Genomic DNA, 57,671 nt, shown 5'->3' on the forward strand with positions numbered 1-57,671 from the left:
CCAGATTGATCCGAAGACCGGTGAATACACGCTGACACCGCTGCCGGCGCCTTGCGTCGATACCGGCATGGGTCTGGAGCGCCTGGCTGCGATTCTGCAGCATGTGCACAGCAACTATGAAATCGATCTGTTCCAGAGCCTGATCAAGGCCGCCGCACGCGAGACCAATGTCTCCGATCTGGCAAACAATTCTCTGAAGGTCATCGCCGATCATATTCGTGCGACGTCCTTCCTGATCGTCGACGGCGTGATTCCTGGCAATGAAGGTCGCGGCTACGTGCTGCGCCGTATCATCCGCCGCGCGCTGCGTCACGGTCACAAGCTGGGCCAGACCAAGCCGTTCTTCTACAAGCTGGTCAAGGATCTGGTCGCCGAAATGGGCGCTGCTTATCCGGAACTGCCGGAAGCCGCGTCGCGTGTCGAACAAGTCCTCAAGCAGGAAGAAGAACGTTTCGGCGAGACGCTGGAACACGGCATGAAGATCCTCGAAGCAGCGCTGGCCAAGAACGCCACCAAGCTCGATGGCGAAACCGCTTTCACGCTATACGACACCTTCGGCTTTCCGCTGGATCTGACTGCCGATATTTGCCGCGAACGCAATGTCGAGCTGGACGAAACCGGTTTCGCGACCGCCATGGAACGTCAAAAATCGACTGCCCGCGCTGCCGGTAAATTCAAAATGGCTGCCGGTATCGAATACAGCGGCGACAAGACCAAGTTCGTCGGTTACGACTCACTGGCGCAGCAATCCAAGGTTGTTGCCCTGTACGTTGACGGTAGCGCAGTGACGAAGATCGAAGCCGGTCAAGACGCCATCGTCGTGCTCGATACGACACCGTTTTATGCTGAATCCGGCGGCCAGGCAGGCGATGCCGGTGTGTTGGAATCGTCGGGCGCGCTGTTTGCCGTGGCCGACACGCAAAAGATTCAACCCGAAGTATTCGGTCATCACGGTAGCCTGATCAAGGGTTCGCTGTCGGTGGGTGATTCCGTGGAAGCGAAGGTTGATGCAGAACAGCGCGAACAAACCAAGCGCAATCACTCGGCGACGCACTTGATGCACAAAGCATTGCGCGAAGTGCTGGGCAGCCACGTGGCGCAAAAGGGTTCCCTGGTCGACGCCGACAAGACGCGTTTCGATTTCAGCCACAACGCCCCCGTGAGCGCCGAAGAAATTCGTCGTGTCGAAGAAATCGTCAATCGCGAAATCCTCGCCAATGCTGCTACCGAAGCCAAGCTGATGGGCTTTGACGACGCCGTCGGCGCAGGTGCGATGGCCTTGTTCGGTGAGAAGTACGGCGACGAAGTGCGTGTGCTGTCGATCGGTTCTTCGCGTGAACTGTGCGGTGGTACGCACGTCTCGCGTACCGGCGATATCGGCTTGTTCAAGATTGTGGCCGAAGGCGGCGTGGCGGCCGGTATCCGCCGTGTTGAAGCCGTTACCGGTGAAAACGCACTGGCGTTGGTGCAATCGCTCAGCAACCGCGTCAACGAGGCTGCAGCAGCACTGAAGGCGCAGCCGGAAGAATTGATTGCGCGTATTGCTCAAGTGCAAGATCACGTCAAGTCGCTGGAAAAAGAACTGACCGCGCTGAAGTCCAAGCTGGCTTCCAATCAAGGCGATGAGTTGTTGACGCAAGCCGTCGACGTCAATGGCATCAAGGTGCTGGCCGCCACGCTGGAAGGTGCAGACGTCACCGCACTGCGCGAAACCATGGACAAGCTCAAAGACAAGCTGAAGACTGCCGCTATCGTGCTGGCATCCGTCAAGGACGGCAAGGTCAGCCTGATCGCTGGTGTAACTGCCGATGCAATATCCAAGGTCAAGGCGGGCGATCTGGTCAATTTTGTCGCGCAGCAAGTCGGCGGCAAGGGTGGTGGACGTCCCGACATGGCACAAGCCGGTGGCACTGATCCGAGTGGTTTGCCGAAGGCGCTGGAAGGCGTCGCGGCCTGGGTCGGCACGAAGGCTTAGGGGTTAAACGTCGTGAGCGACTTCAAGTTCTGTCCTGTCTGCGCCACATCGCTGGTCATGCGCGCGGACGAACAAGAGGCGGGCAAGCTGCGGCTTGCCTGTCCCGACGGCCATTGGACGCATTGGGATAACCCTTTGCCGGTACTGGCTGGCTTGGTCGAGATCAACGGTAAGATGTTGCTGGCACGCAATGCGGCGTGGCCAGAAGGTCGGTTTGCACTGATCACCGGCTTCATGGAGCGGGACGAAACCCCGGAACAAGGCATCGCACGGGAAATCAAAGAAGAAACCAATCTCGATGCCAACCAAATCACCCTGATCGGCGTTTACGAGTTCATGCGCAAGAATGAATTGATCATTGCGTATCACGTCAAGGCGACGGGTGAGATCAAGCTGTCTCCGGAATTGCTGGAGTACCGTCTGGTCGCGCCGCCGGACTTGCGGCCTTGGCCGGCAGGGACAGGATACGCGGTGGCAGACTGGATGCGGCGTCATGATTTGCCGGTACAGTTTGTCGAGTTTGCCGGTTCGTCCACTCCGCTAGTTTCTCCTGCACAAGCTTAGTGCGCTAAATACAACAGAGTATGTTGCGACGCACCAACAAGGTTCATGTTGGAGTAGAATTCTTGAACGATCACTAGGAATTTTAGATTCACGGTATGGTTATTGAATTTCACAGAGAGCTGGATGCACGGGGCCTGAATTGCCCGCTGCCGATACTGAAAACCAAGAAGGCCTTGGCCGATATGTCGAGCGGTCAGGTATTGCGTGTGACAGCCACAGACACCGGTTCGGTGCGCGACTTCCAGGCTTTTGCCAAACAGACAGGCAACGACTTGCTGTCACAATCGCAAGAGAATCAGGAATTTATTTTCTTCATGAAGCGTAAATAATTTACGCGTTATTGATGAGGTATTCCCGCTTGTGCTGCAGATAACGAGGCAGCTGGATCAGGTTGTAAATTAAGATACAAAAAAACGCCCGCTGATGCGGGCGTTTTTTATTGGTGCGCTGTGGTTCAGTGGAAGCGGCTGCCGATCTCCGGATGGAAACTCTCGGCACGTGCAATCGGCCAATATTTTTCATAGACCTGATAGCGGTAATTGCCGGTGATCAGATCGCCCGGTTCCAGATATTTGAGCATCTCGGACAGCAATTGAATTTCGTGATCGTTGATGCGATGAACGATGTGGAAAGCCCGTAGTGCCGAAGTATGCGGCAAGCCGGCTGCCTGTACCAATTCTTGCAATGCGTGCAGCGTGCTTTGATGGAAACGGTGCACGCGTTCTGCCTTGTCCGGGACGACCAGTGCGCGGGCGCGTGTTGGGTTCTGCGTCGCTACGCCGGTCGGGCAGCGGTCAGTGTGGCAGCTTTGCGATTGGATGCAGCCGAGCGCAAACATGAAGCCGCGCGCCGAGTTGCACCAGTCTGCGCCGATAGCCAGTGTGCGTGCAACGTCAAAGGCTGTGATGATCTTGCCGCTGGCGCCGATCTTGACGCGGTCGCGCATGCCAATGCCGACCAGTGTGTTGTGCACCATCAGCAAACCTTCTTGCAGCGGCATGCCGACGTGGTCGACGAATTCCAGCGGTGCTGCTCCGGTGCCGCCTTCAGAGCCGTCGACGGTGATGAAGTCGGGCACGATGTTGGTTTCCAGCATGGCCTTGGCGATGCCGAAGAATTCCCATGGATGGCCGACGCAAAGTTTGATGCCGGTAGGTTTGCCGCCCGACAGCGTGCGCAGCTTGTCGATGAATTGCAGCAGGCCGATCGGTGTCGAGAACGAAGAATGCACCGCCGGCGAAATGCAATCGATGCCCATCGGGATACCGCGCGTGGCGGAAATCTCCGGCGTGATCTTGGCTGCCGGCAGTACACCGCCGTGACCCGGCTTGGCACCTTGCGACAGCTTCACTTCAATCATCTTCACTTGCGGCGCATTGGCCTGCACAGCAAATTTTTCTTCATCGAAGCTGCCATCCGGATGACGGCAACCGAAATATCCCGAGGCGATCTGCCACACCAGATCGCCACCGAATTCCCGGTGATAAGCGGAGATCGATCCTTCGCCGGTATCGTGGGCGAAGTTACCTTTTTTTGCGCCTTGATTGAGCGCGCGGATGGCGTTGGATGACAACGATCCGAAGCTCATCGCCGAGACGTTGAAGACTGACATCGAATACGGTTGCGCAAGCCCTTCGCCGACAACGACGCGGAAGTCATGACTGGCAATTTTGGTCGGCGACAGCGAGTGGCCGATCCATTCGTAGCCGGCGACTTTGACGTCCAGTTCAGTGCCGAAAGGGCGGCTGTCGACATCGGCTTTGGCGCGTTGATAGACCACGCTGCGTTTTTTACGCGTGAACGGTGCGCCGTCGTTTTCGCCTTCAAAAAAGTACTGGCGGATTTCGGGGCGTATCGATTCGAACATGAATCGGAAATGCCCCATCAATGGGTAGTTGCGCAGCACGGCATGGCGGCGTTGAACGACATCGCGCACGCCGATGATGCTGAACGCCAGCGGCACGATGGCCCACCACCAGCTCACCATATGCCCTGATGCCAGGATGGCGAGTGCCAGCGTCAGAAAGAGTACGAACCATAAAACCAGGTAACGAGTTGCCCACATACCAGCATCCTTTTTGTTGTTTGTCAGGCGGTGTTGGGATTCTACTGCCGCCATTGCCCGCCTATAGGGCGAAAAGAGTGGTGTTTATTTCAATTCCAGTAGATTCGACTTTGCACCGTTGTGGTGCTGGGGTGCATTGCTTTGCTCGTGTTTTGTTTTGAACTGGGCGGGTGGAATGAAGATTGCATTGCCACACGGATACACATACCCGTGAGTTTGTCCCGCAGCCCCTAAATCGTTGAGTGGCATTGTTATTGCTAGTTGTTAGCAAAAAAGTACGCACCACTACCTAGGCGTCATGTAGTCCGTTTCTTCTCTCCGAATTTTCCTTTGCTGTTGCCCTTGGGCACTACTGATTGCGTAAACCCGTTTATATGAAGATTGTTGCTTCCTCAATTCCTCCGGACCATGACGCGGCAATTACCTCGATCGCGCGACCGCCGCGTTTGCTGGAAACTTTGCTCGCGAACCTGGACGGCATGGTCTATCGCTGCCGCGATGATGAACAATGGACAATGGAATTTGTCAGCGAGGGGTGCTTTGAACTGACGGGTTATCAACCGCAGGACTTGCTGTTCAATCACAGAATTTCATATGAAAACATTACCCATCCCGATGATCGTGATGCCGTTCGGCAAGTTATCCTTTCCTGTCTGACTGCCAAGCGTCGTTTTGAGATGGAATATCGCATCATCCGCGCCGATGGCGAAGTGCGCTGGGTCTGGGAGCGGGGCGTCGGAATTTACAATGCCGCCGGCACACTGGATGCGCTTGAAGGCTACGTGCAGGATGTGACGGCGCGCAAGGAGGCCGATCAGGCGCTATTGGAGGCGGAGCGGCGTTATCGCAGCATCTTTGAAAATGCCATCGAAGGTGTTTTTCAATCGACCACGGATGGTGGCTATATTGCTGTCAATCCGGCGCTGGCACGCATTTACGGTTATAAATCGCCGGAAGATCTCATCGTGAGCTTGCGCGACATCAAGCATCAGTTGTACGTCGAGCCGGAGCGCCGTACCGAATTCATGAAGATGATGGAGCAATTTGGTTCGGTGTCGAATTTTGAGTCACGCGTGTATCGTCGCGACGGAGAAATCATCTGGATCTCGGAAAACGCCCGTGCCGTGCACGATGATGCCGGCACGCTGATGTTTTACGAGGGCACCGTGGAGGCGATCACCGAGCGCAAGCTCTATGAAGCGGAAATTCGCCATCAAGCCACGCACGATGCGCTGACCGGTTTGCCTAACCGCACGATGCTGCACAATCATCTGCAGCGCGCAGTACAGAACTCGCGTCAGAAGGGTTCGCTGACGGCAGTGGTATTTGTGGATCTGGATCAGTTCAAATTCATCAATGACAGTCTGGGGCATCAGGTCGGCGACGAGTTGCTCAAGACGGTGGCGCAGCGCCTGGTGTCCTGCGTACGCGAAACCGACATGGTGGCGCGCCAGGGCGGCGACGAGTTCGTGCTGGTGCTGCAGAACCAGCCGGACGAAAGCAATATCACCGAAGTCCTGCAACGTATCCTGACCGCCGTGGCGCGGCCTTGGGTGGTGGGCGATCGCGAATTTCATATTACCTGCAGCATTGGTGTGAGCCGTTGCCCGACGGATGGTCGCGATGTGGAGACCTTGCTCAAGAACGCCGATTCCGCCATGTACAAGGCCAAGGAATTAGGGCGCAATAACTTCCAGTACTTTGCCGGCTGGATGGATGCACAGGTCAGCAACCGCCTGGAGATGCTGGTAAGCCTGCGGCGTGCGCTTGATCGCGACGAATTCAAGCTGTATTACCAGCCCAAGATCAGCCTGGCCAGTGGCCGCATTATCGGCGCTGAGGCGTTGATCCGCTGGATTTCGCCGGAACAGGGCCTGGTGCCGCCGGATCGCTTCATTCCTTTTGCGGAGGAGGCGGGTCTGATTGTGCCGATCGGTGAGTGGGTGTTGCGTACAGCCTGTGCGCAAAACAAGCTCTGGCAAGACGCCGGGCTCGCACCGATTCCGGTGGCGGTCAATCTGTCGCCGCGGCAACTCGATCAGAATCTGCCTGAATTCGTGCGCCAGGTGCTGGTCGAAAGTGGTCTCGCCGCTGCCTGGCTGGAATTGGAGATTACTGAAAATGTTGTCATGCGTGATGCCGAAAAGACCGTTGCGACCCTGAACGCGCTCAAGCGCCTGGGTTTGCAGGTGTCAGTGGACGATTTTGGTACCGGTTATTCCAGTCTCAGCTATTTACGCCGTTTTCCGGTCGATGCCTTGAAGATCGACAAGTCTTTCGTACGGGACATCGCACGCGATACGGACAGTGCCGCCATCGTTAAGGCGGTGATTTCTCTTGGTCATATCCTGAATCTGCGTGTCATCGCCGAAGGCGTGGAGGATCAGGAGCAATACAACTTCCTGCTGGAAAACGGCTGTGACGAAGTGCAGGGTTACCTGCTTGGCAAGCCGATGCCGGTGGAGGACTTCACGCGTCGACTGGAGCTGGAGATGCAAACCGGCTTTTCCTGAGAGGGTGAGTCGGGGCAATCCTGTTGACCGTTACCACCCGCAAACCAAGGCTGGGAGATGGTGGGGCAGCGCTCAGGCGACCGTCAGGCATCAGTGTGTAAATAATGTATGACGCTTGCAACGAAGCGACATTCGGTCTGGGCTTTGTGCTAAACTCCGCGCAGTATATTTTGCATTTTGCCTCCGGCCACCCGAAAACTCAGCTCGGCGCCGCTTGCAAGGTCAAAAGTTGAAATGGTGCGAGAATCTGGGAACTCAAGATTCTGTGTTCGCAACCAAGCCTTATTTTCCCGCTCATCTTCAACCTCCTATAAACGAGCGCCGGGAAGCAGCACCAACAGCATCAAAGCAGTATTTCAGGTTCAAGAGCCTGACAGCACCGTTGGCGCTGCGATGAAACTCAACCCGTGCAGCCAGGCTTCGCTTCGTTTTGGTCGAGCCCCTAAACTTTTGTTAAACAGTCGCACAAGAGTCGTACATGAATACTATTGAGGCCAAGAAAGTCCTCGAAACAGCATTGCTATGTGCTCACGAGCCATTATCAATCAACGATTTGAAGAAGCTTTATGTATCCGGTGAGGATGTCGAAAGCGAAATGACGTCAGATGCCATCCGGCAGATGTTGGAAGAGTTGCGTGAAGACTGGATTGACAAGGGTGTGGAAGTTGTCAGTTTGTCGACAGGCTGGCGCTTTCAAAGTCGAGCCGAGATGAAGATCTATCTGGATCGTCTGAATCCGGAAAAGCCGCCGAAATACACTCGCGCTACGCTGGAAACACTGGCCATCATCGCGTATCGCCAGCCGGTGACACGCGGCGACATCGAAGAAATTCGCGGTGTCACGGTCAGTTCGCAAACCGTACGCCTGCTGGAAGATCGCGGCTGGATCGAAGCCATCGGCCATCGCGACGTGCCGGGACGTCCGGCCTTGTTTGCAACGACCAAGCGTTTTCTGGATGACCTCGGCTTGACCTCGCTGGATCAGTTGCCGCCATTGCGCACTGTTACCAAGGAAGGTGTTGTCGATCCGGGCGCGTTGCTGGAGTTGCAAGCTCTGGAAGCCGGAATGCAGGCCAGCCTGATTGCCGAAGGTGAGGCGGCTGAGGGCGACGCTGAGGAGATTGCAAGTGCCGAAGCTGCGACAGCTGAATTGGACCAGGTCGAGCAAACTGCTGAAAATACAGAAACGGTTGAACTTGCCGACGCTGAAAGCGCCATAGCAACAACCGACGGCGATATGATTGCAGAGGTTGCCGAGGCGGCTGATGTTGATAGCGATGCTGAAAAGAATGCGGAAGAAGTTTCCGGGGAAGAAATCGAGAACGACGTGGATGCGATTGCACCAAGCGTTGCCAACTACGAAGAAGTGCAGGTCGAAAGCCCTGCGTCTGCTGAAGAAATTCACACCAAGGACCCTGCCTCCGGTCATGCAAATGACGCCGCGCCCGGTCTGAATAACCACGATTCAAATAATGAAACCATCTAGTTCCAACGATGAGAAGCAGGTAGACCTCTTTGGTGCTGCCGCGGACAATGCCGACACTGCTGCTGCCAAACCGGCTGCGCGCAAGCGGACCAAAAAGGTAGTCGCCGACGAGCCTGTCGCCGAAGAAGTTGCACCGGTCAAGAAGGCTACCGTCAAAAAGACGGTGACTAAAAAAGCCGCTGCGGAGAAAGCTGCGGCTGATGTTGCTGCACCAGTTACCGCTGCTGCGGTTGCCGAGGCCGCGCCCGCTGGTGAAGTCGCTGCGCCGAAGAAGCGCGCGACCCGCGCCAAGAAGCCTGCGGCTGATGCTGCTGCGGAACCCGCGCCCGTCGCCGCCTCTGCTCCTGTCGCGCCCGCTGCTGCGCCGGAAGCGCCGAAAGTTATCGTGACTATCGGCGAAGAAGTGACTGCTGCTCCTGTTTTGCTGGATGCGCCTGCCGACAATGCGCGCACCAAGCCTGCTCGACGTGGCGTGCGCGGACCGCGTGCCTTGCGTAACAACCGCGCTGCCCAGCGTGCCGCGGAAAGCAGCGAAGCCCCTCCCGTCAATTCGGCGGTTGCCGATGCTGCTGTTTCTCACGGTGCCGGTGATGCCAATGCGCCGGTTCCTGTTGCTGATCAGGCCATGGCTGAGTCTCGTCGTGATGGTCAAGGTCAGGGCCAGGATCGCAATCGTCAGCAAAAGGGCAAGAAGCCATTCGCCAAAGGCGGCAAGCCGAAGGCGCCGCAACTGGGTTTGCGCTCGCATGACGCAGGCGACGATATTTTCTCGTTTGTCACTTCAGATGCGTACGACAAGGAAGACGGCGCCAAAGGTGGTGCTCGCGGTCATCAACTGCGCGGCAAGAACGGTCGTCGCGATCTGACCTCCGAGGACGACGCGCCCAAGCTGCACAAGGTACTGGCTGATTCCGGCCTCGGTTCGCGCCGCGATATGGAAGAGCTGATCGTTGCCGGCCGCGTGTCGGTCAACGGTGAGCCTGCGCATATCGGTCAGCGTATTCTGCCGACCGATCAGGTGCGTATCAACGGCAAGTTGCTGCAGCGCAAAGTCAGCAAAAAGCCGCCACGCGTACTGGTCTATCACAAGCCTGCCGGTGAAATCGTCAGTCATAACGATCCTGAAGGCCGTCCATCGGTTTTTGATCGCCTGCCGAACATGAAGGCTGCGAAATGGCTGGCTGTCGGCCGTCTCGACTTCAACACCGAAGGTCTGTTGCTGTTTACAACCTCCGGCGACCTCGCCAATCGCCTGATGCATCCGCGCTACAACATTGAGCGTGAATACGCCGTGCGTACGCTGGGTGAGCTCGAACAAGGCATGCGTCAGAAGCTGTTGCACGGCGTTGAGTTGGACGACGGCGTGGCGCAATTCTCCAAGATCGCCGACGGCGGCGGTGAGGGTGTGAACAAGTGGTACCGCGTAACGATTGGCGAAGGCCGCAATCGCGAAGTGCGCCGCATGTTTGAGGCTATCGGTCTGACTGTTTCGCGTCTGATCCGTACCCGCTACGGCATGATGATGTTGCCGCAAGGTCTCAAGCGCGGTCGCTGGGAAGAATTGGAAGAAAACGCCGTGCGCGGCATGCTGGCAGCTTGTGGCCTGGAAAAAGTCGGTGGCGACGCCCCGGCCGGTAATGGCAATGGCAAGGGTCGCGGCAATAGCGCGAATGGCAATAATGGCAATAATGGCAACAGCAACGGCCAGCCGCGCAGCAACGCCAATGCCAATCCTATGCAGCAAAAAGGTCCGCGCCGCGAACCGTGGCAGGGTCAAGGTCAGGGGCCTCGTCAGGGGCAAGGCCAAGGTCAGGGTCAGGGCGGTCGTCCGCAGCAAAACAAGCCGCGTCAGCCGGATCCTTTGCAGACCGCGCTGGGCTTCCCGGATGCTGGTCAGCGTCGTCAAAACCGTCCGCAACGCAGTGGTGGCATGGCCGGTCAGGGCATGGGCGCAGGTGGTATGCCGCGTCGGCGACGCGGGTAAGTCTTTGATTGCTCGGGAATTTCTTTTGTGAAATATCGGGCTGTCTGGGGTATGTCCGGCAATCTTGAATTGCCGGACATACCGTAATCGGTTATAATGCGCAAGTTAACGGGGTAATTCACGGCAAATAATGCACCGTGAATCGGCTTGCAGTTGAATAAACGATAAGAACGATGGGCAGATGCCCATTTTTTTTTTGCTGAACAAATTGATGTATCTGTGTCGCGAAGTAAGGCGCGCAGAAAAGAAGGCGGAGAGATTTCCTTGCAATTGCTGGATTTGATTGAAACCACCCTGTCGGGGATGGGCTACGAACTGGTTGACCTCGAGAAGGCACCGCGCGGTCTCGTGCGCGTGTTTATCGATTTCCCGTTTGAAGATGCCGACAAGGGGCCGATCACGGTCGAGGATTGCGAGAAGGTTACACATCAGTTGCTGCACGTCTTTACGGTCGAAAACGTCGATTACGAGCGACTGGAAGTATCGTCGCCGGGACTGGATCGTCCGCTGAAGAAGCTGAGCGACTATGTGCGTTTTGCTGATCAGGAAGCTGTCATCAAGCTGCGCCTGCCGATGGCAAGTGCGGCTAATCGCAAGTCGTTTCAAGGCATCTTGCGTGCTCCTGAGGGCGAGAACTTAAAACTGGAATTTGAAGCAAACGATGGGTCGGCAGCGGTGTTGGATTTCACACTCGCCGATGTGGATAAGGCACGCCTGGTGCCGAAAGTGGATTTTAGGAGTCGCAAAGCATGAGTCGCGAAGTTTTGTTATTGGTCGATGCGCTGGCGCGCGAAAAGAACGTCGATAAAGATGTGGTCTTCGGAGCACTGGAGCATGCCCTCGCGCAAGCTACCAAGAAGCGCTACGAAGGCGAAGTCGACATCCGTGTGTCGATCGACCGCGAAAGCGGCGAATTTGAATCGTTCCGCCGCTGGCACGTGGTGCCTGACGAAGCCGGCCTGCAATTGCCTGACCAGGAAGTGTTGCATTTCGAAGCCAAAGAACAAATTCCCGATATCGCCGTTGATGAATACATCGAAGAGCCGATTGAGTCGGTTGAGTTTGGCCGTCGCTTCGCGCAAGACACCAAGCAAGTCGTCCTGCAACGCATCCGCGACGCTGAGCGCGAACAGATTCTGGCTGACTTCCTGGAGCGCGGCGATTCGCTGGTGACAGGTACTATCAAGCGCATGGAACGCGGTGATGCAATCGTCGAGTCCGGCAAGATCGAAGCGCGTTTGCCACGCGACCAGACGATTCCAAAGGAAAATCTGCGTATCGGCGACCGTGTCCGTGCTTACATCCTGCGTATCGACCGTAATGCACGCGGCCCGCAAGTGATCCTGTCGCGTACGGCTCCTGAGTTCATCATGAAGCTGTTCGAACTGGAAGTGCCGGAAATCGAACAAGGTTCGCTGGAAATCAAGTCGGCTGCACGTGACCCTGGCGTTCGCGCCAAGATTGCCGTCTTCACCAGCGACAAGCGCATCGATCCTATCGGTACCTGTGTCGGTATGCGCGGTTCGCGCGTGCAGGCTGTGACCGGTGAGCTGGGCGGTGAGCGCGTCGATATCGTGTTGTGGTCGGAAGATCCGGCGCAATTCGTGATCGGTGCACTGGCTCCTGCCAATGTTTCCTCGATCGTCGTGGATGAAGAAAAACACGCCATGGACGTCGTCGTGGACGAAGAAAATCTGGCGATTGCGATTGGTCGCGGCGGTCAGAACGTGCGTCTGGCAGCTGAGCTGACCAACTGGCAGATCAACATCATGACAGCGGAAGAGTCGGCCGATAAGTCGGCGCAGGAAACTGCAGCGATTCGCATCCTGTTCATGGAAAAGCTGGACGTCGATCAGGAAGTCGCAGACATCCTGGTGGAAGAAGGTTTTGCCAGCCTGGAAGAAATCGCTTACGTGCCGATCAACGAAATGCTCGAGATCGAGTCTTTCGATGAAGACACCGTCAACGAACTGCGCAACCGTGCACGCGATGCACTGGTGACCGAAGCGATTGCTTCCGAAGAAGGTTTGGAAGGCATGGACGAAGCGCTGATCAATTTCGAAGGAATGGATCGCGTTGTTGCCGGCAAGCTTGGCCTGGCCGGTGTCAAGACCGTGCCTGCTTTTGCCGCACTGGCATACGACGAATTCGGCGCCATCCTGGCGTTGTCGGCCGAGCGTGCGCGCCAACTGATTGAAAATGAATTTGAAGATGTGACCGACGATGAAATGAAGCTCATCGATGCTAAATACGACGAGCGTGCCAAGGCATTGCAAGCCAAAGCATGGAGTACCGCGGAAGCGAAGCAATAAGCTCCCGCGTACCCACATCATCTGCCGAGCCACATAGAAAAGAGGACTGAATGGCAAGTAACAACGTAGCCCAATTTGCCACCGAGCTGAAAATGCCGGCGGATTTGCTACTGACCCAGCTGCGATCTGCCGGAGTTGAAAAAAGCTCCGAGTCCGATCCTTTGTCAAAAGAAGACAAGGACCGTCTCCTGGAGCATCTGCGTCGCGTGCGCGGAGCAGCTCCGGAAGGCGAAAAGAAAAAAATTACGCTGACCCGTAAAGAAACGACTGAAATCAAGCAAGCTGATTCCACCGGCAAGTCGCGCACGATTCAAGTGGAAGTGCGCAAGAAACGCACTTTCATCAAGCGTGACGAACCTGCGGAAGAAGTCACTGCTGTTGCGGCGGTTGTACCTGCAACGGATCCGGCTGAAATTGAACGTCGTGCTGAAGAGGCGCGTCTTCACGCCGAGCTGATTGCCCGTCAGGAAGCTGATTTGCGCGAGAAGCAAGAACGTCTGGCGCAACTCGAAGCGGAGAAAGTTCAGCAAGCCAAGGCTGCTGAAGTCGAGGCGAAAAAAGCTGAGCAAGAAGCCAAGCAGGCTGCGGCGGAAGAAGCCAAGCAGGCTGCTGCGGAAGCGGCTGAAAAAGCTAAGGCAGATTCCGGTGTCAGCACTGCAGCACCTGTCGCGAAACCTGTAGAAGATACTGCTGCAGAAGAGAAAAAACGCGCTGCTGCCGAAGAAGCCAAGAAGAAGGCTGCTCAGGTCGCCAAAGAAGCTACAGAACGCGCCGCTGCTGCCGAGCGCGCCCGTAAGGCTGTGGAAGACGAAGTCGCTCAGATCAAGGCCATGATGAATGCGCCGCGTCGTGTGGTGAAGGCTCCTGAGCCTGCCCCGGCACCTGCTGCGACCAAGACATCCGAAGGCACCTTGCACAAGCCGGCTGATAAAAAGCCTGGTGAGAAGAAAGACGACAAGAAGGCGCCTGTCGCCGTCGACAAGAAGTCGATCAAGTCGGCCAATGTCTCGTCGACCTGGCAAGACGATGCTGCCAAGAAGCGCGGTACCGGCATGAAGACACGCGGCAACACCGGCACTGGTGGCCGTGATGGCTGGCGCGCTGGTCCGAAGGGCCGCCGCAATTCGCATCACGACGACCATGAAAGCAATTTCCAGGCACCGACTGAAGCGGTCATCAAGGACGTGCACGTTCCGGAAACCATCACTGTCGCTGAAATCGCGCACAAGATGTCGGTCAAGGCTTCCGAAGTCATCAAGCATCTGATGAAGCTGGGCCAGATGGTCACCATCAACCAGGTTCTGGATCAGGAAACCGCCATGATCGTGGTGGAAGAAATGGGTCATCGCGCTCATCCTGCCAAGCTGGACGATCCTGAAGCATTGCTGGAAGAAGGCGTTGAGCATCCGGACGCAGAAATGTTGCCACGCGCACCGGTTGTTACCGTCATGGGTCACGTTGACCATGGTAAAACCTCGCTGCTGGATTACATCCGTCGCGCCAAGGTTGCATCCGGCGAAGCTGGCGGCATTACTCAGCATATCGGCGCATACCACGTGGAAACACCGCGCGGCATGATCACCTTCCTCGACACTCCGGGCCACGAAGCGTTTACCGCAATGCGTGCCCGTGGCGCCAAGGCGACCGACATCGTTATTCTGGTGGTGGCAGCCGACGACGGCGTGATGCCGCAAACCAAGGAAGCAATCGCTCACGCGAAGGCTGGTGGTGTACCGCTGGTTGTGGCGATCAATAAGATCGACAAGCAAGGCGCCAATCTGGATCGCGTCAAGCAGGAACTGGTCGCTGAAGGCGTCGTGCCTGAAGAATACGGTGGCGAATCGCCATTCATCTCCGTGTCTGCGAAGACCGGCGAAGGCATCGACTCCCTGCTGGAAAACGTGTTGCTGCAAGCCGAAGTGCTGGAGTTGAAAGCTGCTGTTGACGTCCCGGCTAAGGGCCTGGTCATCGAAGCCAAGCTCGACAAGGGTCGCGGTCCGGTGGCAACGATTCTGGTGCAGTCCGGTACGCTGAAGCGCGGCGACGTGGTGCTGGCAGGTTCGGCCTACGGTCGTGTCCGTGCGATGCTGGACGAAAGCGGCAAGAGCATTACCGAAGCCGGTCCGTCGATCCCTGTTGAAATTCAGGGTCTGACTGAAGTGCCGAGCGCCGGTGAAGAAGTACTGGTCATGACGGATGAGCGCAAAGCGCGCGAAATCGGCCTGTTCCGCCAAGGCAAGTTCCGCGACGTCAAGTTGGCCAAGCAGCAAGCCGCGAAGCTGGAAAACATGTTCGAACAGATGGCCGAAGGCGAGGTCAAGAACCTGCCGATGATCATCAAGACCGACGTGCAAGGTTCGCAAGAAGCGCTGGTGCAATCGCTGCAAAAACTGTCCACCGCCGAAGTGCGTGTTCAGGTGGTGCATGCAGCAGTCGGTGGTATTTCCGAAAACGACGTCAACCTCGCGGTGGCATCGAAGGCGGTCATCATCGGCTTCAACACCCGTGCCGACGCATCTGCCCGTAAGCTGGCCGAAGCCAATGGCGTCGACATCCGCTACTACAACATCATTTACGATGCTGTGGACGAAGTAAAAGCGGCGATGTCGGGCATGCTGGCACCGGAGAAGCGCGAACAGGCCTTGGGTCTGGTCGAGATTCGCCAGGTGTTCGTGGTCAGCAAGGTCGGTTCGATTGCAGGTTGCTACGTGCTGGAAGGTCTCGTCAAGCGAGGTTCCTCGGTACGTCTGTTGCGCAACAACGTGGTCTTGTGGACCGGCGAGCTGGATTCGCTCAAGCGCTTCAAGGACGACGTCAAGGAAGTCAAATCGGGCTTCGAGTGCGGTCTGTCGTTGAAGAACTACAACGATATCCAGGAAGGCGATCAGCTGGAGATTTTCGAAGTACAGGAAGTCGCACGTACTTTGTAATCCGCAAGCAACAAGAAGGGCGGGCAGTCTGGCATTAAGCCGGATGCCTGCCCGGTTTCATTCAGGTTTCACGAAATTCAACAATTGCAGTTCAATGCCGGCCAAGTCTGACGTGGTGCAATTATCGAGAGATATTGCCGCGCAGGGCGAGTCGGCCGAGGTCAGTTTCTCAGCATGGCAAAACACAGTAAATCCATTCCAGGGCGCGGTCTGCGCGTCGCCGATCAGATTCAGCGCGATCTGTCGGAAATCATCGCATTCGAGTTGAAAGACCCGCGTGTGGGGATGGTCACGATCACTGAAGTGCAAGTGACGCCGGACTATGCGCATGCCAAGATTTTCTTTACGACGTTGAAAGACGACAAGCAGGCTATTCAGGATACGCTTACCGGCCTGTCCAAGGCTTCCGGTTTCCTGCGTGGTCAATTGGGCCGCCGTCTGAGTATTCATACATTGCCTGACTTACATTTTGTGCACGATAACTCGACTGTGCGCGGCATCGAAATGTCGCGTCTGATCGACGAGGCTAACGCCACGCGTGCCAAGGATGCCGACGAAAACTGAGTTTTTCACGATGGCCTGATGCTTCAGAGTGAAGCACGCCATCGCCGCATCGATCGACGATTTCTCCGGATTTGACACACATGGCGCATTCTTCGCCTTCGCAACCTCGCCCTCCCAAGATTCCGCGCGTGCCCGTACATGGTGTGCTGCTGCTGGATAAATCAGTGGGCTGGTCCAGTAATGACGCATTGATCAAAGCCAAGCGCCTGCTCAACGCGCTAAAGGCTGGGCATACCGGTACGCTTGATCCATTTGCGACCGGCTTGCTGCCTTTGTGCTTCGGCGAGGCGACCAAGTTTTCGCAGGACTTGCTGGAAGCGGACAAGACCTATGAGGCGTTTGTCCATCTGGGTATCGTCACCAATACCGGCGACACCGAAGGTGAGGTGCTCAGCACCAAGCCCGTTGATGTCAGCCTTGCGCAGATCGAGTCGGCGTTGCAGCAGTTTCGCGGCGAGATTTCGCAGGTGCCGCCGATGCATTCCGCGCTCAAGCGCGACGGCAAGCCTTTATACGAATATGCGCGCGCAGGTATCACGCTGGAGCGTGAAGCACGCAAGGTGACGATTCATCAGTTGGAGCTGCTCGGCTATGAAGCGCCTTTTTTGCGTATCCGTGTGATGTGCAGCAAGGGCACCTATATTCGCGTGCTTGGCGAAGATATCGGCGCATTGCTTGGTTGCGGCGCCCACTTGAATCAATTGCGCCGTACCGGTGTCGGTGCGTTGACGCTGGAGGGCAGCGTAACGCTGGATCAGTTCATCGCCTTCGAAGATAGCGAGCGCGCACAAGCTTTGCTGCCGGTGGATGGTTTGCTGACGACATTTCCGGCGGTGATGCTGACGGATGTGCTGACCGAGCGTTTTTTGCACGGACAGCGTCTGGCGCTTGGCAAGGAAGGTATTGCATTGCCCGCAGAATCAGGCCGGGCAAGGGTTTATCAGGAAAGTAACGGGCGCCTTCTGGGCACCGGTTTAATGCAGGAATTCGGCATACTGGCGCCGGAAAGGCTGATTTCGACTTTGTCGAACTAGCGGCTCATAGCAGCAGTAATTGCGGTACTCGCCAGTTGGAATGAAAGTACAGCAACTCTTTGAAATTATTAGGCTTTTTAAAGTTCGTGCGTCGCAGCATGTTATAATGCGCGCCTCTCAGGATTCGGCAGACCAACTTAACTCAATCATGTCAAACAATAAACGCGCTATTCGCAACATCGCCATCATCGCCCACGTTGACCATGGCAAAACCACCCTCGTCGACCAATTGCTGCGCCAGTCCGGTACTTTCCGCGACAACCAGCAGGTTGATGCCCGCGTGATGGATTCGAACGATATCGAAAAAGAACGCGGCATTACCATTCTGTCGAAGAACTGCGCCGTGGAATACAAGGGTACGCACATCAACATCGTCGATACCCCAGGCCACGCCGACTTCGGCGGTGAAGTGGAGCGCGTGCTGTCGATGGTCGACAGCGTGTTGTTGCTGGTTGATGCGCAAGAAGGTCCGATGCCGCAAACGCGTTTCGTGACGCGCAAGGCGCTGGCGCTGGGTCTGAAGCCTATCGTTGTGGTCAACAAGATCGATCGCGAAAACGCTGATCCGCAAAAGGCAGTCAACGCGACTTTCGAACTGTTCGACAAGCTCGGTGCAACCGACGAGCAACTGGATTTCCCAATCGTGTACGCATCCGGCTTCAAGGGCTACGCAGGTCTGGAAGATACCGTTCGTGACGGCAATATGGAGCCGCTGTTCGACGCGATCCTGGAACACGTTCCTGCGCGTGAAGATGACCCGGATGGTCCGCTGCAACTGCAAATCACTTCGCTGGAATACTCTTCCTACGTCGGCAAGATCGGCGTTGGCCGTATCCTGCGCGGTCGCGTCAAAGCACTGCAAGACGTGATCTGGATGAACGGTCCCGATGACAAGCCAACCAAGGCACGTATTAATCAAGTGCTGACTTTCCGCGGTCTGGATCGCGTGATCGTTGACGAGGCACTTGCCGGCGACATCGTCTTGATCAACGGTATTGAAGAAATCAGCATTGGCTCGACCATCTGTGCTCCGGATTCGCCGGAAGGCCTGCCGATGCTCAAGATTGACGAGCCGACACTGACCATGAACTTCATGGTTAACAATTCGCCGCTGGCCGGCCGCGAAGGCAAGTTCGTGACGACACGTCAGATTCGTGATCGTCTGGATCGCGAACTGAAAGCCAACATGGCGCTACGCGTCGTTCAAGCTGAAAACGACGACTCGACCTACGAAGTGTCGGGTCGCGGCGAGTTGCATCTGACGATTCTGATCGAAAACATGCGTCGCGAAGGCTACGAGCTGGCCGTGTCGCGCCCACGCGTCGTGTTCAAGATGGTGGATGGCGTGCGCCACGAGCCGTATGAAAACCTGACCGTCGACGTCGAAGAAACCAGCCAGGGCGGTGTCATGGAAGAACTGGGTCGTCGTCGCGGCGATCTGCAAAATATGGAACCGGACGGCAAGGGTCGTGTTCGTCTGGAATACCGTATTCCTGCACGTGGCCTGATCGGCTTCCAGGGCGAATTCATGACGCTGACGCGCGGTACCGGCTTGATGAGCCACGTGTTCGACGAATACGCTCCTGTTGACAACAGCAAGGGCGAACTTGGTGGCCGTCGTAATGGCGTGCTGATTTCGCAAGACGACGGTGCTGCCGTTGCTTACGCGATCTGGAAACTGCAAGACCGCGGCCGTATGTTCGTCAGCCACAATGATCCGGTCTACGAAGGCATGATCATCGGTATTCACTCGCGCGACAACGATCTGGTCGTGAACCCGATCAAGGGCAAGCAATTGACCAACGTTCGCTCGTCGGGTACCGACGAAGCCGTGCGCCTGGTGCCGCCTATCGAAATGTCGCTGGAATACGCTGTTGAATTCATCGACGACGACGAACTGGTTGAAGTCACACCGAAGAGCATTCGCCTGCGCAAGCGTTTCCTGAAGGAACATGAGCGTAAAAAGGCATCCCGCGACGCGTAATGTAAGTTGCGTCAGCGGCGTGACAGTCCGGACACAGTTTGCTGTTGTCCTGGCTGGAAGGGCGGAGATGGGGCATTTTGTTAGTTTGCGAGTTGTTGATATTGGATTTGTGAATATCTGATATCAGCACAATAAAGCAGACAGTTATGATGCGGTGCCATATAGTTACACCTGTCTCCTCCAATTTCCTCCTAAAGAATTGGATTTAAGCCCGCAACCGAAAGGTGAGCGGGTTTTTTTTTGCCCCGATATTTTTTACGGCAATCTCTTGCAGACAGGCGCTTACGCCGCCATTCTCAGATTGCCGTTGTAGAAAAGTGATGTCATTTCCCTACAGTTTTAGCCAGATTTTTATCTGAGCACCGAAATTGTGCGATGCGAAATGACTAATGCTGGTTTGTGGTGCAGAATCACCCCCGCAGTATAAAAATCCTATCTCTCAAGAGGATAGAGGGGACACCAGCCCGCAACGTGCAAGCGTTGCGGGCTTTCTATTTGTAACTCGCTTGAAGGCCTGCTGCGAAGCCTTCAAGCGAGTTCGACGATGACGATGGTGTGTAGCTTCCCGGCATGACCCCGGGATCTCATTAGGAAAAGTGCATGTCTTACGGACCAAGAACAATCAGCGTAGCGCCCATGATGGATTGGACCGATCGGCACTGCCGCGTCTTCCATCGTCAGATTACGCGCCATACCTGGCTTTACACCGAAATGGTCACGACCGGTGCGCTGTTGTACGGCGACGTCGGGCGCCATCTCAATTTCAGCGATGAAGAACATCCCGTCGCCCTGCAACTCGGCGGCAGCGAGCCTGCCGATCTGGCCAAGAGTGCCAAGCTTGGCGAGCAATGGGGCTATGATGAGATCAACCTGAATTGCGGTTGCCCCTCCGAGCGCGTGCAGAAGGGCGCTTTCGGCGCCTGCCTGATGGCCGAACCGACCTTGGTCGCCGATTGCGTGAAAGCCATGCGCGACGCCGTATCCATCGACGTTACCGTAAAGCATCGTATCGGGATCGATGACGTCGAATCCTATGAATTCGTGCGCGACTTTGTCGGCAAGATCGCTGAGGCCGGCAGCAAGACCTTCATCGTTCACGCCCGCAACGCGATCCTGAAAGGCCTGAGCCCGAAGGAAAACCGCGAAATCCCACCGCTCAAGTACGACTACGCGTATCGCCTCAAGCACGATTTTCCGGAACTGGAAATCCTGATCAACGGCGGCATCAAGACCGTACCGGAGATCGACGAACATCTCAAGCACGTGGATGGCGTTATGCTGGGGCGCGAGGCGTATCACAACCCTTTCCTCATGGCCGGTTTCGATGCCCGCTATTACGCCGGACTCGACGGCGGTATTCAGGCCAATCGCAGCGAAGTGATCGAAGCAATGATTGCCTATGCAAGCGCACAACTTGCACAGCACGGCGACGGCGGCAAAGGCTTGCGTCTCAACAGCATCACGCGCCACATGCTCGGTCTGATGGCTGGCATGCCCGGCGCGCGCGCATTCCGCCAGACTTTGTCCGATTCCAAGCGGCTGGCGCTGGGTGATCCGGCCTTGCTGATGGAAGCGTTGTCGCATACGCAACTGGTCACGCTGGAATAATCCGCCAGCCTGCCTGATCATGCATGAATGCGGCATGAATGAAGTGATAAGCCGACCGCAAATCCTTTAAAATACGGGGCTACTGAGGGAATTCTTTATGCCTATAGCAACAACAGAAGAAATCGTCGCCGAACTGCGCGCTGGACGCATGGTGATTCTGGTCGACGAAGAAGATCGTGAAAATGAAGGCGACCTGGTGCTGGCCACCGATTTCGTTACGCCCGAAGCCATCAACTTCATGGTCAAGTACGCACGCGGTCTGGTGTGTCTGACCCTGACCGAAGAACATTGCGACCGCCTCGACCTGTCGATGATGTCGACCCGCAACGGCACCCAATTCGGCACCAACTTCACTGTGTCGATCGAAGCCGCTGAAGGCGTTACCACCGGTATCTCCGCCGCCGACCGTGCGCGCACGATTCAGGTTGCCGCCGCCAAGAATGCGACGCCAGCCGACATCGTGCAGCCTGGCCATATCTTCCCGCTGCGTGCGCAAAAGGGCGGTGTGCTCATGCGTGCCGGCCATACCGAAGCCGGTTGCGACCTGACCGAGATGGCAGGCTTGACACCGGCCGCCGTGATTTGCGAAATTCTCAAGGACGACGGCACCATGGCGCGTCTGCCGGACTTGCTGGAATTCGCCGAAGAGCACAAACTGAAGATCGGCACGATTGCCGACCTGATCCATTATCGCAGCCAGCACGAAAGCATCATCGAGCGCGTGGCCGAGCGTGAGATGCACACCGTGCACGGCAGTTTCAAGGCCATCGCCTATCGTGACAAACCAAGCGGCGGCGCCCACCTGGCGCTGGTACACGGCGATATCCGTCCAGGCGAAGAAACGCTGGTGCGTGTGCATCAGCCGGTATCGATTCTGGATTTGCTGGAAACCGAAGCGACCACGCACTCGTGGAACATGGCATCGGCCATGGCGGCGATCAAGGCGGCGCCAAGCGGCGTGGTGGTATTGCTCAATTGCGAAGAGTCGGCCGACCAGATGTTTGCCCAGTTCGCGGCGCTCAACAGCGCTCCGTCGGCCAAGCCGACGCGCGCTGACCGCATGGATCTGCGCACCTACGGTATCGGCGCCCAGATCCTGAAGGATCTGAACGTTTGCAAGATGAAGCTGCTGGCCAGCCCGCGCAAGATGCCGTCGATGACCGGTTTCAATCTGGAGGTTACCGGATATCGCGCCAAGCCGGAAGCCTGAAACAACATAAGCAGCATAAGCAGCATAAGCAGCGGCGGCGGATGAAGAGCCGGACTGAGCATAAGAGATACCGTTCCACGGTGGTACCTTGCAGGCGTATCTTGAATGCGTATCTTGAGATCGCTGCAATCGCTTGATCCGGTATTGGTCCGATGCATCTGCCGGCACTGCTGCAATACTATTCACACTCAACAGAAGCGCAAGTTTGCGTATAAGGAAAAGCCATGACTATAGGTACTTACGAATCGGATCTGAATGGCGAAGGCTTGCGTATCGGCATCGTGCAGGCACGTTTCAATGAAGACGTCTGCCATGGTCTGCTCGCAGCTTGCCTGGCGGAGCTGAAGCATCTGGGCGTGCAAGACGAAGATATCCTGCACGTCAGCGTGCCGGGCGCGCTGGAGATTCCGCTGGCGTTGCAAAAGATGGCCGAGACTGATCAGTTTGACGCCTTGATTGCGCTGGGCGCGGTTATTCGCGGCGAGACCTATCACTTCGAGCTGGTATCCAATGAATCCGGTGCAGGCATCACGCGCGTCGGCCTCGACGCCGGCATCCCGATCGCCAACGCCGTGCTGACCACGGAAAACGACGAGCAGGCGGAAGTGCGCATGGCAGTCAAGGGCGCAGACGCGGCCCGCGTCGCCGTTGAAATGGCCAATCTGGCACTGGCGCTGGACGAGCTGGCGCAAGTCTCGGAAGAAGAATAAGCACCTCGGAAGCGGCGCTCGTTCTGCGGCACTGATGCAGATGAATGAGCAGGGCGATGCGCCTATCCATTTTTGTATTTTGTATCGAACCGGTTTGACCTATTCAACATGACCAATAAAAATCTCCACGCCAATCCGAGCAAGAATCGCACACCGCGTCACCGCGCGCGCGAGTTCGCATTGCAAGGCCTGTATCAATGGCTGCTCAACAATGAAGATGCCGGCGCGATTGAAGCCCACATCCGCGAAGCCCATGGTTTCGACAAGGCGGATGCAGAACACTTCGACGTGCTGCTGTACGGTGCGATCAAACAGGTCGCCGATCTGCGTGCCGGTCTTGCGCCACTGATCGATCGTCCCATCACCGAACTGTCACCGGTAGAACATGCGGCACTGTTGATCGGTGCCTTCGAACTGAAGAACAACATCGAGATTCCGTACAAGGTCGTCATCAACGAAGCGGTTGAGTTGACCAAGTCTTTCGGCGGTATCGATGGTCACAAGTACGTCAACGGCGTGCTCGATCGTTTCGCCGCGAAGGTGCGCGAAACCGAAGTAGGCGCCGGTCGTCGCTAATCGCCTTGCCGGTTTGCTCTGCTGATTCGTTTTGCCGATTTTTCATCGGTGGGTTTTGATCCTGATTTTTCCGCCGTTGCTGCAGGCATGATCGCAGTGCGGCGCGTTCTGCTTTTCTACACATCCCCATGAGCTTTCACGATCTCGCGTCACGTCTGGACAACATCGCACCCTTTCATGTGATGGAGTTGGCCAAGATGGCTGCTGCCCTCGAGCAACAAGGTCAGCACATTATTCATATGGGCATCGGCGAACCTGACTTCACCGCTGCGCCTGCTGTTATTGCCGCTGCGACACAAGCGATGACGGACGGCAAGATGCAGTACACCTCGGCAACAGGTTTGCCGGCGTTACGAGAGGCGATCTCAGCGCATTATCAGCGGGTATACGGGTTGGACATCGCGCCAGGCCGAATTGTGGTCACAGCGGGTGCCTCAGCGGCCTTGTTGCTCGCCTGTGCCGCGCTGGTGGAAAAAGATACCGAAGTCCTGATGCCGGATCCCTCATATCCATGCAATCGTCATTTCGTTGCCGCCTTCGAAGGCAAGGCCAAATTGATCGAAAGCGGGCCGGAACATCGCTTCCAGTTGTCCGCAGGCATGGTTCAGGAACATTGGTCGTCGGCAACCAAAGGCGTCTTGCTGGCGTCGCCATCGAATCCGACCGGCACCTCGATCCTCCCGGAAGAGTTGAGCAAGATCGTTGACGTCGTGCGCGAGAAAAAAGGCTTCACCATCGTCGATGAAATCTATCAGGGCTTGTCGTACGAAGGCGCGCCGTTCTCGGCCTTGTCGCTGGGCGAAGACGTCATCGTCATCAACAGCTTCTCCAAATACTTCAACATGACCGGCTGGCGTCTCGGCTGGCTGGTGCTGCCCGAGAGTCTGGTGCCGCAAGTCGAAAAGCTTGCGCAGAATTTATTCATCTGCGCATCGTCGATTGCACAGCACGCCGGCATCGCTTGCTTCGCGCCGGAATCGATCGCGCTGTATGAAGAACGCAAAGCCGAATTCAAACGCCGTCGCGATTACATCGTGCCGCAACTAGAACGTCTCGGCTTCAAGGTGCCCGTGATGCCGGATGGTGCGTTTTATGTGTATGCCGATTGCAGCGCGCTGAGCGACGATGCCGATCAATTCACCATCGACATGCTCAACAAGGCTGGTGTGGTGCTGGTGCCGGGATTGGATTTCGGCCCCGCTACGGCGCATCGTTATATCCGTTTGTCGTACGCGACGTCGATGGAAAATTTGCAGGAGGCGGTTCGCCGTCTGGAAAAATATCTGGCCGAACGCTGAGGCGTAAATCTTCACGCATCGTTGCCGGTACCAGTACCGTTACCGTTATTGATGAAGTGAAATGAGTGACGCAAATAAAAAAGGAGCCGAGGCTCCTTTTTTAATGCTTGCTCCAACGAAGAGAAAATTACAGTGCAGCGATTTCTTCAGATGAAGTCACGCCTGGCTTCTTCGGCGCAGCAGCAGCCATGTCGCCGACAGCGGTCGGCTTGGCTGGCGTCACTGCCGGCAGGGCAGGGCGCACGGCTTGCACCGGCGGCTTGATCAGCGCGGTCGTGAAGATCGAGATGTTCTTGCCGACTGCGACTTCCTTCAGGTTCTGGTATTCGGACAAGACCTTCAGTCCGTAACCGCCGTCGTTGTCCATATCGGCAGCACCGACGTAGCTCTTCAAACCTGCTTCAACCGATCCGCCGCGTGTGACGTATTCCTTCAGGATCAACGAACCGACCTTGATGTTGGCAACCGGATTGAGCGCCGCTTTGACGCCACCCAGTTCCTGGAACTTGTCGTGGTGAACCTTGGACATGACTTGCATCAGTCCTTGCGCACCCATCGGGCTTTCCGCGAACGGATTGAAGCGCGATTCAATTGCCATCACCGCCAGGATCAGCAGTGGATCGAGTTTGATTTCACGTGCAGTCAGATATGCTGCCGACACCAGCATATCGGTTGCGTCGCCCGCAACACGGTAACGCTTGGACAGCCATGTCGTCACCAGTTTTTGCTGGCGTGGTGTCCCGATGATCTTGCGCTCTTCCTCAGTCATCGGTACGGCTGCAGCAGCGGCCGCGGCAGCAGCCACAGGTGCTGCGGCAGTCAATGCCGGTGCCGGGACATCCATCAGATTAGCCAGCGATGGCGCTTCCGGGACGACTTCTTCGGGTTGATCATCCGAAAAAGGCGACAGAGCCATCAGCTTGTCGGCGAATTCCGGATTGAAAAACATCATGCCCAAAACGAACAGAGCTGCGATACCTGCCAAAGTCAGCGCGTAGTGCGCTGCGGTAAAAAAGCGACCGATTCTGCTTGGAATGGACTTCGCCCATTGTGCAGAATGGTCAACCATATCGGAGGCGGAGCTTAACTGCGCCTCGATGGGTTGGTTTAACATTGAACCTCCTGAATGTTGCAACTTACATAGGGCAAAGCCGGCCAAGAGTGAAAAACCGGATTACTGACTACATGCATCACAATCAAAACACTGCCGTCGCAAAGCGTTACGGCAAGCTACGGGTTGTTTGCGGTTACTGCAGGGCCGTCGGCTCCGGTGCAGTGCAATACAACCAAGTTCGGGGGAGAAGGCTGACGCCTTTTGATAACACTCCTTAAAAATGCCAGTGGGACCCCGTTCCCGTGAAACCTTGCGAGCTGATTCGGGTTCCACACCCGGCTCCTTTAATCAAGGTGCGCGAATTGTAGAAGCCACTTTATATCAAGTCAATACTATTAAAACGATTTAATATAACTTTTAAATCTTATTTTTGAGGGGGTATCCCGTCAAAAATCAATAGAATCAACCGTTTGCCCGGTCTACCTCATCTAAGGGCTGTACTCAAGAAAACCAGCGAAAAAAAATGAAATACACAGATTTACGCGATTTTATTTCGCAACTGCAACTTTCCGGAGAATTAAAACACGTCTCCGTACCCGTCTCTCCTTACCTCGAAATGACGGAAATTTGCGATCGTACCCTGCGCGCCTCCGGGCCAGCGCTGATTTTCGACAAGGTAGTCGACAAAAATATCCCTGTCCTTGCCAATCTTTTCGGTACGCCGCGCCGTGTGGCGCTCGGCATGGGGGCAGAAGATGTCAGCGAATTAAGGCGCATCGGCCATTTGTTGGCGAAGTTGAAAGAGCCCGAACCGCCGAAGGGTTTCAAGGATGTCATGGGTCTGGGCACGCTGGTCAAATCGCTATGGGACATGGCGCCCAAGGAGCGCAGCTCGGCACCGTGCCAGGATATCGTGTGGGAAGGCAACGACGTCGACCTTGATCGCCTGCCGATTCAGCACTGCTGGCCAGGCGATGTGGCACCTCTTATTACATGGGGTCTGGTGATCACCAAAGGACCTAATAAGAAGCGCCAGAATCTCGGCATCTATCGCCAGCAAGTCATCGGCCGCAACAAGGTCATCATGCGCTGGCTGGCGCATCGCGGCGGCGCGCTCGACTTCCGCGAACACTGCATCGCCAATCCCGGCAAGCCGTATCCGATCGCGGTTGCCCTCGGCGCCGATCCCGCTACTATATTAGGAGCAGTCACGCCGGTGCCGGACAGCCTGTCCGAATACCAGTTCGCCGGCCTGCTGCGCGGCAGTCGCACCGAGCTGGTCAAAGCCATCGGCAGCGAGTTGCGCGTGCCGGCGTCGGCCGAAATCGTGCTGGAAGGGCATATTTACCCCGATGAATCCCATCCCTCCGGCTACGAGCATGCGCTGGAAGGTCCCTATGGCGATCACACCGGTTACTATAATGAGCAGGATTGGTTTCCGGTCTTCACCATCGACCGCATCACCATGCGCCGCGATCCTATCTATCACTCTACCTACACCGGCAAACCGCCTGATGAGCCGGCTGTGCTGGGCGTGGCGCTCAATGAAGTATTCATCCCGCTGCTGCAAAAACAGTTCAGCGAAATCACCGACTTTTACTTGCCGCCGGAAGGCTGCAGCTATCGCATGGCGGTGGTGCAGATGAGGAAATCCTACGCCGGTCACGCCAAGCGCGTGATGTTCGGCGTATGGAGTTTTCTGCGTCAGTTCATGTATACCAAGTTCATTGTGGTGGTTGATGAAGATGTCGACATCCGCGATTGGAAAGAAGTGATCTGGGCCATCACCACGCGCGTCGATCCGGTGCGCGACACAGTCATGGTCGACAACACGCCGATTGATTACCTCGACTTCGCCTCGCCCATCAGCGGTCTCGGCAGCAAGATGGGTATCGACGCCACCAACAAGTGGCCGGGTGAAACCAGCCGCGAGTGGGGCACCGTCATCACCATGACGGATGCAGTCAAGAAGCGGGTGGACAGTATCTGGGACGAGCTCGGTATATAAATAGCGAGTGACGTTGTAAGCATTGCAGCCTGTGATGTCTCGCAGGCTGCATGCAGATTGCCGCTTCTCAACAGCCAGCGGCGATCTTTGCAATTGCAGTAATTTATCCTGTCGCAGAGAACAGCGCTCGCACCGATGGCGCAGATGAGGTACAATTCGTGCCGGCGGGCCCCTGCGCATTGTGGCATGGTCAACCTGGTCAGGTCGGGAACGAAGCAGCCACAGCCATTTCCTGCAAGTGCCGCAGACAAGGCTCGCCTCTTCCTTCGAAGTTTTCTTCAGGAAGCACTCAACAAGTCGTGACGAATTCAATCCGTTACCGACAGTCCGGTTCTACCTTCCTTCAGTTATTTCAGTTCTACGAGCAATCAGTCAGCCTCAGGCCGTTTTGCCGCCGACTGTAAAGCCGATCGTCGTCATGCCGCCTCTGCTCGCTGCGAATGCGGTGCCGCCGTGCATGAGCGCGATAGCCTTGACGATGGCCAGGCCGAGCCCATGGCCATGGATACCGTCGACTTCGCGGCGTGCGGTGTCGACGCGATAAAAACGGTCAAACAGGCGCGGCAGATGGCGTTGTTCGATTGGTTCGCCCGGGTTGGAGACGGCGACCTGCACATCCTTGTTTTGCGCATCGATGGAGACTTTGATGCGCGCGCCGGCAGGGGAATGCTGGATCGCATTCTGTAATAAATTGGTCAATGCGCGGCGGAAAAGTGCGGTCTCGATCATCGAAGTCGCGGTCGTGTCGCCGGTGACTTCAACGCTCATTTCCATCTCGTCGAGTACGAATTCGAAGAACTCGATAGTCTTCTGCACCTCATCGGCGATCACCGTGTACACCAGGCTGGTGGCGGCTTCGCCCTGATCGCACCGAGCCAGGAACAGCATGTCGTTGATGATGGAGCGCAGCCGATCCAGCTCTTCCAGATTCGATTGCAGCACCGTTTCAAACTCGGGTGCGCTGCGTTCGCGCGATAGGGCAACCTGGGTTTCACCGATCAGATTGGCTAGCGGCGTGCGCAACTCATGTGCCACATCGGCGTTGAAGGCCTCCAACTGCTTATACGCATTCTCCATGCGGTCCAGCGCGCCGTTGAAAGCTTGCGCCAGATCGGATAATTCATCCGGCAGGGCAGAGACGGTAAGGCGTTCGGACAAGTTCTTCGGACTCAGCGTCTGCGCCTTGTCCGACATTTTCTTGAGTGGCTGCAAGCCGGTGCGCGCAATCCAATAACCGAACAGAATCACCAGAAAAACGCCGATCAGCGACAAGCCGATCATCGCCGCGACGAAGGTGCGCAGCGTTTCAAAATAAGGTTCGGTGTCCACGCCCACCGTGAGACGGATGGCGGGGCGGTCGAGATAGGCAGGCAGAATCTTGGTCAGCGTATGCAGCGGAAATTCTTTGCCCTTAATGCGCAGCCTGCCGATGTTCTTGGGGTCGTAATCGAACTCATGCAGTTCGGCCAGATCCTTGCCGTAGCTGAAGCGCGGATCGTCGCTGAATACCCAGAAGCGCACCTTGCCATCGGCCGGTGTCAGCGTGTCGAGCTTGGCTTGCACGCGCGCCCAGCGATCAACCGTGCCGATACGCGAGACCATGTATTCGATATCGTTGAAGGTCGTCACCAGGCCATCGCGTTCATGGCGCAGCAGCTCGTTCTTGACCACGGCATACAGCACGCCGCCGATCAGCGAAAAAATGATCAGCGCCGAAGCAGCAAACATCATCACCAGGCGCGTGATAATGGAATGCTTCATCCGTCTTCCTCTTCGTCATTTGCATCGTGAGCCGGCAAAACGGTACGCGGTTCCAGTACATAGCCCATGCCGCGTATCGTGTGCAGCAGCTTCTGTCCGAATGGTGCGTCGATCTTGGCGCGCAGGCGCTTGATCGCAACTTCCACCACGTTAGTGTTGCTGTCAAAATTCATGTCCCAGACCAGTTCGGCAATCGCCGTCTTGGACAGGATCTCGCCCTGGCGGCGCGCCATGATCGCCAGCAGTGCAAACTCCTTGGCGGTCAGGTCGATGCGGACATTGTTACGGAATGCCTTGCGGCTCAGCAGATCAATCTGCAGGTCGCCAATGCGCAGCTGTGCCGGCTCCTGCGAACGGCCGCGCCGCGTCAACGCCTGCAAGCGCGCCAGCAGTTCAAGGAAAGAAAAGGGTTTGATCAGGTAATCATCAGCACCGTCGTGCAAGCCCTTGATGCGGTCTTCCACACGGTCGCGCGCCGTCAGCATGATCACCGGCGTCTGCTTGATGGTGCGCAGCGAACGCAGCACCGAAAAGCCATCCAGGCCGGGCAGCATGACATCCAGCACGATCACATCGTAATCGTGCTGAATTGCCAGATGCTGGCCGTCGATGCCGTTGGCGGCCAGATCCACGGTACACCCCTGCTCGGTCAGACCCTTGCAGAGGTACTCCGCCATCTTGTGCTCGTCTTCGACAATCAGAACTTTCATTCCTGCTCCTGGTACCGCGTTCATAGACATGTGACTATTAATGCGATTCTATTACAGGTGTGGCGCCTTTCTTGGCTGCCTTGCGTGCTGCGCGCGCTTCTTTTTTGTTCATGTACCAGTAATGCGCGCGGTCCAGATACAGATAGATCACCGGCGTGGTGAACAGCGTCAGCGCCTGCGACAGCACCAGACCGCCCACCATCGCATAACCCAGCGGACGGCGCAGTTCGGAGCCGGCGCCATGGCCCAGCATCAGCGGCAGACCGGACAGCAAGGCGCACATGGTGGTCATCATGATCGGGCGGAAGCGCAGCAGGCAAGCCTGATAGATCGCTTCTTCCGGTTTCATGCCATGCTGGCGTTCGGCGGTCAGGGCGAAGTCGATCATCATGATGCCGTTCTTCTTGACGATACCGATCAGCAAGATGATGCCGATGAGCGCAATCACGCTGAGATCGTAGCCGCCCGCCATCAGAATCAGCAGCGCACCCACGCCCGCCGACGGCAGTGTCGACAAAATCGTCAGCGGATGGATATAGCTCTCGTACAGCAGACCCAGCACGATATACACCGCAATCAGCGCTGCCGCGATCAGGTAAGGCTGCGAGGCCAGCGATTCGCCGAAGGCCTTGGCCGTACCCTGGAAGGCGCCGGTCAACGTGGTCGGCACACCCATTTCCGCCTGAGCCTGGTTGATGGCATCGACCGCTTCACCCAGCGCCACACCCGACGCCAGGTTGAAGGAAATCGTCACCGCCGGGAACTGGCTCTGATGGCTGATCGACAGATACGCGGTCTTGGTCGTATCAACCTTGATGAAGGTCGACAGCGGTACTTGCTGGCCGGTGAGCGGCGAGGTCAGGTACAGCTTGTTGAACAGCGCCGGATCTTTTTGCAACTCAGGCGTGACTTCCAGCACCACGTGGTAGCTGTTGATCTGGGTGAAGTATTGCGCTACCTGGCGTTGGCCGATCGCATCGTAGATCGTCGCATCGATCAGCGACGGCGAGATGCCGAAGCTGGACGCGCGTGCACGGTCGATGGTGATCGTCGCTGTCGCCGCATTGTTCTGCTGGTCGGAGGCAACGTCGGTCAGTTGTTTCATCTTGCGCAGGCGATCCACGACCTTCGGTGCCCAGGTATTGAGCTCATCAAGATTGGAGTCGGTCAGCGTGTACTGATATTGCGTACGCGCCAGACGGCCACCAACATTGATGTCCTGGCTGGCCTGCATGAACAGATTCACGCCCTGGATCTTGGCCACTTGCGGACGCAGGCGTGTGATGATTTCGCTGGCGTCGGCGGTACGGCCTTCGTCCTTCGGTTTCAAGGCAATGAAAAAGTTACCTGTGTTGAAGGTGGTTGAACCGGCGCTCATTGCAAAACCGGTGACGTCGGGGTCCTTGCGGACAACTTCTGCAACTTGCAGCAGACGACGGCGCATCGCCTCCGAAGAGATGTCCTGCGACGATTCCGCAAAACCCACAATCACGCCGTTATCCTGTTGCGGAAAGAAGCCCTTGGGAATGATCACGAACAAGAACGCCGTGAACGCCACGGTGGCGATGAAGGTCAGCAGAGTGATGAATTGATGGCGCATCACGACGTCGAGGCCGCGCTTGTAGCCGTTCAGCAGAGTGTCGAAGAAACGTTCAAACAGCTGGTACAGCTTGCCGTGTTTTTCGGCATGGCTGTTCTTGAGGAAGCGCGAGCACAGCATCGGTGTCAGCGTCAGCGAGATGATCACCGATACGCCGATGGTCAGCGTTACGGTCACGGCGAATTCACGGAACAGACGACCGACGATACCGCCCATCAGCAGCAGCGGGATGAACACCGCCACCAGCGACACCGAGATGGAGATAATGGTGAAGCCGATTTCGCTGGAGCCTTTCAGCGCCGCTTCCATCGGTGACATGCCTTCTTCGACGTAACGGTAAATGTTTTCCAGCATCACGATCGCATCATCGACCACGAAGCCGACTGCAATCGTCAGCGCCATCAGCGACAGGTTGTCGAGGCTGTAGCCCACCAGATACATCACGCCCGCCGTGCCCATCAGCGCCAGCGGCACGGTGATGCTTGGGATCAGCGTCGCGGCGACGTTGCGCAAGAACACGAAAATCACCATCACCACCAGCGCAATGGTCAGGATCAGCGTGAACTCAACGTCTTGGACCGACGCGCGAATAGTCTGAGTACGGTCAATCAGCGTGTTGATGTGTACGCTGGCAGGAATCGCTGCGCGCAGACGCGGCATCGTTGCCTTGATGCGCTCCACGGTTTCGATCACGTTGGCGCCCGGCTGCTTGGTGATCGCCAGCACAATCGAACGGCCATTGGTGAGTGTGGTGTCGGGCGCTGCCGCAGCACCGGCGAAGGCCCATGCAGCAATCTTGTTATTTTCCGGACCGTCGACGGCGGTGCCGATATCGCGGATGCGGATCGGCGCGCCGTTTTTGTAGGCTAGCACCATGTCGTTCCATGGTTCGGCGCTCAGCAACTGATCATTGGTGTAGACGGTAAAGCTCTGATGCTGACCGTCAACGGTACCCTTCGGCTGGTTGACGGTGGTCGTGGCGATGACGCCACGAATGTCTTCCAGACTCAGACCCATGGTCGCCAGTTTGGCTGGATCCACCTGGATGCGTACGGCTGGTTTTTGCTGGCCGTTGACGCTAACCAGACCCACGCCGGAAATCTGCGAAATCTGCTGCGCCAGAATATTGTCGGCGTAGTCGTTGACCTGCGTCAGTGGCAAGGCATCCGACTGCACCGAAACGATCATGATCGGCGAATCGGCCGGGTTGATCTTGCGAAAAGTTGGCGGGTTGGGCAAGTTGGAGGGCAACTGGCCGGTCGACGCATTGATCGCTGCTTGTACGTCCAGCGCAGCGGCATCGATGTTGCGGTTAAGGTCGAACTGCAAGGTGATCTGAGTGCTGCCCAGTGCACTTTGCGAGGTCATCTGCGTCAGACCTGCAATCAGCGAGAATTGTCGTTCCAGCGGCTGCGCCACGTTGGACGCCATGGTTTCCGGACTGCCGCCGGGCAAGCTGGCGGAGACCTGAAGGGTAGGAAAGTCGACCTGCGGCAGCGGCGCCACCGGCAGCAACGGCCAGACGGCGATACCGACCAGCAGGATAGCGATCGCGAGCAGCGTGGTGCCGATCGGACGCTTGATGAAGGTAGCGGAAACACTCACTTTGCGGATCCTTTCGCAGCAGCGGCGTTGGCTTTGTTTTCGACGATGCGGCTACCCGGTTTCAGCTTGTACTGACCGTCAAGCACTACGCGCTGTCCTGATTCGACACCCTTGGTGATGACGGCGATGCCATCCTGAATACGTGCCACGACAACCGGCTGGATCGCCGCAGTCTCGTCGGCCTTGATGATATAGACGTAAGTGCCTTCCTGATTGCGCTGGATGGCGGCGGCCGGCAGGGTCAATGCCACGCCATGATCATCCATCTGCAGATTGACGTTGACGTACTGGCCCGGCCACAGGGTGTGCTGTGGATTGGTGAAACGTGCTTTCAACTGCACCGTACCGCTGGTCGTGTCGATCTGGTTGTTCAATAAAATCAGGTTGCCGGTGCCCAGCGCATCCTTGTTGTTGGTGCGCGCGTAGGCAGTCACTTTGAGTGACTTGTGATTGGTCAGCTGGGCGCGGTTGATGGCTGGTACTGCTTCTTCCGGCAGGGTGAATTGCACGGTGATCGGATCGATCTGATTGATCACCACCAGGCCGTTCACATCGGTGGCGTGCACGATATTACCGGCATCCACCAGACGCGCGCCGACGCGGCCGCTGATCGGTGCATTGATGGTGGTATAGCTGAGCTGCACCTTGGCATAGTTGATCTGTGCTTCGTCGGTCTTGACGGAGGCTTCCAGTTGCGCGACCAGTGCCTTTTGCGTATCGAGCTGTTGTTGCGTGGCGGCGTCTTGCTGACGCAGCGTGGTGTAGCGTTGCAAGTCGATCTTGGCGTTGGTCAGTTGCGCCTGATCCTTGGCTTGTTGCGCCTGCACTTGCGCCAATTGCGCTTGCAATGCGCGTGGATCGATTTGCGCGAGCAACTGGCCGGCCTTGACGTCCTGGCCTTCGGTAAACGCAACCTTGTCGAGCTGACCATCGATGCGCGCCTTGACGGTCACGCTGGCATTGGCGGTGACGGTACCGACACCGGTCAGGTACAAGGGCACATCGCGCTCTTCCACTTTTGTCGTCGTCACGGAAATCGCGGGACCTTGCTGCGCCTGCGGATTAGGTGCAGCAACGGCATCGGTGCGATGCATCAGGGTCCAGGAACCACCGCCAACGAGAACGACAACCGCAGCGGAAATCAACAGAGTGGAACGTTTTTGAATGAATGAAGTAGTCATACTTTAACTCGCAAGATTGTTTTTCTTAGTTGGCGGCAGCAACGGGTGTGCCGGTTGCCGTCGTCTGATTGATATCGCCGACGCGCCAGCCGCCGCCGACCGCCTTGATCAGCGCTACGCTGGCAACCAGCTGGCGGCCGAGCAAGGTCACGGCGGTGCGTTGATTGGTCAGCGATGTGGCCTGTGTCGTGACCACCGACAGATACGTCGTGGTGCCGGCCTGATACTGGCTCAGCGCCAGTCGTTCAGACAGCTGCGCCGCCTTGACCGCCTGATCCTGGACCTGGCTTTCCTGATCCAGCACGCGCAATGTCGAGAGGTTGTCTTCCACTTCTTGCAGGCCGCCAAGGACGGTTTGCTTGTACGTCGCCACCGAAGCATCGAAGGCGGCAGTCGCCTGATCGTTGCGTGCGCTGCGTGCGCCGCCATCGAACAGGGTGGCAGCAAGCGTGGCGCCCAGCGACCATACACGGCTTGGCGTATCGAACAACTGGGAGAAGGCGATCGCGCTGTAACCACCGGTCGCATTCAATGTCAGCGTTGGGAAATAAGCGGCGCGCGCCACGCCGATGTTGGCATTGGCGGCAGCCGCCAGACGTTCGGCATTGGCGATATCGGGACGGCGCTCCAGCAGGTCGGACGGCAAGCCGGTCGGTGTTGGCGGCATGCTTGCCTGCAACGCGGCACCGTCGGTGGTGACCGGCGCGAGCGTGAAGACTGCCGGCGCTTTGCCAACGAGGATGGCGATGGCGTGTTCCAGCTGGTTGCGCGTGGCGTCGAGATCGATCAGTTGTGCCTGTGCCGAGCGCAATTGCGTTTCAGCCTGCGCGACGTCGGAGCGCAAGGCCACACCGGCTTCATATTGATGCTGGGTCAGTTGAAACGACCGTGTATAGGCAGCGACGGTGCGTGCATACAGATCCTTTTGCAGATCGGTCACGCGCAGTTGCAGGTAATCCTGCGCCAGGGTTGCCTGGATACTCAGGCGTGCCGCCGCAAGGCTGGCTGCGCTTGCCGCGCTGGTCGCGTCGCCGGCTTCCACCGAGCGCCGCACACGGCCCCAGACATCAGCTTCCCATGAGGCATTCAGACCGACGGCATAGGTATCCGTCAGCCGGCTGCCGGCCGTCGCGCTATTGGTCCGCGCGCGGGTGGGGCCGCCGGAAACACCGACCGTCGGCCACAAGCTGGCGCGCGCAATGGCGGCGGTGGCCTGAGCCTGGCGATATTGCGCCTCGGCGAAGCGGATATTCTGATTGGCTTTATTGGCCTGATCGATCAGGTCGTTCAGCACCGGATCCTTATAGGCTTCCCACCAGCGGTGATTGCTGTCGATCTGTCCCGGCTCGGCGATTTTCCACGGGCCTTGTTCTTTATAGGCAGTGGGCAAATCCATTTGCGGGCGAGCGTAGTCAGGGCCGACGGCGCAACCGCCGAGCAAAGCTGCGGCGGCCAGAGTGATTGCGGACAACGCTAAGGCTGGCTTGAATGCGTGTTGGGGTGGCGATTTGGCGGTCGCTGTCATTGGTAGATTCCAAAACATGGTTGAGCGTGCATTTGGCTGGACGACATGGGATCAAAGGGAACTGCCGGTGGGCGTCGGACAGGTTAACTGGCGACGCCTTTCTACAGCATTACTGTACGAGGGGGTGGTCAACTTGATGCTGACGGAAATATGACATTTCTGTCAGTTTCGGCTGCGGAGTAGGTTGCTTTGTTTTTATTGTATTTTGGCAACCAAATCAGACCGGCCAGGCGCGCTGGAGAATCTCCTGCTGCAAGGAGGCGTCGGCATGCAGCGTGCCGTAGACGCGGCCGTTTGCCGCGTCGCTGCGACTGAGTACAAAAGCCTCCGCCATCGCTGCGGGCGCATGCTGCAACATCAAGGCGCTCTGTACCGTCAGGATCAGTTGCTGCACCAGGCGGCGTGCCAGCATCTCGCGTTGTTCCGGCGGCGTGGTCAGCAGTTGTTTCAAGGCATCCAGCGATGCCTGCAGGACATGATGGCCGTCGGCGACTTGCTGCAATTCTTCCAGCAGCAAGATACAGCCTTCCGGTTCACGCTCCATGGCGCGCAGTACGTCGAGGCACATCACATTGCCCGAACCTTCCCAGATCGAATTCACCGGCGCTTCACGATACATGCGCGCCATCGGCGCTGTCTCGACATAGCCGTTGCCGCCCCAGACTTCCATGCATTCGCCGGTAAATTCCAGCGCGCGCTTGCAGATCCAGAATTTGGCGGCGGGCGTGACGATGCGCCGCCATGCGCGTTGCAGCGGGTCGTTCGGCGATTCGAAGGCACGTGCCAGACGCAGCATCAGTAGTGTCGCCGCTTCACTTTCCAGCGCTAGATCGGAAAGCACATTGCGCATCAATGCCTGCTCCGCTAACTGCTTGCCGAAGGCGCTGCGATGACGCGCGTGGTGGATCGCCTGAATCAGAGCATGGCGCATCAGCCCGGCGCTGCCGATCACGCAGTCCAGGCGTGTGTGGTTAGCCATTTCGATGATGGTGGGAATGCCGCGTCCTTCATCGCCGACCATGACGCCATAGGCATCGTCGAATTCGACTTCGCTACTGGAGTTGGACCGATTGCCCAGCTTGTCCTTGAGGCGCTGGATCAGCACGCCGTTCTTTTGTCCATCGGGACGCCAGCGCGGCACGAAGAAGCACGACAAGCCGTTGTCGGTGCGCGCCAGCACCATGTGCGCATCGCACATCGGCGCCGAGAAAAACCATTTGTGGCCGATCAGCGTATAGGCTGCACCGCGTCCGCTGCCATTGAGCGGACGTGCGGCAGTGGTGTTGCTGCGTACATCGGAGCCACCTTGTTTTTCTGTCATGCCCATGCCGATCAGCATTGAGCGCTTTTGCTCCAGCGGCAGGTCGCGCGGATCGTGTTCGCGTGAAAACAATTTGTCGCGCACCATCGGGAACAGCGCATCCTCATGGCGCAATACCGGCAGCGAAGCAAAGGTCATGGTGGTCGGGCAAAGCGATCCCGCTTCCACCTGCGCGTGCAGGAAGTAGCCCGCAGCGCGCGCCACATGTGCACCAGGCATGCCTTCGTAGGCAGGCATCCACGGCAGCGCGTGCAGGGCTTCGCGGCGCAGCAGCGCCAGCAGTGCATGCCAGCTGGGATGGAAGTCGACACGATCGATGCGGTTGCCGAAGCGGTCGTGGGTTTGCAGTTCGGGAGTATGGCGATTGGCCAGTTCGGCCAGTTGCAGCACATCGGCGCTGCCGAGTTCTGCGCCGTAATTGGATAGCGGCGCGGCATGCCAGCCGGCCTGTTCACGTTGCACGCCTTCGCTCAGGGCCAGATCGGTGCTGTACAGATTGACATCTTTCAGCTCGGGAACCTGGTTGGTGACTTCATGCGTTTTCATTGCAACTCCTGTACGTGGACGGGCGGAGAGGGTGAAGCGAGGTGAAGCGCAGCACAGACGACGGCGCGGACAGTGTAAGGCATTCACCGCAAGAAGACAGCGCGACAGCGCAAGCGCCGGGCAATTTCAGCGCATTAGGTGAATTTGCTATAACTATATAAGTATCTTGTCGCTAAGGCCGTCCTGCACATGACAAAGACTCATATTAAAATGAGGCTTCTGAAAGGACTCCTCCGACCATGCCTTACCTGACCATCGAAGATACCATCGGCAATACGCCCTTGATTCAATTGCAACGTATCGGCGGCGAAGACGTCGCACGACGCAACAACATCATCCTCGGCAAGATAGAGGGCAACAACCCCGCCGGGTCGGTCAAGGACCGTGCTGCATTGTCGATGATCCGCCGTGCCGAAGAACGCGGCCAGATCAAGCCGGGCGATACCCTGATCGAAGCCACCAGCGGCAATACCGGTATCGCATTGGCCATGGTTGCGGCAATGCGCGGCTACAAGATGGTCTTGCTGATGCCGGAAAACCTCAGCGAAGAGCGCCGTCAAAGCATGGCCGCCTATGGCGCCAAGATCGTCCTTACGCCCAAGAGCGGTGGTATGGAATACGCGCGCGACCTGGCAGAACAAATGCAGAAGGAAGGCCAGGGCCTGATCCTGGATCAGTTCGCCAACGCCGATAATCCGCAGGCGCACTATGAAACCACCGGCCCCGAGCTGTGGCGTGACACTGAAGGCCGCATTACCCATTTCGTCAGCGCCATGGGCACTACCGGCACCATCATGGGCGTGTCGCGTTACCTGAAAGAACAGAATCCGGAAATCCAGATCATCGGCGCCCAGCCGGAAGAAGGCTCGTCGATCCCAGGCATCCGCAAATGGCCGGAAGCGTATTTACCGAAGATCTATGAAAAGCCGCGTGTCGATCAGCTTGAATACGTCAGCCAGGCCGCAGCCGAAAACATGGCGCGCAAGCTGGCGATGGTCGAAGGTTTGTTCTGCGGTATCTCCGCAGCAGGCGCCTGTGAAGTGGCATTGCGCGTCGCGCAGCAGGTGGAGAATGCAACGATTGTGTTCGTCGTCTGCGATCGCGGTGATCGCTATCTCTCCACGGGCGTTTTCCCGGCGTAAGCTCGGAAGTGAAGTGGTGAACAAGCGGTGAACAAATGGTGAATGCATTCATGTGTTCGCCACAATAAAAAAACGGAGCCTGAGGCTCCGTTTTTTTATTCCATACCAGGAGTTGCAGGCGAACCTGGCTTCGGTTTGAATTGCTTGTCGCTGATGCGGAATTTTTCGCGGCGATCACCCATCAATTCGCGCAGTTCGCGGATCGACAGTTCGCTGACTTCATGCATGCGAATCAGCAGCGACGCACCAACCGGCAGACGACGGTGGCGGATCTTGCTGATCACCGGCGGAGCCACTTCCAGCGCACGCGAGAGCGCGGCATCGTTCTTCAGATGCAGCTTCTCGATCAATGCGTCGAGCAGGTGGTTAGGATCGTAGTTGATTTGATCCGAGAGAGAAGTATCGTTGGTGCCATTAGGTGTAGTCATGATCGGACGTTCCATTATGCAGATGTTTATAAGGGCCTTGTTTGTGCAAGTGCTATTAGTTCTTGGTAAAACTGCAAAACGTGGTTAACCAGTTTCCATTAGAGGTGCCATTCTTTTCCCACTGCAACATACACAACTCGAACCAAGGCCATCGGGATCAGTCGGTCTGACTTGCCAGCCTTTACTATTCGTTTCCGTGTTTCCCACTTCGGTACTGGCAAAACGTCAATATTGACGTCAGTACATCCAGTGAGAAAAGTCTATTACAAAATAGTTGCGAGAAATCACCTCGAATTTGTAACAGATATTAACAGGATTTTTTCTATATTTGGTGTTGTTTCTTTGACACGACAAAAGACAGCTGATTCCAGCCATTTAAGCCGAGATCCCGCATGGTAGCTATGTTTCGCTCGAAAATAGCGCTTGCTTCGGGGAAAGCCTGGACGGCGCGATCGATGCTGCTTTCTCGCAACAGATGCAAAACAGGGTAGGGAGAACGGTTGGTAAAGTTGTCGATATCGTCCGGTGCGGCATCGGCAAATTGGTAATCAGGATGGAAACTGGCGATTTGCAGCTCGCCTTCCAGGCCGGCATTTTCAAGTACCTCGTCGGCAACATCGAGGAAGTTGTTGTAATTCAGAAAGTCTTGCAATACGCGTGGATGGATGAGCACCGTGGTATCGATTGCCTCCGGATCGCTGTCTTGCAGATGCTGCAATTCGCGCGACAATTCCTCGGCGAGATCGGTCTCGGTTTCGGCGTGACTGACGACATAGCGGATCTGGTTTTTGACGTAGACCGACTTGGCAAAAGGGCAAAGATTGAGGCCGATCACGGCCTCGCTGATCCACGCCTGGGTGAGCGCAATGACGTCGTCGTCGGAGGGAAATGGTGCGGTATTCATGGCGGCATTGTCTCATGACGTCCGGAGGCCAGACAGTACGGAGAGCGAGGGAAACAGCGGAAACGGCCCGAAATCGGCTATGCTTCACATCCTCGTTTTTAATCTACGCACAAAATAAGACCTCCATGGCGCTCAAAGCAACCATCTTCAAAGCCGATCTGCAGATTTCCGACATGAACCGGCACTACTACCAGAACCATACCTTGACCATCGCCCGTCATCCGTCGGAAACCGATGAGCGCATGATGATCCGCGTGCTGGCCTTCGCGCTCAATGCCAGCGAGTCGCTGACCTTCGGCAAAGGCTTGTCGGACGTGGAAGAGCCTGATATCTGGCAAAAGGATCTGACCGGCGCCATCGATCTGTGGATCGAAGTCGGCCAACCCGATGACAAGCGCATTCTCAAAGCCTGCGGTCGTTCCGCACGCGTGATGGTGTATAGCTACAGCAGCTCCAGCAGCATCTGGTGGGGCCAGACCGGCAACCGCGTCGAGCGCGCCAAGAACCTCACCGTCATCAACATCGCGGTCGAGACCAGTCAGGCTCTGGAAAAGCTGGCGCAGCGCTCCATGCAATTGCAATGCACGATTCAGGACGGCCAGATCTGGCTGGGCAACAATGAAGAGATGGTGCAAATCGACCCACAGGTAATTAAACCGTAGTCAGCAGGTCACGCACCGACGGCAGCGTATCGATCGCTTTGAGGCGGGACAGCAGCAGCGCAGCGTTGCTGCCGCCATCCCGGTTTCCTTCGGCGACACATTTCAAGAACTTGTCTTCGATTTCTTCCTGACGCATCGGACATTGCGCCGCACCGCGCGCATACGCCTGAAATCCCTCCACCCAATCACGGCCCGCTGCCTTGATCTGCATGTTGGCTCCTTCCGGCGCTGCTTCGCAGGCACCTGCCAGGCTCCAGCGCGGACCGACGGTCATGGTAATACGCTGCATCAGGGCAATCACGCGCGGTTCCTGCAAGACCGCGCCGTCAAGATGCGCCAACTCCACCGTCCCATACAGCAATGACACTGCCACGGCGAAAGGCATGCTGAATTGCGCTTCCTGCCGCGTCGCGGGTTTGTTGTAAATCAGATTGGCAAAAACAATTTGCGGCACGTCGCAGAGGATCTCTTCAATCTCATCCACAAGAATGCCGTGCCGGGCGACGATGGCCATGGCGGCATCGACTGCGGCGTGCGAAGACAGGCAAAGCGGAATGCGCTTGAGGTCGACGCCGGGCGATTCCAGAAACCAATGTGAACCAAGCTGCGCAATCATGGCGATATTGAATTCGCCGTGATTGAACAAGCCAGTGAAACCGTTCCAATGTTCGAAGGCATCATGCGGGCCGCTGGCGCCTTGTGCTGCCAGTAAGGCAGCTACCACACCGGCTTCTGCCGCACGGCCTGCCATCAAGGGTTTGGCGTCGGTGCCGAAACAGGCTTTCAATCCACCGGTGCCGGCCACCGCCAGTCCCAGCGCCGAGGCAGTTTGCTTGCGATCCAGCTTGAGCAGCCAGGCCGCCGCCGCGCAGGCGCCGACCGGGCCGAGCACGCCGGTAGTCCACCAACCCTGATCGTAGAGGATGCTGTTGGTGGCGGCGCCGACGGCGTATTCACATTCGGATCCAACGATGAATGCTGTCAGCAGATCGCTGCCGGATGCATTGCGTTTTTGCGCAACGGCGATGGCAGCGGGAGCGATCACGGCAGACCCGTGCATGAAACCGGCGTAGCAATTGTCGTCAAAGTCCAGCGCATGCGCCGACGCGCCATTGACGAATGCCGCCGCAGGCGCGGAAAGCAATTGCGGGCCGCCGACGATGGCGGCATCGCCGCGCGAACCGGCGTCCACGGCGATGGCGCGTGCGGTGCGCGCCACTGCCGTTGCCGAGCCGGCGAAAGCCACACCGATGGTATCGAGCAGACAGTTGGTGGCGATGGCGCGTACAGAGGCGGGAATATCGCTGTGTTGCAGGCCGCAGATCCAGTCGGCCAGGCGTTCAATGGCGGTAGGGTGAGTCATGGTGTGACGCTGTGTCATGGAAGAGAAAGCGGAGGTGTTGCTTGTGTTGCTTGTATTGCTTGCCCGATGCGATCTTGCCGCGGAGCTTGTCCGAGACAACATCGCATCAGGCAATGACGACGCAGGGGAATCGCGTCGCGGGCTTATTCCAGCTTATTCCGGCAGGGGACCGGCTGGTGCGCCCAGCCACTTCTTCGACATCTCGTCGATGGCACCGTTGCTCTTGGCTTCGCGGATGATCTCGTTGAGTTTGGCGACCAGTTGCGGTTCACCCTTTTGCACGCCGATGTAGCAAGGCGCATTGGACAGGATGACCTTCAGATCCATGCTCACCGACGGATCCTTGGCCTTGATCGTGGCAGCCACGGCGGTGCCGGTCGCAAACATCTGCGCCTGACCGGCGAGGAAGGCAGAGACCGTGCCGTTGTTGTCTTCAAAACGCTTGATCACGGCGCCCGGCGCCAGACGCGAGAGTTCTTCATCCTGCATCGAGCCGCGTGTCACCGCAATGACCTTGCCTGTCAGTTCGCTGTAGTTTTTGGCGATGATTTCCTGCTTGCCGAAAACGGCATCGAAGAATGGTGCATAGGCGATGCTGTAGTCGATGACCTTTTCGCGCTCAGGCGTTTTGCCGAGCGAGGAAATGGTCAGGTCGGATTTTTTGGTCTGCAGATACGCGACACGATTCGGGCCGGTGACGGGGATCAGTTCCAGTTTGACGCCGAGCTTCTTGGCGACCAGTGCTGCCATGTCGATGTCATAACCACGCGGCGTCATGTCGGTGCCGACCGAACCGTATGGTGGATAGTCGGTCGGTACGGCCACACGAATCACCTTGCGTGCAAGGATGGTGCTGAGGGCGTCCTCCGCCATGGCATTGCCGGAAACAGCAGCGGCAATCGAGACGGCAATCAGGCTAAGCAGGAGAGAGCGGCGTTTCATTTCGATATCCTTTCAGTGATATGCGTGGTGAACAAGTAAGTCGTGAAGTACGGGGTGTGCCGAAGCGGATTGCATTGCCTCTGTTTTGAAAATTGCTTGTATGTCAGTTGTCGTTTTTGCGTGGGCGTGATTTCGATACCTTGGGTAATTCGCTGTCTTCCGCACCCCACCATTCGCCCATGCTCCACAGATTCTTTTCCGTCTCGGACACCGAGGCCTTGACATCAACCTTGGATGTCGCCGCCATGAGTGCGACCAGGATTTCACTGACGAGAAAAGCCGGGACCAGCGTGTCGAAGAAGGATGCATTCTGTTTGCCGACCAGGATGGTCTCGGCGGCCATGCGCGCAATCGGCGAGCTGTCGCTGTCGGTGATAGCGATCAGTTTGACGCCGGCTTTGGCAAGATGTCCGGCAATTGATACTGCGCGGCGCGAGTAAGGGGCGATGCAACAGACGAACAAGGCATCCTTGGAACCAGCCTGATGCATGATCTTCATCATGCCGCTTTCGCCGGCGCCATCGATGAGCGTGATGTTCTTGGCGAAGTACTCCGAGACGTGAGAAAACTGAAACGCTACCGGAAACGATGAGCGCAATCCCAGGCAATAGATCGTGCGTGAGGCTGAGAGAATTTTCACGGCACGTACGATGGCGGCTAAGGTGTCGGCGCTGCACAGTGCCTGGATGTGTGCGATGGCGTTGTTGGCGACGTCCAGTGCCAGCGCCGTTTCGCCGATCTTCTGATTCAACTCCACCAAGCCGTGGGCGCGCTGGCTGTACTCGTTGCTGCGTGAACGCAGATTGTTCTTGAACACCTCGCGGATGTCGTCGTAACCCTCCATACCGAGAAATTTGGCCAGCCGTGTCATGGTCGATGGCGGAATGCCTGCCAGCCGCGCCTGTTCGCGCATGGACATCACGGCCACTTCATGCGGATGATCGAGCACGAAGCTGGCAGCCAGACGCACATGTCGCGGCAGGCTATCGAAGCATTGCTTGATGTGCAGCACCAGCGCCTGCTGAGAACGCAGGGCTTCGGAGGACTTCGGTGACTCTGGCGATGCTGATGTGGCTTGATTCACGTTGATGCTCCGCAATCGGGATATGCGATGCATCAAGCAACATATGTGCCAATATTTTTTGCAAATGATTCAAATGAATCAATTTTCGAAGGCATTTCAGCGCTCGGAAAAATCGCTGTACAGGAGAGAGTTGATTTTGATGATTCAAAAACAGAGGACTGTGTGAATCAAATTGTCTGCCACGGGAGCAACATCTCCCGTCACATGCATCGTCAATGCGCCACGATGGACATGGTGACGCTGCAACGTGGTGAGATTAGTTTGAATTCAGTTTCAACTCAGTTTCAACTCAGTTTCAACTCACTTTGAATTAGTTGCCCGGATGCAGTTCTCTGAGGATGTCGAGGAAGAGGTCGGCGCGATACGTCGATGGGCGAGACGATTCGGTGACGGCGCAGATCGGGTGATGATAGGACGGACTGCCGTTTCTCACCTTGAGCGCATAGCGCTTGCCGAGCAGTTGTACATAGTGTACCGGCAGGATGCCGAGATAGCTGCCGGTCGCAACCAGCAAGCCGATCGCTTCCAGACCGCCGGCATCGGGGCCGCGCGCGTAGCCTTCGGTTGTCAGCGCCTGGTCGACGTAGGGATGTTGTCTGTATACCAGCGGCAGATCGTCGGCGCCGCGCTTCGGCTTCTTTGCTGCGGTATAGACGCGATGCGTTTCCGAGAACAAGGGCAGGTAATTGAATTCCCCCTCGCGCGGATACTTGCCGCGGATCGCGATGTCGACGCGATGTTCACGCAGCGCCTGATTAAGATCAGGAAAAGTCATGACGCTGATCTCCGGTCGCACATTGGGCGCGCGTTCACGCAGGACAGCCAGCGCTTCCGGGATTTTGCAATCGGGATGTGTCAGCGTGTGCTCGACGATGCCGATTGATAGCGAGCCGGACAGAACGCCATGCACCGCATCGATTTCGGAGCGGATTCGCTCCAGTGAACGCAATGCATCCGAGGCCAGCTTGAGCGCCACTTCCCCTTCGGGAGTCAGCTTGAAACCGGCCGGGCCTCGCTCGCACAGGCGCACGCCGAGACGCTCTTCCACCTCGCGCACATGGCGGCTGATGGAGGCCTTGGACATGTGCAGACGCTTCTCCGCGGCGGCGAAACCTCCGGCCTGAGCCGCATTGCAAAACACGCGCAAGGAGCGCAGGTCGCGTTCGTCGAAGTCCAGATGGATCATGATTGCCTGCCGGGAAGGTAAGTAGAGAGCGCAAAAACAAAAGGTATTAAATTTCAAGACTATACCTGCAAAACAATCATTTTTTATTATCTGCATTGCTTGCTACAGTCAGCCGATCAAACGCACTCGGCTGTGTCGGCACATGCGCTGGCGTTGATCTTGCATTGGCATTGGCTGGCTGTTTTTATCTCTGTTTTTATCTCTATTGTTCTCGTTTTTTACATTCCGTCTACTTTCCGTCCAAAGGATCTCAGGTCATGGAACAACTTACCGTAGCACCACGCACCGGCCACAAAACATTGCTGTATTCGGAGCTGGTCACCGACATGACTGATCTGAAAGCGGACATCGCCATCCTCGGCGTGCCGTTCGGTTCGGCCTATACGCCACGTCAATTCACCAACGACCAAAGCAATGCACCGCAAGCGATCCGCGATGTGACCGACCGCATCGTACGTGCGCCGGAACATTACGATTTCGATATCGATGGCCCGCTGCTGCAAGGACGCAGCGATATCCGCTTTGTCGATTGCGGCGACGTGCTGCCCGACCTCGCCGTACCCGGCGATCATCAACGCCGTGCCGAGCTGGCGATTCGTCAGATCTTGCGTGGCGGCGGCATGCCGATTGTGCTGGGCGGCGATCACGGCATCACCAATCCGGTGTTGCGTGGCTTCGATGAAGTGGGGCCGGTCACCATCGTGCACATCGATGCGCATCTGGATTGGCGCGATGAAGTCAACGGCGTGCGCGACGGTTTATCCAGCGTGATTCGCCGTGCATCCGAGTTGCCATTCGTGAAGCACATCGTGCAGATCGGTTTGCGCGCACAGGGCAGCGGACGTCCTGCCGATTACGAAGCTGCAAAAGCCTGGGGCTCTGATCTGATCTCAGCGTATGAGCTGCACGATATCGGCATGGATGCAGTGTTGGCGCGCATCCCTGATGGCGGCAACTATTACCTGACCATCGATGCCGACGGTCTCGATCCGACTATCATGCCGGCCGTCGATGGCCCGGCGCCCGGTGGCGTGAATTTCGTGCAGGCGCGCAAGCTGATTCACGGGCTGGTGAAGAAGGGGCGTGTGGTCGGCATGGACATCGTTGAGATTCAGCCAATCAAGGATAACGCCAGCAAACTGACTTGCGTCACGGCCGGTCGACTGATCGTCAATCTGATCGGCGCGACGATTCGCGCCGGTTATTTCGACAAGAAGAACAAAGCGTAATCAACTGCATCACTTCACCCCACACTTTCACTGAGGCTCTCATGGAACACACGCGCATTCGCAGATTCAATACCAAAGACACCTATCCAGAACAAAACATCGACAACGACCTGTGCCAGGCAGTCGTCGCGCGCGGCACGACCGTCTTCCTGCGCGGTCAGATCGGGCAGAATCTGGATACCTCCGAAAGCGTCTGCATCGGTGACGTCAAAGGCCAGACCGAGCAAGCGATGTACAACATCGACATGCTGCTCAAGGAAGCCGGCGGCAAGCTGGAGCATATCTGCAAGGTGACGATTTATATCTCCGATCCCCGCTATCGCGAAGATGTGTATCGCGTGGTCGGTCGCTGGCTCAAAGGCGTGTTTCCGGTATCGACCGGTATCGTGGTGTCGGCGTTTGCACGTCCGGAATATCTGGTGGAGGTCGACGCGACCGCCGTCATTCCTGATTAAGAATGATTGGCGCGCTGCCCGATCTGTTCGAGCAGCCTCTGTCCTTCTTCACTGTTGAACCAGGCGGCATGGCCGAGGTAGTAAGTGTCGTACGCCAGCGAAGCATTTTTCTCCGAGCGCGTGATGCCATGGAAATAGGCCAGCTCGGCCAGTGCAAATTCCGCATGCACCAATGGTAGCAACGCTGCCAGCGCTTTCCATTGACGCGAAGTCAGCGGACGGATCAGGTGGTAGCCGTCCAGCAGGGCATCGAGCAGATCGGGATGCGCTACGTTCGGCTTGCCTGCCTGTGCATCTTGCGTATTTTGCGCATCCTGTATTGCCAGCCACTCGATGATATTGCGCTCGATCGCCGTCGCCAGATCGTGCAGGGCGCAGGTGCGGTCGCTGAGACCGAAGTCGAGGATAGTTTCCACACCAGCTGCCGCGCTGCGGTCGGTCCACAGCAGATTCGACGCATGCCAGTCGTTGTGTGTCCAGAGCGGTGTCAGTTCGTCCAGATAAGGGCGCAGCTTATCGTGGAAGGGCAGCAGCATCGTCGCGGTTTCATCGCGCCAGTTGCGCTGCTTCAGATAATCGCCAATGGCCGGGCGCTGTTCGACATAGCGTTGTAGCGCCGGCATCGGATCCTGCTGCGAAAAGATCGTGAAGCTCGATACCAGCGTCTGCGCCTTGCGCGCGGGTGCGGCGTAGTCTTCTGCAGCCAGATGCAGGCGTGCCAGCGCCTTGCCCGCTTCATGCGCGTGCACGCGGCTGGTGAAGGGCGTCCATGACACTGCGTCACGGTACAGGTCGATGCCCGAGGCCACGCTGTGCACTTCGTACGTCCAGTGATCATCCGTGATGGCGGTCGCGCCGTCAGTGGTGGTCAGCACTTCGCTTACAGCGATGCCGCGGCTGCGCAGGTGATTGATGAAGCCGTGTTCTTCGCTCAGGCCGTCAACGTCGCGCACCGAGATATGGTGGCGTTTAACGAACACTTCCATCGTTGACGTCGTCATCACGCAACCCGCCGAGAACGGTCGCGGGCTATGCCACACCAGACGCTTCGGAATCCCGGCCTGCGGATAATGCTGCAGCACGCGTGTGACTTCGGCCGACGTCAGCGCCGGCCAGTCCGAAATCACCGCGTCGGCATTCATGCCGTGGCTGAGGACGCGGGTCAGGTGATGGGAAGCGGCTTCCATGCAGGCGCTCGCCGATCAGAAATCGTATTGCACCGTCAGGCGCGCCAGACGCGGGGCACCGAGATGCAGGTAACTGTCGCCCAGCGACTCGCCGGTGTCTTTCCAGTAGCGCTTGTCGAAGATGTTGTCGACGGTCAGGCGCACGGTGGTTGGATGGCCGCTCATGCGGGTCTGATAGCGCAAGCCGGCGTTGAAGATATGGTAAGCCGGTACGGTGGCGCTCCCGTCGCGGGTGGCTGCCTTGCTGCCGCTGTACAGCCAGCTGCCTTGCAGATTCAGGCCCGGCACGGCTGCCAGCGCATAGTCGGCATACACCGCGCTGCGCACGCGCGGCACGTTGATTGCCTGCTTGCCGTCATAGGCTGCTGTGCCGGTACCGTCGGCGCGCGCCTGGATGAAGGCCATGCTGGCGACCAGGCGAAGCTGTTTGGTGACGTTGCCGGAGGCGCCGAGCTCGATGCCGGTATGGGTTTCCTTGCCTTGCTGGACGTAGGTGAACGTGGTGCCGCTGGCGTCCGGTTGCGGATACTCATAGGCTTTCTTCATGCGGAAGATTGCCGAGGTAAAGCTCAGGTCTTTGCTCCAGTCGTATTTGAAGCCGGCTTCCAGTTGACGCGCCACCGACGGCGGCAGCGTCGTCGGATAGTTGCTTTCCCAGAAAGCGGCAGATGTGCCCATGCTCAGCGTCTCGGCATAGCTGCCATACAGCGACATGTTGGCTTGCGGTTTGAAGATCAGCGCCAGTTGCGGCAGGAACTGGTTGCGGTCGGTATCACGCGTGGTAACGCCGGTGGAGTTGTAGGTTTTTTCTTTCAGCCAGACCTGGCGTCCACCTGCCAGTACTTGCCAGCGATCGCTGAACTGTACGCGGTCGGTGAAGAAGATGGCTTGCTGGCGGCTATCCAGATTACGATACGACGCCGGAATAGGATCCGTCGCGGCTGGCAACACGGCCGGCGTTGCGGCGTAAATATTGTCGCTGCCGACCGGAATCGAAATGCCATCCGACTTGTCGACCACGCGGCGCGACATGCTCAGGCCGGCGGTCAGACTATGTTTGATGAAGCCGGTGTTGAAGTTGCCCTGCAATACCGCCTGGCCTTCATCGTTACGGCGGGTGTCGTCGGGGCTGCGATAGTCGTAGACGTCAAAGTCGCCGTTGGCGGCGAAGGTCGGCGAGAAACTGGTCGCCACATTGCTGCCGTAAGGGAACGCCAGGTAGTCGTCGATGACGGCACGGCTCCGGCCGACGTTGACGTAGGCGCTCCAGTTGTCGTTCAACTCGACATCGAAGCGCGTATTCATGTTGAGCGAATCGATGCGTACCGGCTGCACCCAGGATTGCGGTGACAGCATGGTGCTCGGTGACACATTGGACGGCACGGTTTTTCCGCCCAGCAGTTGATAGCCGGCGACCGACTTCTGCGCTTTTTTCTGATATTCGATGTTGAACTGCAAATGCGCCGTGGACGTGATGTCCCAGTTCGCCGCGATCGAAGCGAAGTCGCGATAGCCGTTGCTGTTGTTGACGTAGGAATTGATATCTTCATGCGCAGCGTTGACGCGCAGTCCGAATTGCTTGCGATCGCCGAACAGCGTTCCCAGATCGGTCGACACATAGCGCGATCCGTTGGAGTCAGTGCCGAGCATGACCGAGCGCACATCGGCCGGGCGCTTGGTGACGTAATTGACCAGACCGCCGGCGTTGACGACACCGCCTTGCAGGCCGGACAAACCTTTGACGATTTCAACCTGTTCCTTGTTCTCCAGCGCGATGTTCTGTTCGCCGACAACGGACAGGCCGTTGATGCGGTAACCGCTCGCCAGATCCAGCGGAAATCCACGCACACTGATGTTCTCGTAATAGCCGACCGGCGCATAGTTCTCGCCGACGCTGGCGTCGTTCTTGATGACGTCGCTGAGCAGGCGGGCTTGCTGATCCTTCCATTGCGCTTCGGTCACGACGGCAACCGAAGCCGGTGTATCGAGCAGCGGCGTGTCGCCGAAACCGGCGATGTTCGACGAGCGTGCGCGATAGGTCGAACCGGACGAGTCTTCAGCCGTAACGCTGACGGTTGGCAACGAACCGGCTTCGGCCGGTTCTTCGGCGCGAGCGCTGTTGATGAAGACGCACGGTGCGCTGGCCAGCGTCAGGGAAATGGCGAGAGGAGAAAAACGTTTCATCGGTATTGCTTTACTTTGCTTGAAGATGATGCGAACAGACTGTCTATTGTTGCCCGCGTGCGGTACGAACGGCGCGGGCCAGGTCAATCACCGACATGGCGTAGAAATAGCTGCGGTTGTACTGCGTGATGGCGAAGAAGTTGTTGGTCGCCAGCCAGTGATCGGTCGGCGCGGTACCGTTCTGCAAATCGACCACGCCATAGCGCAATCCCGCAGGCAGCTCTGCGCCGGGGACGACGCCGGCGGCTTTCAGCTCATCCGGCGAAAACTTGGCTTCGAGGCCTTGGTTGATCAGGTCTTCGGCTTTGGCTGCATCGGTGACGGTGGCCGGGAAGACGGTTGGTTCGCCGCGTTGCCAGCCATGGATCTTGAGGAAGTTGGCAACGCTGCCGATGGCGTCCACCGGCGAGTTGCGCAGATCGATCTTGCCGTTACCGTCAAAATCGACAGCGTACTGACGGATGCTGCTTGGCATGAATTGCGGCCAGCCGATGGCACCGGCATAGGAGCCGAGCAACGAGAACGGATCGACATTCGACTCACGCGCAAACAGCAGGGTGTTTTCCAGCTCGCCACGGAAGAAGGCCATACGCGCGTCGCGGTTGGCGGTCTTGGGATAATCGAAGGTCAGCGTGGTGATGGCATCCATCACGCGGAAGTTGCCGGTGTTGCGGCCGTAGACGGTTTCCACGCCGATGATGCCGACGATGATCTCGGCCGGCACACCGTATTGTGCTTCTGCCCGGGACAGCGCCAGTTCGTGTTCATTCCAGAAATCGACGCCGGCGTTGATGCGTTTCGGCTCGACGAAACGAGCGCGGTAGGCTTGCCAGTTTTTCGGCTTGCCGCTGGGTGCGGGTTTGATCAGCTGGATCGCGGTGTCGAGATAACGTGCCTTGTTGAAGACAGCTTGCAGTGTGGCTTTGTCGAAACCGTTGCGCTCGACCATCTCGTCGATGAAGGCGTTGACTTCCTTCCACTGGCTGAAGTTGGCGAATTCGCCGTCGTCGGCTTGGGCGGCTTTCTTCTTCGGCTTGGCTTTTTGCTTGGTGGCTTTACTGCCGGCCTTGCTCTTGGACGTAGCGGTCGTCGACTCCGCATGGACGGCCACCGGGTTCAGGAAAGCCAGGGAAAGTGCCAACAAGCCAAGCAGGGAAGTGGGAAAGCTGAAGCGGAAGCTATGTTTCATCGACATGGATAGGCACAAGTTCATGGAAATTCAGGACAATCGGAATGCTTCATCGCGCCGCTGCTCGTAAGCTGGCTGACAGGCAAGTCAGCCAGTATACATGAACGACTGGGCGGTCCGTACCACGCCCGCCTCGAGGATGTACACTAGCATCACGGCCCGACGTCTTTGAAACGGATGCATGGACGGTGGAGACAAGAACGGGCGAGACCTGCTCACGGGCAGCTATTCAAAAAGACAACAATGACTACCGCTTTCTATACGCATTCCGACTGCCAGCGCCATGAGATGGGTGAATGGCATCCCGAGACACCGCTGCGCCTGCAGGCGATTGAAGATCAACTGATCAGCAGCCGCATCGACCAGTTTCTGGATCGCCGCGAAGCGCCGTTGGCTGACATCGCCGACATCGAACGCATCCATACCGCCAATGCGGTCTCCCTGATTCGCGACAACGCTGCTGCGCTGGCCGAGAGCGGCGCTGCACACTATCCGCTCGATGGGGACACTTCCATCAATCAGCACAGTTGGAAGGCTGCCTTGCGCGCCGCCGGTGCGGCCGTGGCCGCAACGGATGCGGTTATCTCCGGCGAGCTGGAAAACGCCTTTTGCTCGGTGCGTCCGCCAGGGCATCACGCCACGCCGACGACGCCGATGGGTTTTTGCCTGTTCAACAACGTCGCCATCGCGGCGCGCCACGCCATCGACGTGCATGGGCTCGAGCGCGTCGCCATTGTTGATTTTGACGTGCATCACGGCAACGGCACCGAAGAGGCCTTCAAGCACGATCCGCGCGTGCTGATGGTGAGTTTCTTCCAGCATCCGTTCTATCCGTTCAGCGGCGCCGATCCCGCTGAGCCGCATATCCTCAACGAGCCGCTGCCGGCGTATACCGCAGGCGATGTCGTGCGCAAGCTGGTGACGGACAAATGGCTACCGGCGCTGCATGCACATCAGCCGCAGATGATTTTTATCTCGGCCGGTTTTGACGCGCACCGCGAAGACGACATGGGGCAGATGGCGCTGGTGGAGGCCGATTACGCCTGGATGACGAAGCAGATCATGGACGTGGCGCGGCAACATTCCAGCGGCCGTATCGTCAGTTGTCTGGAGGGCGGCTACAACCTGTCAGCGCTGGGCCGCAGCGTGGTGGCGCATCTCAAGGTGCTCGCCGATCTGGATTGAACGCCGTGCTACGCCGCTTCCAGCTTGTCATAAGCGGCGACAATCGCATCTGCCACCGCACGCACGCGGGCAGTGCGGTTGAGGTCGTCATGCAGTACCAGCCACATGTCGTAAGGCTCTGAGCGATCCGGCCATAGCCGCACCAGTTGTGGCATGGTGTCCGCCATATAGGTTGGCAATTCGCCGATGCCTAATCCCGCCGCCACCGCTTCCATCAGCATCAATCCTGAACTGACTTCCATCGCCACCCGGGCGTTGGCGGTCGACTCGCCGCAAATGGTTTCGATTTGCGAGGTGTAGATCGCGCGTTGATAAATCACCACATCGTGTCCCGCCAAGGCCGAGCCGGGCTGCGGCACGCCATGTCTTTCGACATAAGCCCTGGATGCATACAAACCAACGGCAAGCCGCTTCAGATGGCGCGAGATCAGATCCGGACTGGTCGGACGCAGGCTGCGAACCGCCAGATCGGCTTCGCGCCGGGTGAGGTTGGAGACTTGCGTCGAAGTCGTCAATACCACACGGATCGCCGGGTGCTCGACCGCCAGTAATTGCATGGCCGGCATTAGCACATGCTTGGCCATGGTGTCGGTGGCCGCCACGCGCACTACGCCACACAGACGTTCGTCGATGCCCTGCATCTGGCGTTGCAGCTGGTCGGCGGCTTGTTCCATCTTTTCCACGGCGGCAATCGCCAGATCGCCTGCAGGTGTGGCGACATAGCCGGCTGGCGTGCGCAGGAAAAGGCGCGCGCCCAGCGATTTTTCCATCGCGTTGAGCCGACGGCCGACGGTAGCCTGGTCGATCTGCAATTGCTCGGCAGCGCCGCGCAGCGTGCCGGCCCGCTGTATTGCCAGAAAAATACGCGCGTTATCCCAGTCCATGATCCCAGCCCATGCTTGTTTTCAGCGAAATTGAAGAGTGATTGAGTGATGCATTTTTGCATCATAGTCATGAGGTTATGCTTATTTATTGCATTGTGAAAGAAGCATAAAATGGCACCTTGCTCGTATTCCCGGTTGCCAGGCTGGCCTTGAGAAGCACGTTTGCCAGCATCCCCACAGAAAGAGAAGTGCCCCATGTCAACACAATGTCCTTCGCAGACGGTGTCTGCAACCGCGGCTGCAGCCCTGCCTGCCGCTGCTAAGCTGAAAACACTTCACCCTGCCCATGTTGGCTTGCTGCCCCTGATCACGCTCGCCATCGGCTTCGTCATGGCCATGCTGGACGTGACCGTCGTCAATGTCGGTCTGTCATCGATTGAGAAAAGCCTCGCCACACCGCTCAGCATGCTGGTGTGGATCGTCGACGGCTACACGCTGAGCTTTGCCGCCATGCTGCTGGTCGGCGGCGCGCTGGCGGATCGTTACGGCGCCAAAAATATTTACTTGCTTGGCCTGGTGCTGTTCGTGGTGGCATCGCTGCTATGCGGTGCGGCGCCGAATGGCGGTATGCTGGTCGCGGCGCGTTTGCTGCAAGGTCTGGGGGCGGCGTTCTTCATGCCGAGTTCTTTGAGCCTGCTGACACATGTCTATGAAGATGATCGCGTACGTGCCCGCATGCTGGGCGTGTGGTCGGCGACAGTCGGCGGCGCAGCGGCAGTCGGCCCACTGGTGGGCGGCATCCTGATTCATTCTTTCGGCTGGCGCAGCGTGTTTTTGATCAACGTGCCGGTCGGCTTGCTGGGCCTGTTCATGGCCGTCAAGATGATTCCTGCGGTGGAAAAGCACATGCGCGCGCTGACCATCACCAGCCACTTCCTCGGTGTACTGATGTTGGCGGCGCTGAGCTTTGTGCTGATTCAAGGCCCGGTCTACGGCTGGACGTCGATGCCTATTATCACCGCCGTCATCGTCGTGCTGTTGGCTTTGGGTACGCTGGTGCAGCGTGAACGCAGCGGGTCGGTGCCGTTGTTGCCACGTGCCTTGTTCGCCACGCCACAATTCGCGGCAGCCAACGGCATCGGCTTCCTGATCAACTTCGGCGTGTACGGTCAGTTCTTTTTCCTGGCGTTGTTCCTGCAGCAGGCACGTGGGGCGGATGCTTTGCAAACCGGTTTGCAGATGGTGCCGATGATGGCGGTGATTTTCATCGGCAATTTGAATTCGGGACGCATGACTGCGCGTTGGGGGCCACGTTTGCCGCTGCGCCTGGGCTTGACGGTCGGCGCCGTGTTTTCGGCATTGCAGATGGCGCTGACGCCTGAGACGCCGTACTGGATGGTGGCTGTCGCTGGCGCGTTGGCCAATCTGGGTATCAGCACTGCAATTCCGGCCATGACTACCGCCGTTATGCAAGTCGCCGGCAAGGTCAATTCCAACAGCGCTGCCGCCGCCTTGAACGCAAATCGCCAGATCGGCGCGCTGGTTGGCGTGGCGCTCATGGGGGCGATCCTGCATACCTTTACCGGCTGGACGACCCGCATCATGTTGGCTTACGGTGTGATCGCCATCGTCTATGTACTGGCGCTGGTGTTGGTATTGCGTTACATCAATACGCGCTCGGCGACGACCACTGCACCGGTTGCCCCAGCTGGCGAATAAGTATCGGTTGTACGTTCTTTTTGGAAGCAAATAGGCCGCAGGCCGTAAAATAGCGGCTTATTTTGCAAAAAAGAAGAATTCCGCATGTCTATTCAATGGTTCCCAGGTCACATGAACGCCGCCCGCAAGAAGGCGGCGGAAGCGATGGAAAAGGTCGACCTGGTCATCGAGGTGCTCGACGCGCGCCTGCCGCAGGCCAGCTGTAACCCGATGATTGAGCAGATTCGTCTGTTTCGTCAGCGCCCTTGCCTGAAGATCCTCAACAAGAGCGATCTGGCCGATCCGGCCGTCACGCAAGCCTGGATCGCGCATTACAACAGTCAGAAAAACGTCAACGCCGTCGCCCTGAGCTGCAAGAAGCCCAGCGACGTCGCCAAGGTGCCCAAGCTGGCACTGGCGCTGGCATCGCACCGCGGCACGCCGCTCAAGCCCCTGCGCATGATGATCATGGGCATTCCCAACGTCGGCAAGTCGACGCTGATGAATGCACTGCTCAAGAAGCGCGTGGCTGCCGTCGGCGACGAGCCGGCCGTGACCAAGACCCAGCAGCGTCTTTACCTGGGCAACAACATGGTGCTGATCGATACGCCCGGCATGCTGTGGCCGAAGATCATGCATCCGAGCGATGGCCTGATGCTGGCAGCCAGTCACGCGGTCGGCAGCAACGCACTGATCGAAGAAGAAGTCGCAACCTTTCTCGCCGATGAGTTGCTCAAGCGCTATCCGCAATTGCTGGCGGCGCGCTATGGTTTCAAGACCGAAGGCATGGATGGCGTGGCGGTAGTGGAAGGTGTGGCAGCCAAGCGCGGCTTCCGTCTCAAGGGCGGCGATTTCGATTATGAGAAAGCCGCACATACTTTCCTGCAAGACTATCGTACCGGCGCGCTCGGACGCATCACACTGGAAACGCCGCAGACACGCGCTGAATTGCTGGCCGCCTATCAGGAAGAACTGGCGATTGCCGCCGCGGAAGAGGCCGCAGAACTCGCGGCAGCCGAGGCTGAGGAAGCAGAAAGAAATCGCGGCCGTCCTGAGTAATGGCATGGCACCGTGTTTCGGCAAGGAAAAAGCTCGCTCAGGCGGGCTTTTTTATTGCGTGCGGGGAGCGATGTTGCACCCATGTTGCCGCCGGGCTTGTATCCGATAGCAGGCAGCCGTAATGAGTTGTAAAAAACGTGTCGGCCAGCCTGCTTCGATCTTACATTGCGAGGTATTCCGCATTCCGCTTGCTTCGGTGGTTTTGTATTGACCTGACATCCATGCGTGCAATGACTTTACTGATACGAGGTAATCATGGCCGATAGCGTTTTTCTCAAAGTCGAGTTCTATCTTCTTATCTTTTTCTCGCTGGTGCTGCCCGCGGCAATCTTTGCCACGATGCTGTTGAAGCGGGCGCTGGCGCGTTCCATTGTCCTGCTGTTCGGCATGTTGCTGCTGGTGCTGGCGGGGATCGATATCGTGCTGCTGAAGAAATTGGCGTGGCTGGCGAGAACCTCTTTGTCGTCGCTCGATGATGGCTTCTTCAATTCCGAAATGTCGCTGTGCCTGTATCTGTTGCCCGCCTTTTTAGGTGGCGTCGGCACCAATGTGATTTCACATATTCTGATCCGCCATCTGCGTGAAGCGGAGGACAAGTTCGACCGCGAACAGCCGGGACATTGGCGTTAGCTGTTTACATTTGATTGCCGATGGCAGCAAGATCGATGTTCTCAGTTTCCTTCGCAGGCAGGGCGGTCTGCAGGTATATCGGACGCGCAGGATGACTTACGGTGCTTCGTAGGTTTTGACCGGTACCCAACGCTGCTCTCGTATGCGATAGACGGTAAACACCGGGCTGCGGAGATTGCCGTCAGCATCAAAGGAC

46 protein-coding genes and 1 other RNA gene (2 of these 47 running past the window's edge) are annotated in these 57,671 nt (G+C 57.4%); 28 read left to right on the forward strand and 19 right to left on the reverse strand.

Features of this window, described 5'->3' with window-relative positions:
• The 3 genes from alaS to PQR63_RS09035 all read left to right on the forward strand — a co-directional run.
• Nucleotides 1-1,975: the 3' portion of an alanine--tRNA ligase gene (alaS, locus tag PQR63_RS09025; protein WP_408167518.1), read on the forward strand. It extends 650 nt beyond the left edge of the window; only the last 1,975 of its 2,625 coding nucleotides appear in the window; the start codon falls outside the window, past its left edge; the stop codon is at nt 1,973-1,975.
• A gap of 12 nt (nt 1,976-1,987) precedes the next feature.
• Nucleotides 1,988-2,539 (forward strand): NUDIX domain-containing protein, encoded by a 552-nt coding sequence (locus PQR63_RS09030; RefSeq protein WP_408167519.1) that lies wholly within the window; start codon nt 1,988-1,990, stop codon nt 2,537-2,539.
• 95 nt (nt 2,540-2,634) lie between these two features.
• A complete protein-coding gene (locus PQR63_RS09035; protein ID WP_007876134.1) occupies nt 2,635-2,868 on the forward strand; it encodes a sulfurtransferase TusA family protein in 234 nt (77 codons plus the stop codon).
• Nucleotides 2,869-2,993: 125 nt separating this feature from the next.
• Here PQR63_RS09035 and PQR63_RS09040 read toward each other — a convergent pair whose 3' ends face one another.
• On the reverse strand, nt 2,994-4,604 hold the full coding sequence (locus PQR63_RS09040; protein WP_408167520.1) for an FMN-binding glutamate synthase family protein: 1,611 nt from the start codon (nt 4,602-4,604) through the stop codon (nt 2,994-2,996).
• A gap of 374 nt (nt 4,605-4,978) precedes the next feature.
• Here PQR63_RS09040 and PQR63_RS09045 point away from each other — a divergent pair, with 374 nt between their 5' ends.
• The 14 genes from PQR63_RS09045 to PQR63_RS09110 all read left to right on the forward strand — a co-directional run bounded on the left by PQR63_RS09045 (nt 4,979) and on the right by PQR63_RS09110 (nt 24,813).
• Nucleotides 4,979-7,117, forward strand: a complete 2,139-nt coding sequence (locus tag PQR63_RS09045; RefSeq protein WP_408167521.1) for a putative bifunctional diguanylate cyclase/phosphodiesterase — start codon at nt 4,979-4,981, stop codon at nt 7,115-7,117.
• A gap of 478 nt (nt 7,118-7,595) precedes the next feature.
• A complete protein-coding gene (gene scpB, locus PQR63_RS09050; protein WP_408167522.1) occupies nt 7,596-8,603 on the forward strand; it encodes an SMC-Scp complex subunit ScpB in 1,008 nt (335 codons plus the stop codon).
• Nucleotides 8,590-10,587: a 23S rRNA pseudouridine(2605) synthase RluB gene (gene rluB, locus PQR63_RS09055; RefSeq protein ID WP_408167524.1), complete on the forward strand. Its 1,998-nt coding sequence runs from the start codon at nt 8,590-8,592 to the stop codon at nt 10,585-10,587. The genes scpB and rluB overlap by 14 nt, the downstream gene beginning before the upstream one ends.
• A gap of 264 nt (nt 10,588-10,851) precedes the next feature.
• Complete coding sequence (gene rimP, locus PQR63_RS09060; protein WP_094562866.1) at nt 10,852-11,340, forward strand: ribosome maturation factor RimP; 489 nt, start codon at nt 10,852-10,854, stop codon at nt 11,338-11,340.
• On the forward strand, nt 11,337-12,899 hold the full coding sequence (gene nusA, locus PQR63_RS09065; RefSeq protein ID WP_094562867.1) for a transcription termination factor NusA: 1,563 nt from the start codon (nt 11,337-11,339) through the stop codon (nt 12,897-12,899). The genes rimP and nusA overlap by 4 nt, the downstream gene beginning before the upstream one ends.
• Before the next feature lie 50 nt (nt 12,900-12,949).
• Entirely contained in the window at nt 12,950-15,829 is a 2,880-nt protein-coding gene (gene infB / locus PQR63_RS09070) for a translation initiation factor IF-2 (RefSeq protein WP_408167526.1), read from the forward strand.
• Nucleotides 15,830-16,003: 174 nt separating this feature from the next.
• Nucleotides 16,004-16,393: a 30S ribosome-binding factor RbfA gene (rbfA, locus tag PQR63_RS09075; RefSeq protein ID WP_408167527.1), complete on the forward strand. Its 390-nt coding sequence runs from the start codon at nt 16,004-16,006 to the stop codon at nt 16,391-16,393.
• Between the two features lie 80 nt (nt 16,394-16,473).
• A complete protein-coding gene (gene truB, locus PQR63_RS09080) occupies nt 16,474-17,427 on the forward strand; it encodes a tRNA pseudouridine(55) synthase TruB (protein ID WP_408167528.1) in 954 nt (317 codons plus the stop codon).
• Nucleotides 17,428-17,575: 148 nt separating this feature from the next.
• Entirely contained in the window at nt 17,576-19,411 is a 1,836-nt protein-coding gene (gene typA, locus PQR63_RS09085) for a translational GTPase TypA (RefSeq protein WP_408167529.1), read from the forward strand.
• 600 nt (nt 19,412-20,011) lie between these two features.
• Nucleotides 20,012-21,019 carry a tRNA dihydrouridine(20/20a) synthase DusA gene (dusA, locus tag PQR63_RS09090; RefSeq protein WP_408167530.1) on the forward strand — a complete coding sequence of 336 codons (1,008 nt, stop codon included), beginning with the start codon at nt 20,012-20,014 and terminating at the stop codon, nt 21,017-21,019.
• Between the two features lie 97 nt (nt 21,020-21,116).
• On the forward strand, nt 21,117-22,229 hold the full coding sequence (ribBA, locus tag PQR63_RS09095; RefSeq protein ID WP_408167532.1) for a bifunctional 3,4-dihydroxy-2-butanone-4-phosphate synthase/GTP cyclohydrolase II: 1,113 nt from the start codon (nt 21,117-21,119) through the stop codon (nt 22,227-22,229).
• A gap of 224 nt (nt 22,230-22,453) precedes the next feature.
• Entirely contained in the window at nt 22,454-22,939 is a 486-nt protein-coding gene (ribH, locus tag PQR63_RS09100) for a 6,7-dimethyl-8-ribityllumazine synthase (RefSeq protein ID WP_094562873.1), read from the forward strand.
• A 108-nt stretch (nt 22,940-23,047) separates the two neighbouring features.
• Nucleotides 23,048-23,515, forward strand: a complete 468-nt coding sequence (nusB, locus tag PQR63_RS09105) for a transcription antitermination factor NusB (protein ID WP_050477883.1) — start codon at nt 23,048-23,050, stop codon at nt 23,513-23,515.
• A 128-nt stretch (nt 23,516-23,643) separates the two neighbouring features.
• On the forward strand, nt 23,644-24,813 hold the full coding sequence (locus tag PQR63_RS09110) for a pyridoxal phosphate-dependent aminotransferase (RefSeq protein ID WP_408167533.1): 1,170 nt from the start codon (nt 23,644-23,646) through the stop codon (nt 24,811-24,813).
• A gap of 127 nt (nt 24,814-24,940) precedes the next feature.
• Here the strand turns inward: PQR63_RS09110 and PQR63_RS09115 are convergent, their stop codons facing one another.
• Nucleotides 24,941-25,927: a transglycosylase SLT domain-containing protein gene (locus PQR63_RS09115; protein ID WP_408167534.1), complete on the reverse strand. Its 987-nt coding sequence runs from the start codon at nt 25,925-25,927 to the stop codon at nt 24,941-24,943.
• A gap of 463 nt (nt 25,928-26,390) precedes the next feature.
• On the opposite strand from PQR63_RS09115, the gene ubiD reads away from it, so the two are divergent.
• Together ubiD and ffs are read left to right on the forward strand one after the other, a co-directional pair.
• Nucleotides 26,391-27,875: a 4-hydroxy-3-polyprenylbenzoate decarboxylase gene (ubiD, locus tag PQR63_RS09120; RefSeq protein WP_408167535.1), complete on the forward strand. Its 1,485-nt coding sequence runs from the start codon at nt 26,391-26,393 to the stop codon at nt 27,873-27,875.
• A gap of 163 nt (nt 27,876-28,038) precedes the next feature.
• Nucleotides 28,039-28,137, forward strand: an RNA gene (gene ffs / locus PQR63_RS09125) — signal recognition particle sRNA small type.
• Nucleotides 28,138-28,253: 116 nt separating this feature from the next.
• On the opposite strand, the gene PQR63_RS09130 is transcribed toward ffs, so the two are convergent.
• The 6 genes from PQR63_RS09130 to PQR63_RS09155 all read right to left on the reverse strand — a co-directional run bounded on the left by PQR63_RS09130 (nt 28,254) and on the right by PQR63_RS09155 (nt 38,124).
• A complete protein-coding gene (locus PQR63_RS09130) occupies nt 28,254-29,636 on the reverse strand; it encodes a heavy metal sensor histidine kinase (protein ID WP_408167536.1) in 1,383 nt (460 codons plus the stop codon).
• Nucleotides 29,633-30,346, reverse strand: a complete 714-nt coding sequence (locus tag PQR63_RS09135) for a heavy metal response regulator transcription factor (protein WP_408167537.1) — start codon at nt 30,344-30,346, stop codon at nt 29,633-29,635. Before PQR63_RS09135 ends, PQR63_RS09130 begins: the two co-directional genes overlap by 4 nt.
• A gap of 37 nt (nt 30,347-30,383) precedes the next feature.
• Nucleotides 30,384-33,551: an efflux RND transporter permease subunit gene (locus tag PQR63_RS09140; RefSeq protein WP_408167538.1), complete on the reverse strand. Its 3,168-nt coding sequence runs from the start codon at nt 33,549-33,551 to the stop codon at nt 30,384-30,386.
• On the reverse strand, nt 33,548-34,732 hold the full coding sequence (locus PQR63_RS09145) for an efflux RND transporter periplasmic adaptor subunit (RefSeq protein ID WP_408167539.1): 1,185 nt from the start codon (nt 34,730-34,732) through the stop codon (nt 33,548-33,550). The genes PQR63_RS09140 and PQR63_RS09145 overlap by 4 nt, the downstream gene beginning before the upstream one ends.
• Before the next feature lie 25 nt (nt 34,733-34,757).
• Complete coding sequence (locus tag PQR63_RS09150) at nt 34,758-36,257, reverse strand: efflux transporter outer membrane subunit (protein ID WP_408167540.1); 1,500 nt, start codon at nt 36,255-36,257, stop codon at nt 34,758-34,760.
• A 217-nt stretch (nt 36,258-36,474) separates the two neighbouring features.
• Nucleotides 36,475-38,124, reverse strand: coding sequence for an isovaleryl-CoA dehydrogenase (locus tag PQR63_RS09155; protein ID WP_408167541.1), 1,650 nt, complete (start codon nt 38,122-38,124; stop codon nt 36,475-36,477).
• 239 nt (nt 38,125-38,363) lie between these two features.
• Here PQR63_RS09155 and cysM point away from each other — a divergent pair, with 239 nt between their 5' ends.
• Nucleotides 38,364-39,266, forward strand: a complete 903-nt coding sequence (cysM, locus tag PQR63_RS09160) for a cysteine synthase CysM (protein ID WP_408167542.1) — start codon at nt 38,364-38,366, stop codon at nt 39,264-39,266.
• Between the two features lie 95 nt (nt 39,267-39,361).
• Here cysM and PQR63_RS09165 read toward each other — a convergent pair whose 3' ends face one another.
• A complete protein-coding gene (locus tag PQR63_RS09165; protein WP_094566158.1) occupies nt 39,362-39,694 on the reverse strand; it encodes a hypothetical protein in 333 nt (110 codons plus the stop codon).
• Nucleotides 39,695-40,016: 322 nt separating this feature from the next.
• Nucleotides 40,017-40,598 carry a DUF1415 domain-containing protein gene (locus tag PQR63_RS09170; RefSeq protein ID WP_408167543.1) on the reverse strand — a complete coding sequence of 194 codons (582 nt, stop codon included), beginning with the start codon at nt 40,596-40,598 and terminating at the stop codon, nt 40,017-40,019.
• Nucleotides 40,599-40,723: 125 nt separating this feature from the next.
• Between PQR63_RS09170 and PQR63_RS09175 the strand changes: the two genes are divergently transcribed.
• On the forward strand, nt 40,724-41,260 hold the full coding sequence (locus PQR63_RS09175; RefSeq protein WP_408167544.1) for a YaeQ family protein: 537 nt from the start codon (nt 40,724-40,726) through the stop codon (nt 41,258-41,260).
• Here PQR63_RS09175 and PQR63_RS09180 read toward each other — a convergent pair.
• The 3 genes from PQR63_RS09180 to PQR63_RS09190 form a co-directional block, all read right to left on the reverse strand.
• Nucleotides 41,250-42,623 (reverse strand): MmgE/PrpD family protein, encoded by a 1,374-nt coding sequence (locus PQR63_RS09180; protein ID WP_408167545.1) that lies wholly within the window; start codon nt 42,621-42,623, stop codon nt 41,250-41,252. The genes PQR63_RS09175 and PQR63_RS09180 overlap by 11 nt on opposite strands.
• A gap of 153 nt (nt 42,624-42,776) precedes the next feature.
• Nucleotides 42,777-43,565, reverse strand: coding sequence for a transporter substrate-binding domain-containing protein (locus PQR63_RS09185; protein ID WP_408167546.1), 789 nt, complete (start codon nt 43,563-43,565; stop codon nt 42,777-42,779).
• Nucleotides 43,566-43,668: 103 nt separating this feature from the next.
• Complete coding sequence (locus PQR63_RS09190) at nt 43,669-44,649, reverse strand: MurR/RpiR family transcriptional regulator (protein ID WP_408167547.1); 981 nt, start codon at nt 44,647-44,649, stop codon at nt 43,669-43,671.
• Between the two features lie 27 nt (nt 44,650-44,676).
• Here PQR63_RS09190 and PQR63_RS09195 point away from each other — a divergent pair, with 27 nt between their 5' ends.
• Nucleotides 44,677-44,958, forward strand: a complete 282-nt coding sequence (locus PQR63_RS09195; RefSeq protein ID WP_408167548.1) for a hypothetical protein — start codon at nt 44,677-44,679, stop codon at nt 44,956-44,958.
• A 1-nt stretch (nt 44,959) separates the two neighbouring features.
• Here the strand turns inward: PQR63_RS09195 and PQR63_RS09200 are convergent, their stop codons facing one another.
• The gene (locus PQR63_RS09200; RefSeq protein ID WP_408167549.1) at nt 44,960-45,835 is read right to left on the reverse strand and encodes a LysR family transcriptional regulator; all 876 of its coding nucleotides are present in this window, start codon (nt 45,833-45,835) and stop codon (nt 44,960-44,962) included.
• A 257-nt stretch (nt 45,836-46,092) separates the two neighbouring features.
• Here PQR63_RS09200 and PQR63_RS09205 point away from each other — a divergent pair, with 257 nt between their 5' ends.
• Both PQR63_RS09205 and PQR63_RS09210 read left to right on the forward strand, forming a co-directional pair.
• On the forward strand, nt 46,093-47,064 hold the full coding sequence (locus PQR63_RS09205) for an agmatinase (RefSeq protein WP_408167550.1): 972 nt from the start codon (nt 46,093-46,095) through the stop codon (nt 47,062-47,064).
• A gap of 41 nt (nt 47,065-47,105) precedes the next feature.
• Nucleotides 47,106-47,519 carry a RidA family protein gene (locus tag PQR63_RS09210; RefSeq protein WP_116434920.1) on the forward strand — a complete coding sequence of 138 codons (414 nt, stop codon included), beginning with the start codon at nt 47,106-47,108 and terminating at the stop codon, nt 47,517-47,519.
• On the opposite strand, the gene PQR63_RS09215 is transcribed toward PQR63_RS09210, so the two are convergent.
• From PQR63_RS09215 to mltB, 3 genes are read right to left on the reverse strand one after another with little or no spacing between them, the layout of a single operon-like run.
• The gene (locus tag PQR63_RS09215) at nt 47,516-48,706 is read right to left on the reverse strand and encodes a phosphotransferase enzyme family protein (RefSeq protein ID WP_408167551.1); all 1,191 of its coding nucleotides are present in this window, start codon (nt 48,704-48,706) and stop codon (nt 47,516-47,518) included. The genes PQR63_RS09210 and PQR63_RS09215 overlap by 4 nt on opposite strands.
• Nucleotides 48,707-48,721: 15 nt before the next feature.
• Nucleotides 48,722-50,890 (reverse strand): TonB-dependent siderophore receptor, encoded by a 2,169-nt coding sequence (locus tag PQR63_RS09220; RefSeq protein WP_408167552.1) that lies wholly within the window; start codon nt 50,888-50,890, stop codon nt 48,722-48,724.
• 43 nt (nt 50,891-50,933) lie between these two features.
• Nucleotides 50,934-52,085: a lytic murein transglycosylase B gene (mltB, locus tag PQR63_RS09225; protein WP_408167554.1), complete on the reverse strand. Its 1,152-nt coding sequence runs from the start codon at nt 52,083-52,085 to the stop codon at nt 50,934-50,936.
• Between the two features lie 237 nt (nt 52,086-52,322).
• On the opposite strand from mltB, the gene PQR63_RS09230 reads away from it, so the two are divergent.
• A complete protein-coding gene (locus PQR63_RS09230) occupies nt 52,323-53,264 on the forward strand; it encodes a histone deacetylase family protein (RefSeq protein WP_408167555.1) in 942 nt (313 codons plus the stop codon).
• 8 nt (nt 53,265-53,272) lie between these two features.
• On the opposite strand, the gene PQR63_RS09235 is transcribed toward PQR63_RS09230, so the two are convergent.
• A complete protein-coding gene (locus tag PQR63_RS09235; RefSeq protein ID WP_408167557.1) occupies nt 53,273-54,148 on the reverse strand; it encodes a LysR family transcriptional regulator in 876 nt (291 codons plus the stop codon).
• A 195-nt stretch (nt 54,149-54,343) separates the two neighbouring features.
• Between PQR63_RS09235 and PQR63_RS09240 the strand changes: the two genes are divergently transcribed.
• The 3 genes from PQR63_RS09240 to PQR63_RS09250 all read left to right on the forward strand — a co-directional run bounded on the left by PQR63_RS09240 (nt 54,344) and on the right by PQR63_RS09250 (nt 57,475).
• The gene (locus PQR63_RS09240) at nt 54,344-55,807 is read left to right on the forward strand and encodes an MFS transporter (RefSeq protein ID WP_408167559.1); all 1,464 of its coding nucleotides are present in this window, start codon (nt 54,344-54,346) and stop codon (nt 55,805-55,807) included.
• Nucleotides 55,808-55,891: 84 nt separating this feature from the next.
• Nucleotides 55,892-56,845: a ribosome biogenesis GTPase YlqF gene (gene ylqF, locus PQR63_RS09245; protein ID WP_408167560.1), complete on the forward strand. Its 954-nt coding sequence runs from the start codon at nt 55,892-55,894 to the stop codon at nt 56,843-56,845.
• 255 nt (nt 56,846-57,100) lie between these two features.
• A complete protein-coding gene (locus tag PQR63_RS09250; protein WP_408167562.1) occupies nt 57,101-57,475 on the forward strand; it encodes a hypothetical protein in 375 nt (124 codons plus the stop codon).
• A 96-nt stretch (nt 57,476-57,571) separates the two neighbouring features.
• Here PQR63_RS09250 and PQR63_RS09255 read toward each other — a convergent pair whose 3' ends face one another.
• Nucleotides 57,572-57,671: the final stretch of a branched-chain amino acid ABC transporter substrate-binding protein gene (locus PQR63_RS09255; RefSeq protein ID WP_408167563.1), read on the reverse strand. It continues 1,046 nt past the right edge of the window; the window shows 100 of its 1,146 coding nt (coding positions 1,047-1,146); its start codon lies beyond the right edge, outside the window; the stop codon is at nt 57,572-57,574.

It is taken from the genome of Herbaspirillum rhizosphaerae (assembly GCF_046025915.1).
In the GTDB taxonomy this organism is placed as follows: domain Bacteria; phylum Pseudomonadota; class Gammaproteobacteria; order Burkholderiales; family Burkholderiaceae_D; genus Herbaspirillum; species Herbaspirillum rhizosphaerae_A.

Bases quoted from the DNA above. Each gene is read 5' to 3' on its own strand.
- mltB (WP_408167554.1), bottom strand. From the start codon at position 52,085: ATGTCGATGAAACATAGCTTCCGCTTCAGCTTTCCCACTTCCCTGCTT.
- PQR63_RS09040 (WP_408167520.1), bottom strand. From the start codon at position 4,604: ATGTGGGCAACTCGTTACCTGGTTTTATGGTTCGTACTCTTTCTGACG.
- PQR63_RS09195 (WP_408167548.1), top strand. From the start codon at position 44,677: ATGCATCAAGCAACATATGTGCCAATATTTTTTGCAAATGATTCAAAT.
- PQR63_RS09035 (WP_007876134.1), top strand. From the start codon at position 2,635: ATGGTTATTGAATTTCACAGAGAGCTGGATGCACGGGGCCTGAATTGC.
- PQR63_RS09210 (WP_116434920.1), top strand. From the start codon at position 47,106: ATGGAACACACGCGCATTCGCAGATTCAATACCAAAGACACCTATCCA.
- PQR63_RS09230 (WP_408167555.1), top strand. From the start codon at position 52,323: ATGACTACCGCTTTCTATACGCATTCCGACTGCCAGCGCCATGAGATG.
- cysM (WP_408167542.1), top strand. From the start codon at position 38,364: ATGCCTTACCTGACCATCGAAGATACCATCGGCAATACGCCCTTGATT.
- ribH (WP_094562873.1), top strand. From the start codon at position 22,454: ATGACTATAGGTACTTACGAATCGGATCTGAATGGCGAAGGCTTGCGT.
- ubiD (WP_408167535.1), top strand. From the start codon at position 26,391: ATGAAATACACAGATTTACGCGATTTTATTTCGCAACTGCAACTTTCC.
- PQR63_RS09200 (WP_408167549.1), bottom strand. From the start codon at position 45,835: ATGATCCATCTGGACTTCGACGAACGCGACCTGCGCTCCTTGCGCGTG.
- infB (WP_408167526.1), top strand. From the start codon at position 12,950: ATGGCAAGTAACAACGTAGCCCAATTTGCCACCGAGCTGAAAATGCCG.
- rluB (WP_408167524.1), top strand. From the start codon at position 8,590: ATGAAACCATCTAGTTCCAACGATGAGAAGCAGGTAGACCTCTTTGGT.
- PQR63_RS09110 (WP_408167533.1), top strand. From the start codon at position 23,644: ATGAGCTTTCACGATCTCGCGTCACGTCTGGACAACATCGCACCCTTT.
- PQR63_RS09240 (WP_408167559.1), top strand. From the start codon at position 54,344: ATGTCAACACAATGTCCTTCGCAGACGGTGTCTGCAACCGCGGCTGCA.
- nusB (WP_050477883.1), top strand. From the start codon at position 23,048: ATGACCAATAAAAATCTCCACGCCAATCCGAGCAAGAATCGCACACCG.
- PQR63_RS09165 (WP_094566158.1), bottom strand. From the start codon at position 39,694: ATGACTACACCTAATGGCACCAACGATACTTCTCTCTCGGATCAAATC.
- PQR63_RS09235 (WP_408167557.1), bottom strand. From the start codon at position 54,148: ATGGACTGGGATAACGCGCGTATTTTTCTGGCAATACAGCGGGCCGGC.
- truB (WP_408167528.1), top strand. From the start codon at position 16,474: ATGGCGCATTCTTCGCCTTCGCAACCTCGCCCTCCCAAGATTCCGCGC.
- typA (WP_408167529.1), top strand. From the start codon at position 17,576: ATGTCAAACAATAAACGCGCTATTCGCAACATCGCCATCATCGCCCAC.
- ribBA (WP_408167532.1), top strand. From the start codon at position 21,117: ATGCCTATAGCAACAACAGAAGAAATCGTCGCCGAACTGCGCGCTGGA.
- ylqF (WP_408167560.1), top strand. From the start codon at position 55,892: ATGTCTATTCAATGGTTCCCAGGTCACATGAACGCCGCCCGCAAGAAG.
- PQR63_RS09045 (WP_408167521.1), top strand. From the start codon at position 4,979: ATGAAGATTGTTGCTTCCTCAATTCCTCCGGACCATGACGCGGCAATT.
- PQR63_RS09185 (WP_408167546.1), bottom strand. From the start codon at position 43,565: ATGAAACGCCGCTCTCTCCTGCTTAGCCTGATTGCCGTCTCGATTGCC.
- PQR63_RS09150 (WP_408167540.1), bottom strand. From the start codon at position 36,257: ATGACAGCGACCGCCAAATCGCCACCCCAACACGCATTCAAGCCAGCC.
- PQR63_RS09180 (WP_408167545.1), bottom strand. From the start codon at position 42,623: ATGACTCACCCTACCGCCATTGAACGCCTGGCCGACTGGATCTGCGGC.
- nusA (WP_094562867.1), top strand. From the start codon at position 11,337: ATGAGTCGCGAAGTTTTGTTATTGGTCGATGCGCTGGCGCGCGAAAAG.
- PQR63_RS09205 (WP_408167550.1), top strand. From the start codon at position 46,093: ATGGAACAACTTACCGTAGCACCACGCACCGGCCACAAAACATTGCTG.
- PQR63_RS09155 (WP_408167541.1), bottom strand. From the start codon at position 38,124: ATGAAAACGCATGAAGTCACCAACCAGGTTCCCGAGCTGAAAGATGTC.
- PQR63_RS09250 (WP_408167562.1), top strand. From the start codon at position 57,101: ATGGCCGATAGCGTTTTTCTCAAAGTCGAGTTCTATCTTCTTATCTTT.
- PQR63_RS09135 (WP_408167537.1), bottom strand. From the start codon at position 30,346: ATGAAAGTTCTGATTGTCGAAGACGAGCACAAGATGGCGGAGTACCTC.
- scpB (WP_408167522.1), top strand. From the start codon at position 7,596: ATGAATACTATTGAGGCCAAGAAAGTCCTCGAAACAGCATTGCTATGT.
- PQR63_RS09130 (WP_408167536.1), bottom strand. From the start codon at position 29,636: ATGAAGCATTCCATTATCACGCGCCTGGTGATGATGTTTGCTGCTTCG.
- PQR63_RS09170 (WP_408167543.1), bottom strand. From the start codon at position 40,598: ATGAATACCGCACCATTTCCCTCCGACGACGACGTCATTGCGCTCACC.
- PQR63_RS09175 (WP_408167544.1), top strand. From the start codon at position 40,724: ATGGCGCTCAAAGCAACCATCTTCAAAGCCGATCTGCAGATTTCCGAC.
- rbfA (WP_408167527.1), top strand. From the start codon at position 16,004: ATGGCAAAACACAGTAAATCCATTCCAGGGCGCGGTCTGCGCGTCGCC.
- PQR63_RS09220 (WP_408167552.1), bottom strand. From the start codon at position 50,890: ATGAAACGTTTTTCTCCTCTCGCCATTTCCCTGACGCTGGCCAGCGCA.
- PQR63_RS09145 (WP_408167539.1), bottom strand. From the start codon at position 34,732: ATGACTACTTCATTCATTCAAAAACGTTCCACTCTGTTGATTTCCGCT.
- PQR63_RS09215 (WP_408167551.1), bottom strand. From the start codon at position 48,706: ATGGAAGCCGCTTCCCATCACCTGACCCGCGTCCTCAGCCACGGCATG.
- dusA (WP_408167530.1), top strand. From the start codon at position 20,012: ATGTCTTACGGACCAAGAACAATCAGCGTAGCGCCCATGATGGATTGG.
- PQR63_RS09115 (WP_408167534.1), bottom strand. From the start codon at position 25,927: ATGTTAAACCAACCCATCGAGGCGCAGTTAAGCTCCGCCTCCGATATG.